This is a genomic window from Achromobacter sp. Bel, from assembly GCF_012928505.1.
Classification (GTDB): Bacteria; Pseudomonadota; Gammaproteobacteria; order Burkholderiales; family Burkholderiaceae_B; genus Achromobacter.
Window position 1 is genome coordinate 54166 of record NZ_JABBJN010000006.1, and the last position, 57671, is coordinate 111836.

The following is a 57671-nucleotide window of genomic DNA, read 5'->3' on the forward strand; positions in this document are numbered from 1 at the left end:
TGTACGGCACGCCAACCTGGCGGCTCAGCAGGATGTGTTCACGCGTTTGCGGCATCGGGCCGTCAGCGGCCGACACAACCAGGATCGCGCCGTCCATTTGCGCGGCGCCCGTGATCATGTTCTTCACATAGTCAGCGTGGCCCGGGCAGTCAACGTGCGCGTAGTGACGCGCTTCCGTTTCGTACTCGACGTGAGCCGTGTTGATCGTGATGCCGCGAGCCTTTTCTTCAGGAGTCGCATCGATCTGGTCGTAGCCCTTGGCTTCGCCACCGAACTTGTTCGACAGAACGGTCGTGATAGCTGCCGTCAACGTCGTTTTGCCGTGGTCAACGTGACCAATCGTACCCACGTTCACGTGCGGCTTGGTACGTTCAAACTTGCCTTTTGCCATGGCTGACTCCTGACCTGGATTGCGCTTCAGACTGAAGAAAAGAACTTGGAAATTTGTGGTGCCCATGGCGCGGATCGAACGCGCGACCTCTCCCTTACCAAGGGAGTGCTCTACCACTGAGCCACATGGGCATTTAAAAATCTTGGAGCGGGTGAAGGGAATCGAACCCTCGTCGTAAGCTTGGAAGGCTTCTGCTCTACCATTGAGCTACACCCGCGGCATACCCATTCACCTTCTCTTTCCCAAACCCTCAAAATCAAGGCCCGGAGAACCTTACAACCTTCTTTACGAAGGTCGCCCAGTTCCCTAGGCCTAATTTAAAATCCAGGCAGACATCGCCTGGATTCAAGAGTTGGGTCTCTGGTGGAGGAGATTGGATTCGAACCAATGTAGGCGCAAGGCCAACAGATTTACAGTCTGCCCCCTTTAACCACTCGGGCACCCCTCCAGCGGAGAACTTGAGATTATGAACACTTTCAAATCCGGTGTCAAACCCTTCGGATGAAAATCTTCAAAACTTTCGTTCAGCCACCCGCGTTTCCGCGCAGAGGGGGCGAAGCTTACAGGTTTCCGCGAATTGATGCACGCAAAAGTTGTGAATATTGGTCGGCGGTGAAAATAATGGGGTTGGTTCCCCCCGAGGGATCCTCGCTGGCCATACGCCCTACCCGGTCGGCCTGGGCGTCGTCGATGCCGATTTCCGCCAGGGTGTGGGGAATGCCGACGGACTCGCGCAAACGCAGCACCCAGTCCAGCACCGCCCCCGGACCGGTGCCCGGCAGATCCAGATAGCGGGCCAGCGCCTCAAGCCGGGGCGCCACCGCGTGCTGGTTGGCCTTCAACACATAAGGCATCAGGATCGCGTTCAACATGCCGTGGTGCGCGTCGTATAGCGCGCCCAGCGGATGCGCCAGCGCGTGCATCGCGCCGAGCCCGCGCTGGAAGGCCGTGGCGCCCATGCTTGAGGCCACGAGCATCTGCTGACGGGCCTGGAGGTCCGTGCCGTCAGCCACGGCCTGCGGCAGGTATTCCTTGACCATCCGCATGCCTTCGATGGCAATGCCGGCCGCCATCGGATGGAAGAACGGCGAACAGTACGCCTCCAGATTGTGCGACAGCGCGTCCATGCCGGTTGCCGCCGTGATCTTCGGCGGCAGCCCCACCGTCAGCTCTGGGTCCAGGATGACGATGGCCGGCAGCATGCGGGCATGGAAAATGATGCGCTTGACCTGTGCGGCTTCGTCCGTGATGACCGATGCGCGGCCCACTTCGGACCCCGTGCCTGCGGTAGTGGGCACCGCCACCACAGGCGCCATCCCGGCCACGTTCACGCGCTGATAGTTGTCGCCGATATCCTCGAAGTCCCACAGCGGGCGCTTCTGGCCCACCATCAGCGCAATCGCCTTGGCCGCGTCCAGCGCCGAGCCGCCACCGAAAGCGATGACACCGTCATGCCTACCCTGCTTATACGCGGCGACGCCGTCTTCGACATTGCGGCCCGTCGGGTTGCCCTTGACCTCGTGGAAGAGGCCACACTCCAAGCCAGCCTGGCGGCAGGCGCGCACGGCGTCGCCCACCATCGGCAATGCCGCAAGGCCCGGATCCGTGACAAGCAAGGGCCGCCGCATGCCGAGTTCTGCGCACCAATCGGCAAGCTCCTTGACGCGGCCCGGCCCCGCCTTGATGGCGGTGGGGAAGTTCCAGTTGACGCTTGGCACAGTCATGATTCGATTCCTGAAGGCGTCGGGTCAGACGCTGCGAAGATGAAAGGATTTGGCTTGCGTGAGCTGCTCGTAGCCGACGACCGACAAGGACACGCCACGCCCCGTGTTCTTGACGCCCGTCCACGCCAGCGCGGGGTCCAGGTAATCGCAACGGTTCATGAAGAAGGTACCGGTGCGCACTTGCCGGCCCAGCGTCAACGCAGCGTCTTCGTCTTGCGTGAACACCGCGGCCGTCAGTCCGTAGGGGCTGTCGTTCATCAACGCGACGGCCTCGTCGTCCGTGTCGACGGGCATGACGCCCACGACCGGACCGAAACATTCATCGTTCATGACACGCATGCGATGGTTTACTCGCGTAAGCAATGCGGGCGCGACGTAAGGCGAGCCATCGCTCGCATTACTGAAATGCGAGGGATCAATCAGGTTTTGAGCGCCGGCCGACACGGCTTCTGCAACGACGTCGCGAATCTCGGCGGCGGCGCGGGCACGGACGACCGGCCCCAACGTCGTTTCGGGGTGCAGCGGATTGCCCAGTACGTAACCGTTTGTCAGCGCGACGGCCCGCTCGACAAATTCGTCGTACAGCGGCCGTGCGACGTAGATGCGCTGGATGCCGCAGCAGGATTGGCCCGAATTGAAGAAGGCGCCGTCGACCAGGGTCTCGACGGCGTGATCCAACTTGGCATCCGCGCGCACATAAGCCGGATCGTTGCCGCCCAGCTCCAGGCCTACCCCGATGAAGCGCCCCGCCGCGCTTTCCTCGACGATGCGTCCACCGCGAACCGATCCCGTGAACGACACGTAGCCGATCTCGGGCGCGCGGATCAGCCGCTGGACGGTGTCGTGGTTGGCATGCAGGTACTGGAACACGCCCTTGGGCGCGCCGGCGTCGCGGAAGGCGCGTTCGATCAGCTCGGCACACAGAGGCGTCTGGTCGGAGTGTTTCAGGATGACGGTATTGCCCGCCATCAAAGCGGGGACGATGCTGTTCACCGCCGTCAGCAAGGGGTAGTTCCAGGGCGCGACGGTCAGGGCGACGCCGATGGGCTCACGACTGATGAAGCGGGTGAAGCCCGCCTGATCGGGCACGCGCAGGGGCGCCAGCGCCGCGTCGGCGATCGATATCATGTGGCGCGCCCGCGCTTCGAAGCCCGCGACCTCGCCCGGCGTGTAGCGCAAGGGGCGCCCCATCTGGATCGTGATGGCCCGCGCGATCTCGTCCTTGGCGGCCACGAAACGGTCGACGGCCGCCGACACGATGCGCCCCCGTTCGCCCACGCCTAGCGCCTGCCAGGCGGCTTGCGCGGATTGGGCTTGCGCCAGTGCCTGCGCGATCTGCGCGTCGCTGGCATAGGCGCGGCGCACGACCTCGCGCCCGTCAATGGGACTGATGGTGATGAGTTCCTGGGTCATGGTGGCCCTATGCAAGCGGTTGGACGGGATCAGATGATTTCAAAGTAGCGTGCCAGTTCCCAGTCGGTCACGTGCCGCCGGAATTGCCGTTCTTCCCATTCGCGCGTCGCGGCATAGTGCTCGACGAAGGGATCGCCAAACAGATGGCGGGCCGCTTCGGAGCCGCGCAAGCGTTGCGCCGCCTCCCACAACGTCGTGGGCAGGTGCAGATGGGCCGGAAATTTCTGGGTATAGGCGTTGCCTTGCACCATGGGTTCGGGCTTGAGCCCTTGCTCGATGCCGTACAGGCCCGAGGCCAGCGCAGCGGACAGCGCCAGGTAGGGATTGGCGTCCGCCGAGCCGATGCGCACCTCGACGCGCTGCGACTTGTCGCTGCCCGGAATGAGGCGCAGCGCGGTGGTGCGGTTTTCCATGCCCCAGGTGGCGTCCAGCGGCGCCCAATAACCGGGTACCAGGCGCGAATAGCTGTTGATCGTCTGCGCGTACAGCGCCATGAACTCGGGCAGGTAGCGCTGGACGCCCGCCATGAAGGACGTCTGCGCCGCGCTCATGCCGTGCGGCTGCGATTCGTCATAGAAGGCCGACCGACCGCTTTTCCTGTCGCGCAGCGACAAATGGATGTGGCCGCTTTGGCCGGGATGGTCATGCGACCATTTGGCCATGAAGGTCGCCATCAGGCCGTTCTGCTGCGCCAGGGCTTTCGTGAACGTCTTGAACAGGAACGCCTTGTCCCCGGCGGCGGCGGCCTGGTCCACCGCGATGGCCGCTTCCAGCACGCCCGGCCCGGTTTCGGTGTGCAGGCCTTCGATCGGCATGTCCATGCGTTCGCACATGTCCAGCAGCTTGCGGTAGAAATCGCCCTCGACGGTGCTGCGCAGCATGGAATAACCGAAATTGCCCGGCGTCCAGTTCTCCATGTTGCGGTAGTTTTTCGCGCGGACCGAATGCGGTGTTTCGCGAAACATGAAGAATTCGTATTCCAGCGCGGCATAGACGTCGTACCCCATGCCCGCGGCCCGGTCCAGCGTGCGATGCAGCAGCCGGCGCGGACAGATGGCGCCGGCATCCCCTTCGAATTCGGCCAGGAACAACAGCATGTCTTCGCCGCCGGGCCCCTGCTCCAGCGGCAGCCGGCGCCCGGTCTGTGGCACGATGCGCAACTTGGCGTCTGGGTAGGCGGTGTGCCAGCCGGTGTACTTGGTGTTGTCGTAGAGCTGGTCGTCCAGGTCCCAGCCGAACACCACGTCGCAGAACGCCAGGCCGGAGCGCAACGCGCCCAGGAACTTGTCGCGCCGCAGGTACTTGCCCAACATGACGCCGTCGACGTCGGACAGGCCCACCTTGATATGCGAGAGCGGGCTGGCTTGCACCAGCCGCTCTGCGTCTTCCACCGTTGCTACCCCTAGTGCATGCATGCTCGTTCACCTTTGTGGCTGAAGCGTTGCGTTGACCTGCGGGCGGGCGGCGCGGCGTTCAGTTCATGGCCGCCCCCAGCACCCGCATCGCCTGGCGATGCAGCTGCGGCGTGGCGGCCGCGACGACGCGGCCCTGCGATTCGAGGCTGAGCGGCTGCCCAGACCAATCGGTGATGACGCCGCCCGCGCCTTCGATCACGGGCATCAGCGCCAGATAGTCATAGGGTTGCAGGCCGGCTTCGACCACCAGGTCGACATGGCCGCTGGCCAGCAGCCCGTAGCTGTAGCAATCGCCCCCGTAGCGGCGCATGCGCGCAGCGCGGGTCAAGGCGTCGAAAGCCGCCAGTTCGGCGCCTTCGAAGATGTCGGGCGAAGTGGCGTACAGGATCGCGTCGCGCAGTTCGGTGCAGGCGCTGGCCTGGCAGACGTCGCCATTCAGCCGCGCGGGCGAATCGGCCGCACCGATCCAGCGTTCCTGCAGCATGGGGATGTCGATCAGGCCCAGCACCGGGCGCCCCCGGTGCAGCAGCGCCAGCAAGGTGCCCCACAAGGGGTTGCCCGAAATGAAGGCGCGCGTGCCGTCGATGGGATCCAGCGACCACACGAGGTCGGCCTCGGTGTGCAGCGCGCCGAACTCTTCGCCAAAGATGCCGTGGTGGGGATAGTGCTGCGCGATCGCGTCGCGCAGCGCGGCCTCGACCTCGCGGTCGGCCTGCGTGACGGGGCTTTCGTCGGCCTTGGTGTCAACGGACAGCGGGTGCCGGAACCACTTTCGGGACAAGGGCCGAACGCGGTCCGCGAGCGTTTGCGCGAATGAGGAATATTCGGCCAATTGCTGCGCCGGCAGCGCGGCGGAGGTTTGCATCACAGTGCTCCCAGGGGTTTTTCCAGTCTAGACACGTTGCCCCAAATTTGCAAATATACCTAAAACTGCAACCTCACCCTTATCCGGGAAGGTCGCCGTCCGCATCAGTAGCTCGCACCGTTGCCGTGTATTCCCCACCGGAGTTCCATCATGCAATGTATGAAGAAGCTTAGCGTTGTGGTTGCAGTAATTTCCCTAGGTGTCGCGCACGTCGCCCACGCTGGCCCCATCACCGTCTACACCGCGCTGGAGGAAGACGAGATCGCGGCCTATCTGAAGGCGGCCAACGCGGCCATGCCGGACGTGAAAGTCAACGTGCTGCGCCTGTCTACCGGCGACCTGGGCGCCCGGCTGATCGCCGAAGCCGCGAATCCCCAGCAGGACGTGATATGGGGCTTTGCCGTCAGCAACATGCTGGATCCGCGCTTGCAGAACCTGCTTGAGCCCTATGCGGCCAAAGGCATCGACGCCCTTCCCGCCCAGTACAAGGGCGCGGACAACAAGTGGTTCGCCGCCACCGGCTACGTCGCTGCGTTCTGTGTAAACACCGATCGGTTGAAGTCCAAGAACCTGCCTATGCCGACGTCTTGGGAAGACCTGGCGAACCCGGCCTATAAGGGCGAGATCGTCATCCCCAGCCCGGCCGCCTCTGGCACCGGCTACCTGCAAATCGTGGCGTTGCTGCAGGGCCTGGGCAAGGAAAAGGGATGGGCGCTGCTGAAGGACCTGGACAAGAACGTGGCGCAGTACACGCCGTCGGGATCGCGCCCCTGCAAGATGGCGCGCGCCGGTGAATACGCGATCGGCGTGTCGTTTGCCTTCCCCGCCATGCAGTCCATCGAAGAAGGCTACCCGGTCAAGATGGTGATCCCCAAACAGTGGGTGGGCTATGAGCTGGAGGCGTCCGGCTTGATGAAGACGGCGAAGAATCCCGCGGACGCCAAGCGCTTCCTGGATTGGACCCTGTCCGCGCAGGCGGGCGGCCTGTACAGCAAGTACAAGGAACTCGTCACCATCCCGGGCGCCGCCCCCAACAAAGCGGCCGAAGCGGCCGGCCTGCCCAAGGACCTGACCGCCGTGCTGTATCCGGTGGATTTCCAGAAGTCCGCCGCCGATCGCGACGCCACGATCAAGACCTGGCAAGACACCATCAAGCGTTGAGGCAGGCGCGGCGGGCCCGCCCGCCGCCCTAGCGTCCGGGAGACGCCATGTATCTGGAACTGCGCGGCATACGGAAAACCTTCGACGCGTCGGTGGCGCTGGAGGATATCGACCTGTCCGTCGGCGAACACGAATTCGTCTGCCTGCTGGGCCCCAGCGGTTGCGGCAAGACGACCCTGCTGCGCATCGTGGCGGGCCTGTTGCCCTTCGATCGCGGCACCATCACCCTGGGCGGACGCGACCTGAGCGGATTGCCGGCGCGCAAGCGCGGATTCGGCATCGTGTTCCAGTCGTATTCGCTGTTTCCCAACATGACGGTGGCCGAGAACGTGGGCTACGGCCTGCGCATCCGGGGCGAGCCGCGCGACCGCATCGCCGCGCGGGTGGGCGAGTTGCTGGCGTTGATCAAGCTGCCCGACTACGCGCCGCGCTATCCGCACCAGCTGTCGGGCGGACAGCAGCAGCGCGTGGCGCTGGCGCGGGCGCTAGCGGTGGACCCGGCGCTGATCCTGCTGGATGAACCGCTCTCGGCATTGGATGCGCGCGTGCGCACCGACATGCGGGCCGAGATCCACGACGTGCAGCGCCGGCTGAAGATCCCGACCATCATGGTGACGCACGACCAGGAGGAAGCGCTGACGCTGGCCGACAAGATCGTCTGCATGAACGACGGGCGCATCGAGCAGGTCGGGTCGCCGTCCGACCTGTATCTACGGCCCCGCACGCGCTTCGTGGCCAACTTCGTGGGCTTGAGCAATCTGCTGCCCACCGATTGGGTACGCGATGCGATGCCCCATCTGCTGGCGACGCGGCCTGAAGGCGCCAGCGAGCGCTATGAGGCCTGCCTGCGCCCGGAAAACCTGCGCATCGCCGCCGACGAGCAGGGACCTGGCCGCGTGCAGGACCTGACCTTCATGGGCAACCTGACGCGCTTGCGCGTCGCGTGGAAGGGGCGCGAGCTGGTGGTCGAGCAACACGGCGCGGCGGGCCTGTCGCGCGGCGCGCCGGTGCGGCTGGACATGGTGCCCGGCCAATGCGCCTGGGTCAGCGTATGACGCGGCCGGGCGGAGTCCGCCGATGAGCACGCTGCATGCCGGCGCGGCCGGCGCCGCGACGGCCGGGCGTGCCCCCTGGTCGGCCGATCGGCTGCTGCTGTGGACCTGCGTGGCGATTCCGCTGGCGGGTCTGGCGCTGTTCTTCCTGTATCCGCTGGCCACCGTCGCGTGGCGCAGCCTGGTAGAAAAAGATGGCTCGATCGGGCTGGGCAACTATGCCGAGGTATTCGCCACCCGCGGCATCCTGACCGCCACCGTCAACAGCCTCGTGATGAGCGCGGCCACTACCGTCGTCAGCATTACGCTGGGCTTCGCCATCGCCTACGGCCTGGACCGCAGTTGCATGCGCGGAAAGGCGTTCGTACGGCTGGCGCTGGTACTGCCGCTGCTGGCGCCGTCGCTGGTGCAGGGCCTGGGTCTGATCTTCATCCTGGGGCGCAACGGGCTGGTGCACCGCTGGACCGGCTGGGAAGTCGATATCTACGGCTTCTGGGGCCTGTTGATCTCGAACGTGTTCTACGCCCTGCCCCAAGCGGTACTGATCCTGCAGGCCGCGTTGCGCAACACGGACGCCCGCTATTACGACGCGGCCGAAGTCATGGGCGCGTCCAGTGCACGGCAATTCTTCGACATTACCCTGCCCAACTGCAAGTTCGGGCTGCTGAGCGCGGCCTTCGTGGTGTTCGTCATCACCATCACCGACTTCGGCAACGCGGCGGTGATCGGCGGCAACTACCGAGTGCTGGCCACGGAGATCTATAGCCAGGTGTCAGGCCAGATGAATTTCGGCATGGGGTCGGTGGTGGGCATCTTGCTGCTGCTGCCGTCGCTGATTTCCGTGCAGATCGAACGCGTGGCCTCGCAACGCCAGTTCGGATCGGCCTCGCCCAGCGGCATGCGGGTGGCGCCCCAGCCCGCGCCGGCTCGCGACGTGGTGTTCGGCATCGGCGTGCTGCTGGCCTGCAGCACGATCATCCTGACGGTGGCGACGGTGGTCTTCGCCAGTTTCATGCGGCTGTGGCCCTACCGCATGGAATGGACGCTGAAGCACTATGACATCACCGTCAGCGGCGGCTACGCCCCCCTGTGGACGTCGCTGTACCTGTCGCTGGCGGCAGCCGGCGGCGGCGTGCTGCTGCTGTTCTTCCTGTGCTTCGGCGTCTGCCGCATCGGGCGCGGCTGGGCCAAGATCGTATACCTGCTGTCCGTGCTGCCCGTCGGGGTGCCGGGCCTGGTGCTGGGGCTGTCCTACATCTTCGCGTTCAATGCGCCCGGCACGCCCTTGTATGCGCTGTACGGCAGCGCGGCGCTGATCGCGCTGTGCAATTTCTACCACTATCACACGCAAGGGTTCCTGACGATGATGACGGGGATGCGCGCCGTGCCGCAGGCCCTGGAGGAAGCCGTCAGCTGCCTGGGCGGGGGCACCGCGCAGGTGTTGCGCGACGCAGTGCTGCCGCTGATCGCGCCTACCGTGCTGGGCGTGTTCTTTTTTCTGTTCATGCGATCGATGGTCACGCTGTCGGCGGTGATCTTCCTGGTGACGCCGACCGTCAGCGTGGCGCCCGTGTCGGTGTTGCGGCTGGACGAGGCCGGGTTCGTTTCGCAGGCAGCGGCGTATTCCACGCTTATCATGCTGGTCGTTGGAGGTTCTCTGCTGGCCATGCGCGCGTTGATCGCCGGGGCGGCGCGGCGGCGGGGATAGATTAGGAAGCATCGGATATGTGGCAAGAAGAGCGGTATCAAAGAATCCGCGCCCTGCTGTCGTCATTGCAGCAGGTATCGACCGACCGCATCGTCGGAGAGCTCGGCGTGTCGCGCGAGACCGTCAGGCGGGATCTGCTTGAACTGGAGGCGATGGGAGAATTGCGGCGCGTGCATGGCGGCGCCGTGCCGGTGCACAGCGAGCCCCCGATCGCCGAACGCGTGCACACGCGCGTGAAGTACAAGCGCGCCATCGCGCGCGCGGCGGCCGGTCTTGTGGCCAGCGGCCAGACCTTGTTCCTGGACGCGGGCAGCACCACAAGCGTATTGGCCGACGAACTGGCCAAGCTGTCCGGCCTGACGATCATCACCAACTCGTTCGACGTGGCGCTGAAGGTGGGCGCGGCCGGCAACGGCGCCAATCAGCTGATCATGCTGGGCGGCGCGGTCGGCGGCCCGGTCTGCGCCACTGCCGGCGAGATCACTATCGCCGAAATCCACCGTTACCGCGCCGACCTGGCGCTGCTGTCGCCAGTGGGCGTCGACGCGGAGTGCGGGGCCACCAATTACGATCTGCGCGAAGCGGAAGTTGCGCGCGCGATGACGGCCAACGCCAAGCAGCTGGTGCTGTTGGCCGACTTCAGCAAGATCGGCCTGTGCAGCCGCGTGTCGTTTTGCGGCGCGGACCGCATCGATCATCTGGTCACCAACACCAGCGCGGAGAAATTGCCCGCGTTCGCGGCGCTGAAGGCCGCGGCGGGCAACGTGCTGACGGTGTAAGACCGATGCGGGGCCGGTACGGGCGCCGTCTCAGTCGACCGACACCCCTGCCGTCTTCACCATGTCTGCCCAGTACACGGTGTCTTCCTGCAAGCGCGTCTTGAACGCGTCGGGCCGGCTGCCCACCGGCCAGCTGCCGCCGCTGTTGATCTTGGCGATCACGGTGGGCGACTTCATCGCCTGCGCCACGGCGTCTGCCAGATAGGCGACGCGATCGGGCGGCGTGCCGGCAGGCGCAAACAAGCCGTACCAGTCATCGGCGGTGATGCCGTCCAGGCCGCTTTGCTTGAGCGTGGGCGCGCCCTTGAAGACGCCAATGCTGTTTTCGTGACTGAGAGCCAGGATGCGCAGCTTGCCCGCGGTCACCATCGGTTCTGCCGACGCGGGAGAGGTGATCAGCATGTCCACCGTGCCGCCCATCAGGTCGGTGATGGCGGGCGCCGCGCCGCGATACGGCACGTGCACCAGGTTAACGCCCGCTTTCTTCGATACCAGTGCGCCCATCAGATGACTCATGGTGCCGTTGCCGGGCGTGGCGTACGTGACGATGCCCGGCTGCTTGCGCGCGGCCTCCAGATAGTCGCCCAGCGTCTTGTACGGGCTTTCGGTGCGGGCCACCAGCACCAGCGGCGCAGACGTGATCTGCGAAATCGGCGTGAAATCCTTCACCGGATCGAAACCCACGTTCTTGTACAGGCGCGGGTTGACGGCCATGACGCTGGTCTGCGACATCACCAGGGTGTAGCCGTCGGGCTTGGCGCGCGACACCTGCGCCGTCCCCACGTTGCCGCCCGCGCCCGAACGGTTTTCCACCACGACGCTCTGGCCGGTGATGGCGCCCAGCTCCTGGGCGATCAGGCGCGCCACGTTGTCGTTCCCGCCCCCGGGAGGAAACGGCGAAACCACGGTGATGGCCTGCCTGGGATAATCGGCGGGCGCTTTCAGCGTCTGGGTTTGCGCGAGGGCGCTAGCGCCCCACGCCAGGCCCGCCATCGCCAGGGCGGCTGTCCCGCAAGCGTGCAATACATGGTGCTTCATCTGGATTTCCCCTTGAGTCGGCGGCCGGATACTCGGCCGTCCTTTGCATTCCGGTTCGCCATGAACCGTCCGCACCCCGTCGGCAAAGGCCGCCGGGGCGTATTGATCGGGTTGATGCGTCTGTGGTGGCGCCATGCGGCCTCTGCGGGCCGCTCTGGCGCTTGTGCCCTGGACGGGCAGCGTCAATGCCCGGCGTCAGCTGGCGGGAAACCGGTAGCCTGCCAGCTCGCGTTCATCGATCTGCTTGACCAGGTTTGTTTCCCAGGACAGGTATTGGCGCGCCGCGGCCTTGTTGCCGTCGTGGCGGTCATGCACGAAGAACAGATAGTCGATGCACTCGCTGTCGGCGGGCACGGCAGGCGTGGATTCCAATGCGATACCGGCCGCCTTCCAACCGACGGGCGTGCCGGTGTTCACCTTGACGTCCGTCACGCCCAGGGCGGCCAGATCTTGCACTGCCCACGCCGCGATGGCGGCGTCTTCGGCCAGCAGGACGACGGGACGGCCGGTATCCAGCTCCAGGCGGTCCAGGCGCGGGCGGATCGACCAACGCGCCCCCGCGATGTGGCTGGCGCGATAGCGCATGCCCGGGCGCAAATCGATGGCCTGGGCGCCCTGCGCCAACGCGGCGGCCAGGCCGGCATCGGACAGCGCCGAAACGACGGGGGTCTCGACAACCGGCGCGTCGTTCGACAGGTCGGCGCACACGCCATCCCGCAGCACGCACGCGTCCCAGCCCATCTGCCGCAACCAGCTGGCCACCACGGGCGCGCGCACGCCTTCCGCATCGAACACGACGATGCGGGCGCCGCGCACGGCCAGGTACTGGTCGGTGGCCTGCACCAATTGCCCGCCCGGCGTGTGCTGCGCGCCGGGTAATGAACCTTGCGCGAATTCCTCGGCGCTGCGCACATCGCACAGGAAGGTGCTGCGCGTGGCGTCGCGCAGCCATGCCTGCACGGCGCCGGCGTCCACCACCGGCACGCCGTGGCGTTCAGCCAATTGCGCCGAACGGGCAGCTAACGCCGGCAGTTCAGCGGGCGAGATGTCGTCGTCATAGCGACGGCTTGCGCCGTGTTCCAGCTGCAGGTCTTCCAGATACCAGCCTTGCGTGCCGTTCTCCAGCGCATAGACGGGGTTGGGCACGCCCAGATTGATGAGGGTCTGCGCGCCGATGATGCTGCGCGTGCGGCCCGCGCAATTGATGACGATGGTCGTGCCGGGATCCTTGGCCAGCGTGTGGGCGCGCAGTGCCAGCTCGCCGTTCGGGCAGCAGATGCCGCCGGGAATGCTCATCTTCTGGTATTCGGCGAACGGCCTGCCGTCCAGCACGATCAAGTCGTCGCCCCGCCGTTGGCGCTCGGCCAGTTCACGGGCGCCGATACGCGGGGTATGGAAAACTTCTTCGGCCAGTTCGCCAAAGGTCTTGCTGGGCACGTTCACACCGGCAAAGGCGGCGTAGCCGTCCTGCTGCCACTGCGCGATGCCGCCGGCCAGCCGATGCACCTGGCGGTAGCCCAGCTTCGCCAACGCGAGGACGGCGCGTTCTGCGGTGCGGTCGCCGCCGCCATCGTCGTACACGACAACCCGCACATCGCGGCGCGGGGCCAGGCGGACGATATCGATCTCAAGCCGGCTGTACGGCACCGGCGCCGCGTAGAACAGGTGCGACTCGCCGTATTGACCGTGTTCGCGCACATCCAGCAAGGCGATCTCGCGGCCGTCGTGCAGCCATTGCTTAAGCGTGTGCGAGTCGATATCTGCGGCGCAAGAGGCGGAAGTGAGGGGCATCATGAGATTCGTAGGGAACGGGGGGATTGGGTAAGCGCGGACAAGGCTTGTTCAAGGTCGCCGATCAGGTCGTCGGGGTCTTCCAGGCCGATATGCAGGCGCAGCATGGCGCCGCGGGGCGTCGGGTCAGGCAGCGAACGCGAGTTCAACTGCGCCGGGATCACCAGGCTTTCAAAGCCGCCCCACGACGCACCGATGCCGAACAGACGCAGGCTGTCGATCAGCCGCTCGGCATCCTCTATGTGGTACCCGCCATCGAGTTCGACCGTCAGCAGACCGTTGGCGCCGGTGCAATCGCGTCGCCAGATCGCGTGCGACGGGTCGCCGGGCAAGGCCGGACACAGCACGCGCGCAACCTCGGCGCGGCCCTGCAACCATTCGGCGACCCGCAACGCGTTCCTGGCATGCTGCGCCATGCGCAGCGGCAGTGAACGCATGCCGCGCAGCACCAGGAAGGCGTCGTCGGCCCCGACCGTCTGGCCGAAGTCGATCGAGGCGCGTTCCAGTGCGCGCCAGGCGCGCTGGTTGACGACGGCGGCGCCCATCATCACGTCGGCATGGCCGCCCAGGTATTTGGTGGCCGCCAGAAGGGAAATGTCGGCGCCCAGCGTCAACGGTTTGTATATCAAACCGGACGCCCACGTGTTATCCACAGCCAGCCAGCAATCGTGTTTTCGCGCGGCTGTGGATAACTCGGTAAGGTCCGGCATCTCGTAAGTCAGCGACCCGGGCGACTCCGCATAGATCATGCGGGTATTGGGCCTGATCAGCGCCTCGATGCCGACGCCGTCCGGCCGGTAGAACGTGGCTTCGATGCCCAGCCGCGTCAGGTGCTCGACGCAGAAGCGGCGCACGGGTTCGTACACAGCATCGGTCACCAGCACATGGTCGCCGGTGCGCAGATACGCCAGCAGCACGGTCGCGATCGCGGCCTGGCCGGTGGGATACAGCGCGGCGCGATAGCCCTGTTCCAGCTCGACCAGCGCGTCTTCCAGCGCGTGCGTGCTGTCGGTGCCGCGCGCGCCGTAGGACGGCAGGCGTTCTTGCTCGCGGCGTTCGCGTGTGTCGCGCCAGGCGGCGACGCTGTCGAAGACGTAGGTGCTGGCGCGCGTGACGGGGGTGTTGACCCATCCTTGATGGGGACGCCCCGCCCGCAGCAAACGCGTTGCGGACCGGTAGGGCTTGTTCATGATGATCAGCGGCGAGTCTTCACACCGATGGGCATGATCTTGCAGGTGCCCGCTTCCAGGTCGAAGCCCAGGCGTTCATTCAGCGTTTCCAGCGCGCGGCCGTACATGTGCAGGTGGCGGATGACGCTGTCGCCCTGGATCTCGACGGCGTGGATGTCGTCGGGCATCAACGCAATGCCGGCGCCCGGGCCGACCACGACCGTGCCGGTCTTCTCCAGGCGGCCCACGCCGGGCACCGACCCGTCGTCGGTGCGGTCATAGACGTAGTTGTATTCCACGCCTTCCACGGCGGCGATACAGGCCCAGGTGGTGTGGTTATGCGGCACGATCTTGTTGCCGGGGCGCATGACGTTCAGGTAGAGCGCATAGCTCTTGTCGTCGTCTTCGGCGATCAGGTAGCGCGCCTGGCGCTCGCCGTCTTCGGGCGCCGCGTACCGCTCGCCCGTCCACCAGTCGGTGTGGCCGGCCAGGCCCACGAGCTCTTGCAGCACCTCGTCCAGGCTGTCGCGGTTCAGCCCCTTATTTCCTACAGTTTTTTTAATATTTCCGATGGCGGCATCGATGCCGGCCTGATGGGGATGCGCGGTGCTCACTTTGGCTTTTCCTCTTGTTTCATGAGTTATTGCGTTTACTGTATCGCCCGAGTGAGGCGCCAACAATTTAAATTGCCTTAACATTCCATTAGCAACGCTAATACTTTAGAGCCCGCCATGCGCAATTTGGATCTGGACCTGCTTCGCACGCTGACGGCCATCGCCCAGCACGACACCTTTTCGGAAGCGGCCAACCGGCTGCACAAGACGCAGTCGGCCATCACCCAGCAAATGCAGCGTCTGGAATCCACGATCGGCCTGCCCTTGTTCGAAAAGCAGGGCCGCAACAAGGTGCTGTCATCGCACGGGCGGCGGCTGGTGGAATACGCGCGCCACATGCTGGCCATCAACGACGAGGCGCTACGCGCACTGCAGGATGGGCCGCTGGAGGGGGACTTGCGGCTGGGCGCGCCGCTGGATGTGGCCGATACGATCCTGCCCACGCTGCTGACGCACATCGCACGCTCGGCCCCCCGCGTGAAACTGGAGATCCGCGTGGACCGCAGCCCGTTCCTGATGGATGCCCTGCGCGCCGGTGAAATCGACCTGACGATATCCACGCGCTTTGACCAGGACTTTGAAGGCGTGGCGCTGCGCACCTCTCCCACCGTCTGGCTGGCCTCCGCCGACTACGTGCATGACGTGCACGCGCCGGTGCCGCTGGTGCTAGCGGACGAGCCCAGCATCTTCCGCAGGCTGGCCCTGAACGCGCTGGAGCAGGCGCGCGTGCGCTGGCACACCAACTATGTGGCGCCGAACCTGGTGGGGATAAAGGCCGCGCTGCGCGCGGGGCTGGGCGTGACGGCCCGCAGCGTGGAACTGCTGGGGCCGGAAATGCGCGTACTGGGGGAAAAAGAAGGGCTGCCCCCCTTGCCGGACGTGACCTACTTCCTGTGGATAAGGCGGGATCTGATCAATCCGTTGACGCGACAGGTCTACGACATGCTGCGGGCGAACCTGGGCCTGGCGCAGCAAAGCGACGCGGGCGGCGTGCCGCCGCGCGATCAGTAGCGGTCGAAAATCGCCTGCAGAGCGGCCGCGTCGCGCGTGACGGACAGGCCCAGCATCAACAGGATGCGCGCCTTTTGCGGATTCAGGTCGCGGGCGGCGATGAAGCCCAGGCCGGCGTCGTCCAGTTCGACATCGCGCGCCACGAATCCGCTGCCCGTGCGGCTAGAACGCACCACGGCCGTGCCGCCGGCGACTGCGCGGCTCAGCGCGTCGATGCCCAGGTCGGTGGCGTTGCCGTCGCCCACGCCGGCCAGCACGACGCCTTGCGACACATCGGCCAGGAAATCGATCAGGTCGGCCTGCAGATTGGCATGGGCGTAGACAATGTCCACGCGCGGCCATCCGGCCTGTTCCAGCAATGCGAGTGAAAACTCGCTTTGTGTGGTGTGGGCCGTAGTGTTGCGCGAATAGAAGCACGGCGCGCCACCATGCATGACGCCGGCGCGGCCGCGATTGGGCGACGCGAAGGCGCACAGGCCCGCGCTGGCGATCTTCTGGATCTCGCGCGCGTAATGCACGTCTTCGTTCATCACGACCAGGGGACCGCGCCCGCGCGCGTCGGGATGGCGCGCCAGCGCCACCGCGTTGTACAGGTTGGCCGGGCCCTCGGCGCCCAGCGCCGTGGCGGGACGCATCGCGCCCACCAGCACGACGGGCTTGTCGTGCGGAATCACCAGGCCCAGGAAGTACGCCGTTTCTTCAAGCGTGTCCGTGCCATGCGTGATCACAATACCCGCCACCGAGGCGTCCTGGCACAGCGTGTCCACACGTTCGGCCAGCGCGCGCCAAACCTCGTGCGTCATGTTCTGGCTGCCGACATTCGCCACCTGTTCGGCGCGGATCTCGGCGATGCCGGCCAGCTGCGGCACCGCAGCCAGCAAATCGTTGACCGAGAACGAACCGGCCTTGTAGCCCGCCGACGTGGCGTCCGCCTGCGCACCGGCGATGGTGCCGCCGGTGGCCAGCACCGCGACGACCGGCAACGCGTGCTCAGGCATCGACGACTCCGGACAGGCCTTGGCGTTCCAGTAACGAATTCAGGTGTTCCCACCCGTGGAAATCGATGACGATCTGGCCCTTTTCCTTGGCGCCCACCTTCAGGGCCACTCGCGTGCCCAGATGATCGGACAGCGCTTCTTCCAGACGCGTCAGATCGCGCGAGGCGCCATTGGCCTTCTTGCGAGGCGAGGACGCCGATTCGGTTTCCTTGGCGGTCTTCGCGACCAGCTTTTCGGCTTCGCGCACCGACAGGCGGCGCGCGATGATCTGATTGGCCAATTGGATCTGCGTCGCCGCGTCCACCGCCAGCAGCGCGCGGGCATGGCCCATGTCCACGTCGCCGGCCAGCAGCATCGTCTGCACGGGCGCGGCCAGGTTCAGCAAGCGCAGCAGGTTGCTGGTGGCCGAGCGCGACCGGCCGATCGCTTGCGCGGCCTGTTCGTGTGTCAGGCCGAATTCGTCCAGCAGGCGGCGCACGCCGTGCGCCTCTTCCAGCGGGTTCAAGTCTTCGCGCTGGATGTTTTCGATCAGCGCCATGACGGCCGCGTTCTCGTCCGCCACATCGCGCACCAGCACGGGCACTTCTTTCAAACCGGCCAGCTGGGCGGCGCGGAAGCGGCGTTCGCCCGCGATGATCTCGTAATGGCCGGGCGCGGTTTCGCCCAGCGCGCGCACAAGAATGGGTTGCATGATGCCTTGCGTGCGGATCGATTCGGCCAGCTCGCCCAAGGCGCCCTCGTCCATGCGCGTGCGCGGCTGATACTTGCCGGCGCGCATCTTCGAGATGAGCAAGGTGGATGGCGGACCCTCGGGCTTGGCCGAGACGGCCTTGCCGATGTTGTCGATCGCCGGCGCGTCTGCGCCCAGCAAGGCGTCCAGTCCGCGACCCAATCCCTTGGGTTTCTTGGTGGCCATAGTTAAATCCTCTTTCCTTCTGTTTTTGTATCCCGAGCCAGGCTCAGGCGTCCGTCTGCTCGGCGGGCAGGCGGTACCAATACGCGTAACAGTCTTTGAAGCCGTAGCGGCCATACAGGGCGCGCGCGGCGGTATTGTCCGGCTCGACCTGCAGGTACGCCGTTGTCGCGCCGCTGGCGGCGCCCTCGGTCAATAGGTAATCCACCAGGGCATCGGCGTAGCCTTTACGCCGTTGTCCCGGGTCCGTGACGATGTCGAACAGGCCCAGCAGGTCATCGTCGCGGACGGCCAAGCCCGCGGCAACGCACTGTCCCGCCGCGTCGAACGCCAGCACCGGCTGCTTATCCACAGCCAGTCCGTGCAGACGCGCTTGATGTTCAGCCGTGTGCTCCGGCGCCGAGCCGCGCATGGCCCCGACCGCTTGCGCAAAGCGGCCGATGTCGACTTTCCTGAAATGCAGATCGCCCCGGGCGCAGGGCCTGGGGGCGAGCGACATGCTCATGACTCGGGTCTCGCCGGTAAAGGTATAGCCGCGGGCCTCCAGTTCGGCGTCGAGCGAAAAATCGGGGCCGATGGAGGTAATGCGCAGCACCATGGGCAAGCCATGGCGCGCATACAACGAAGAACAATACGCCAGCCGCTCGTCCAGCGGACGTGTGGATAACCCCAGCACATTCACGCTGCGCACGCGCTTGGCTTCCGAGCGCGCAAAGCGTACCAGCCAGCCATCATAGAGCACCTGCGCGCCGACTGCTGTCGCGTTCAGCGCGGCCTCTTCCAGACGCGCGCGCAGGCTGTCGCGCACATCGGCGGGCGGCGTGCGGGAGACGTGCGTAGCGGTCGGAGAAAAGAGCGCGGCGACAGACATGGCAAGGCTTACTTCAGGTCTTTCCTGACGCGTTCGATCATTTCAGCGCCAAAAGAGATGTAGGCCTGCGCGCCGCGTGACGCACGGTCATACACCACACCCGGCATGCCGTAACTGGGTGCTTCGGCCAACCGCACATTGCGGGGCACGACGGTCTTGAAGACCTTGTCGCCGAAGTGCGCCTCGAGCTGGGCGGACACTTGCTGTTGCAACGTCATGCGCGGGTCGAACATCACGCGCAGCAGACCAATGACGCGCAGGTCGTCATTGATGTTGCGGTGGACCCGCTTGATGGTGTTGACCAGGTCGGACAGGCCTTCCAGCGCGAAGTATTCGCACTGCATCGGAATGATGACGCCATGGGCGGCAGCCAATCCGTTGAGCGTCAGCAAGGACAGCGTCGGCGGGCAATCGATCAGCACGAAATCGTATTGGCCGGCGACGGTGTCGAGCGCGGCCTTCAACTGGCGTTCGCGTTCGTCCATCTGCACCAGATCGATCTCGGCGCCGGACAGCTCGCGGTTCGCGGGCAGCACGTCATAGCCGCCGGATTCCGACTTCACACGGGCCTGCTCGATGGTGGCCTCGCCGATCAGCACCTGGTACAGGTTCGATTCCAGGGCGTTCTTATCGATGCCGCTGCCCATCGTGGCGTTGCCTTGAGGGTCCAGGTCCACCAGCAGCACGCGCTGATTATGCGTGGCAAGGCCCGCCGCCAGATTGATGGCGGTCGTCGTCTTGCCCACACCGCCCTTTTGGTTGGCGATGCAGAAGACGCGGGCGGTTGTGCTGGGGGGTAAGTTCTTCATAGGGTTCCTTGACTGCGTCCTTCACCGCGCTCTTCGTCGCGGCGCATCCAGATCAGGCAGCGCTCTGCTTGCAGCTCCGGAACCCGGAGCGGCTGAATATGGTCGACTTGCCATTCCCCGCGCGCATGTAACGCCTGAATCTCTTCATCGGGGACCTTGCCCTTCATGGCGACGAGGGTACCATCGATGCGCACGTGGCGACCCGCAAGCTGCGCAAAATCGTCCAGCGAAGCGAAGGCCCGCGAGGTGACGATGTCGCACTCGGCCGGGTCCAGCGTTTCGATGCGCGCGTGACGCGCTTGCAGATTGGGCACGGCCAGCGCGCCGCTCATCTGGCGCACGAACGCGGTTTTCTTTTCAACGGCGTCGATGCAGGTCACGGACCACATGGGTCGCATGATTGCGAGAACGACGCCAGGCAGGCCGCCACCCGATCCGACGTCGTAGACCTTGCCCGGCACATCAACGGCGCCCAGCGCCTCGCTGAACGGGCCCACGGCGGCCAGGCTATCGAACAGATGCTGGATCAGCATCTGCTGGGGATCGCGGATGGCGGTGAGGTTGTACGTCCGGTTCCAGCGTTGCATCTGGGACAGGTAGTTCAGCAGCTTGGCGTGCGCCGCAGCGTCGACAGCCAGCCCCAGTTGCTCGCATGCGCGAGTCAGGCGGCCGGCCATATCTGCGCCGGCCTGATCGGTATGTGCGGTCATGCGGCTTGCTTGCGCGAGCCGTAGTGCAAGCGCTTCAGGTGGATCAGCAGCAACGAGATTGCAGCGGGGGTCACGCCGGAGATACGTGCGGCCTGGCCGACGGTCTCCGGGCGATGCGTCTTCAACTTCTGGCGCACTTCGAACGACAGGCTCGTCACGGCGTCGTAGTCGACATCCGCGGGGATGGGCTGCTGCTCGTGCGAGATCTGCTTCTGGACTTCGTCTTGCTGGCGGGCGATGTAGCCGGCGTACTTCACCTGGATCTCGACCTGTTCGGACAGGACGTCGTCTGCGACGACGCCCGGGCCGGCCAGCAACGAACCGTCGGCGTTGCGCGTGGCCATCAATGCTTCATATGAAACATTCGGGCGTTTGAGCAAATCAGCTAGTGAGTACTCACGTTCAATCGCTTTGCCCAGCAGCGGTTCGGCAATCTCGACCGGCATGATGCGCGGATTGACCCATGATGACTTCAGCCGTTCGACTTCCGCGGCCACCGCGTCGCGCTTGCGGTTGAATGCCTCCCAGCGCGCGTCGTCGACGATACCCAATTGGCGGCCGATTTCGGTCAAGCGCAGATCGGCATTGTCTTCACGCAGGCTCAGGCGATATTCGGCGCGCGAAGTGAACATGCGATAGGGCTCGGTCACCCCACGAGTCACCAGGTCATCGACCAGCACGCCCAGATAGGCTTCGTCGCGACGCGGCGTCCAGGGGTCGCGGCCCAGCGATTGCAGTGCGGCATTCACGCCGGCCAACAGCCCTTGGGCGGCGGCTTCTTCGTAGCCTGTGGTGCCATTGATCTGGCCGGCAAAGAACAGGCCGCCGATCGCCTTCGTCTCAAGCGTGCTCTTCAATCCACGTGGATCGAAGTAGTCATATTCGATCGCGTAGCCGGGGCGCATGATGTGCGCGTTTTCCAACCCGCGCAGGGAATGGATCAGCTCCAGCTGCACATCAAAAGGCAGGCTGGTGGATACGCCATTGGGATAGACCTCATGCGTATCCAGGCCTTCCGGTTCCAGGAACACCTGATGGGATTCCTTATCTGCAAACCGGTGGATCTTGTCTTCGATGGACGGACAGTAACGCGGGCCTACGCCTTCGATGACGCCGCTGTACATGGGCGAACGGTCCAGGCCGCCACGGATGATGTCGTGCGTCCGGGCATTGGTGTGCGTGATCCAGCACGGCAACTGGCGCGGGTGCATGGCCACGTTGCCCATGTACGAGAACACGGGAACGGGATCCAGATCACCCGGCTGCTCTTCCAGGATGCTGTAGTTGATCGAGCGCCCATCGATGCGCGGCGGAGTGCCAGTCTTCAGGCGGCCTTGCGGAAGCTTGAGTTCCTTCAGGCGTTGCCCCAGCGAGATCGCCGGGGGATCACCGGCGCGGCCGCCGGAATAGTTCTGCAGGCCCACGTGGATCAAGCCGTTCAAGAACGTACCGGCCGTCAAGACCACCGTCTTGGCGCGGAACTTCAGGCCAACTTGAGTCACAGCGCCCACGACCCGATCGCCCTCTACCATCAGATCTTCGACCGCCTGCTGGAACAACCACAAGTTTGGCTGGTTTTCCAGACGACCACGGATGGCCTGTCGGTAAAGGACCCGGTCAGCCTGGGCGCGCGTTGCGCGGACAGCCGGGCCTTTCGAACCGTTCAGGATGCGGAACTGAATCCCGGCTTCATCCGTTGCCAAGGCCATCGCGCCACCCAGGGCATCGACTTCTTTGACAAGGTGGCCCTTGCCGATCCCGCCGATGGAGGGATTGCAAGACATTTGGCCAAGGGTTTCGATGTTGTGCGTCAGCAGCAGCGTCTGGGCGCCGGCGCGGGCTGCTGCCAGCGCCGCTTCAGTGCCGGCGTGGCCGCCACCGACGACGATGACATCGAATTCGCGGGGATAGTCCATGATGGGGAGGGAAATATAAGAGAGCGTTCGGTGCTCATTATAGGGGCAGGGGTGGCATGTTTCACGTGAAACATAGAACTGGGCCGGATTGCATCCCTGCCCCACCCCCTTCGCGTCGGCATTTGGCAACGAAGCGCGGTACGGCTGGATAAATATGTCGGCATCTGCCGCTGTTTTGTCCGCGATGTTTCACGTGGAACAGCCCTTGATTGCACGATTGGCGTTCTGCCTGACAACAGAAGCAGGTCGGGCGCGGGGCACTCGTACGTCGGCGCGGGGCGCGGCCTCCCTGTCCGCTTCCAAATTGAAATCAGGCGGCATCGATTGATGTTCCACGTGAAACATCGGATTGAACCCTTGCCTAGACCTCAGATAGGTAATGGATGGGGAAGGAACGTACTCCCGGCTGCCGGACGCTTCGGTATTTCCCATGCCACACATCCCCTGAGGCATTGTTTCACGTGGAACATCTGACAGACTTTCATCCTGCCAAATTCACTCAGAGACTAAAGACCTACGCCGCGGTTGCAAATGTTCCACGTGGAACATTTGGCGCCTACCCGTACCGCTTTGCCCTCGACATATCTGCCGATGTTTCACGTGGAACATTGCCGTGAGTCGCGATGGAGAACACGGCGGCAACGTATGAGTCTATTAATGCCAATGTTCCACGTGAAACACGGTCGTGAAATAGAGGAAGGCTCGCCTCCCGTGCCGAACAAACGCTGCCGCTTCCCGTGAACGACATCAAATTAAGGGACACGGAAGAAAGTTCAACCCACACACCAGCGCCAAAATCCACCCATCCAAGCTCGAATACCGGTTGCAATACTGCCTGGCTGACCAAAGCGGAGCGTTGCTTTGATACCGTAACGCTGCCCTAAAAAGGAAAAGAAAAAGTCATTTTTCTACCCCTACCCTACCCCTTGCCCGAAATATCACTAATTTTTTTGCGTTCCACGTGAAACATGTCCAATCCGCCGCGAAGAAAAGGAGCACATACGATCCAGATTCCGATGGCAGTTCCGATCGAACAGGACAATCCTTCGCTCCGGAATTTCACGAAATCGCCGCGCGGCTCACGATCGTGTTTATGCACAGCAAACAGTGGATATCTACGCAATGGAAAATCGCCGCGAATTTATCCCTGCCGGGAGCTTTCGACTTATCAACACCCAGGTCGGCATATCCCGCGCGCGTTCTCGGGAATTCACGTGGAACAACTTTGGGGATAACTTTGTATGACCGGCTTCTGAAGGCAACAGGAAACGTTGCCTAAACGGTCGCTTGAGCTAATTGCCCAGATCTTCGAAAAGCCACAAATATCCAACGCGCTTCATAGGAGAAAGCCACTCGGCAGCAGATTCTGAACACGCCCGGATGAACCGAAAACTCTTCCTATTCAAATTGGCCGGAGACGGACAAAAAGGCGTGGACAACTTTGTGGATAAGATTCAGCTATCGCTTCGATACGCCATTCTTAAGCTCGCCGATTGGTGAAAACAATTCAGGGGAACTCCCCACCGCCGAGCAAGTCAAATTGCCACGAATCACGGCGCGGTGGATTATCCACACCATCACCGCATATCGCCAACCGCATATCGCCATTGGCGCGCATCCATCTCGCGTATTTGCCGCAGCGTCGCGTGCCAACCGGGGCGCGATCATTGACACTACAACTATCTTGCTAGAGTCGGACCCGGTGCGCCATCATCCATTTGGCTGAGGCGCAGGATTTCATGTGAACCCTGTGGAAAACTCGCTATCGTTTTTTTCGGCAGTGAATTCCAATAACGTGCCGACCGCCAAGACCCCACCGGCTGGCTGCCGCCAATGCCATTCGACTTGCCTGATTCGGGCAGTGAAAACCCCTGAAGCCGGCCATCGGATAATCGCTATCCCCATTTCTATCCACAGGCAAAGGCCCCTCGAATTGGGCAAATCGAGGGGCCTTTCTGTGCATAACCGGGATGGGGATATCTTTGTGAACAACCGGCCTGCGCAACGGCAAAAACCGGCCAATGGTGGCACCAAAACATAATCAGCATGGCCACTGCCTGATTGCCGTCGCAGCCGGGAAAACGCGCCAAATGCCCGTTTTCCCGGGGGAAAGGCCATGTTTCACGTTAAGCGGCTACCTCCCGGACAAACGCCTGGCGTTCAAACGGTGGGCTTTGAATCGCATATTGGCGCGATTGAAAATCTGTGTAAAACCTTGCGTTCAGAGATGCCTGTGCTTCATTACTGATCACTAAAAACCAATGGCTCGAAAATAATTATCCACAGACTTATCCAAGGGTCGAGGATATGTTAGTGATTACTAACTTTCGTCCTGACGCAGTCCGGGGCCGGGAGAGAACGGCCGACGCGTTTCCGGGCTCAAATGAAACAACGCCCCAGACTCGGAAGTCTTGGGGCGTTGTAGCCAGGTCGGACCTGGCGGACGGGAAAGTGGGATTTCCCGATTTAGAGCGGGCGAATTTCGGCCGCTTGAGGTCCTTTCGGACCATCCTTAACTTCGAATTCGACTTCCTGCCCTTCGTTCAGGCTGCGATAGCCGCGGCCCTGGATGGCGGAAAAGTGTGCGAAAACATCGGTGCCACCAACGTCCGGCGTGATGAAACCGTAACCCTTGTCAGCGTTGAACCACTTAACTTTGCCCTTCTGAGCCATTTTTTCTAGCGTCCTGTAATTGAATCGAATTGCAATGAATCAAGGACGCCGTGAGAACTGAACGACCGGTAGAAATACCTGCGTTGCTGCTGCGTTCCCGCTCGTCGCCAAGCAACAGAACGAGTCCGCGCGCTGCTTGAATCAACTGCGGAATCAGCATACTCACCCCACATTACCGGCTCATATTGTTGTTTACCCCAATGTCGCTTTTTTCTGACTGGAAGCGAATTCCCGCTAGGCGGAATTTGGCTGCCGACGCGCAAGAAAGGCATAGATCGGGCCTGTCACGATCACCACGAACACCATGCGAGTGACGTGAAATGCGGTGACGACCGGCACGCCCAGTTGCAGGACCTTGGCGGTGATCGCCATCTCGGCGATCCCGCCTGGCGTCGTTCCAAGGATCAACGTGGGTACGGGCGCTGCCGACCAGTGGGACAGCAGCGCGCCCAGCCCGAAGGCCAGCGCCAGGGCCCCGATCGTGAATGCCGCCACGACGGCGATAAAGCGGGGCGCGGCGCGGAAGAAATCCGGCCGGTAGCGGTCGCCCAAAGACCATCCGATGAACAGTTGCCCGACCTTCGGCACGAAGTCGGGCAAGGCCGACAATTCCACGCCGGATGAGGTCAGCAACATCGCCACCAGCATGGGCCCAAGCACCCACGGATTGGGCAAACGCAACTTCATGAAGACCAGCCCGCCAACACAGGTCAACGCCACCAGCGCAGCCAGCCCCGCGCCATCCACGGTCTTGGGCCCCGGCACGGTGGGGTCCAACCCCGCCACGCCCCACCATTGGAAGATGAACGGCACCGTCACGACCACCAGCAGCACGCGCACGCTATGCGCGGTGGCCACGCGATCTATCCGCGCCCCGTGACGTTCCGCCAGGCTGGCCATTTCACTGGCGCCACCGATCGCCGATGAAAACCAGGCGGTCTTGAAGTCGACGTCCGTCAACCGGCGCAGCATCGCGGTGCCCATGAACGCCAACGCCAGTGCGAACAACATCCCCACGACGATGGGCCCCGCGTTGGTGCCGATGTGGCCAAGCACCTGCGGCGTGAAATACAGCCCCAGAGACGTCCCGATGACCCATTGCCCGCCATTGCGCGCGGGTCGCGGGCAGACCGTGCCCAAGCCCGCGATCCGTGTCGCCGCCGTTGCGAGCAACGCGCCCAGCATCCACGGCAAGGGCATATGCGCCCACACCGCCAACAGCGCCCCGGCCAGCGCGATCGCCAATCCGCCCAACACCCTCAACAACATGTTTTGACCCACGATCCCGTCCACGTGCATAGCTAATGCGAAAAACGAATTATGAGTTAGTGGGATACTTACGAAAACTCTCTTTGCCTACCAGCGTTCATCTTCGCGTCCAACATGATCCGATCCAAACTTCCCGACGTCGGCACCACCATCTTCACCGTGATGAGCCGCCTGGCCATCGAACACAAGGCCATCAACCTGGGCCAGGGCTTTCCGGACTTCGATCCGGATCCGGCGCTGTGCGCGCTGGTGACCCGCGCGATGGCCGAAGGCCATAACCAGTACCCGTACATGCCCGGCGTGGCGCCGTTGCGCGAAGCCATCGCCGCCAAAACGCGTGACCTGTACGGCCATGCCTACGATCCGGAAACCGAGATCACCGTCACCAGCGGCGCCACCGAAGCCCTGATGGCCACGGTGCTGGCCGCCGTGAACAGCGGCGACGAAGTGGTCGTCATTGAACCCTGCTATGACTCTTACCTGCCGGCGATCCGCCTGGCAGGCGGCACGGCGGTGCCTGTTGCGCTGCGGGCGCCCACCGAGGCCGACCCCTACTACCGCATCGATTGGCAGCGCGTGCGTGACGCCATCACGTCCAAAACGCGCCTGCTGATGCTGAACTTCCCGCACAACCCCACCGGCGCCGTGCTGGAAGAAAGCGACCTGGACGCGCTGGAAGCCATCGTGCGCGATACCGGCGTGCTGCTGGTGTCCGACGAAGTCTATGAACACATCGTCTTCGACGGCAAACCGCACGCCAGCGTGGCGCGCCGCCCCCTGCTGGCCGAACACGCGTTCGTGATTTCCTCGTTCGGCAAGACCTATCACACCACCGGCTGGAAGATCGGCTATTGCTGCGCCCCCCGCCAGCTCAGTGCCGAACTGCGCAAAGTGCATCAGTTCATGGTGTTCACGGTGCCCTCTCCCATGCAATTCGCACTGGCCGAGTTCATGCGCGATCCCAAGCCTTATCTGGACTTGCCGGCGTTCTATCAAGCCAAGCGCGACCGCCTGTCGGAAGGCCTGGCTAAAACACGCTTCCGTCCCCTGCCCAGCCCCGGCACGTTCTTCCTGCTGGCCGACTACAGCCAGATTTCCAAGCAGAACGAAGCCGACTTCGCGCGCGACCTGACGGTGAACCATGGTGTCACGGTGATTCCCGTTTCCGCTTTCTATCGCCATCCCGACGCCGCCGAATCCAACCACCGTATCGTGCGCTTCTGCTTCGCGAAGAAAGACGCGACGCTGGACGCGGCGCTGGAACGCCTGGCTAGTGTTTGATGCCATGAATAAAATATGAGTATTTACTCATTTTATTCATAAAAAAAGGGGCGCTGCGAAGCGCCCCTTGCCATTTCCGGCGACATGCGGCCGGCAGGGCCGGCCCGCACGGCCCACAGGGCCCGCCCTGCCCGCCACGTCAAGCCGGACCCGCAGCGACCTTTCTTGCCCGGCGCATACGCCGCATCAACTGCGGCACCACGACCACCGCAGCGGCGGCGATCCACATCGAAATCGACACCGGACTCGCGAACAGCACCGCAATGTCGCCGTCGGTGATCGACAGCGCGCGGCGCAGGTTCTGCTCCATCATGTTGCCCAGCACGACGCCCAGCACCAGCGGCGCCATCGGCACGCCGAACTTGCGCAGGAAATAGCCCAACGCGCCGATGCCGGCCACCAGCAACAGATCGAACGTGCCCGCGTTGATGGCGTAGACACCGATGTAGCTGATGCACAGGATGCCCGGTACCATCAGCCAACCCGGCACCGACAATACTTTCGAGAACAGGCGCACCAGCGGCACGTTCATGATGAACAGCAGCACGTTGGCGACGAAGAGCGAAGCGATCAGGCCCCACACCAGTTCGGGCTTGGTTTCGAACAGCACCGGGCCCGGCGTGATGTTGTAGAGCGTCAGCGCGCCCATCATGACCGCGGTGGTGCCCGAACCCGGTACGCCCAACGTCAGCATCGGAACGAACGAACCGATAGCGGACGCGGTGGCGGCGGCTTCCGGCGCGACCAAGCCGCGCATGTCGCCCTTGCCGAACTTCGCGTCTGGATCCTTGGCTTCGATGATGCGCTTTTCCTGCGAGTACGCCACGGCCGCGGCCACGCTGGCCCCCGCACCCGGCAGGACGCCCACGCCGAACCCGACCAGCGCGCTGCGCACCACGCTCCACCAGGTGAACGCCATTTCTTTCAGATTGAAAATCTTGCGGCCGCTGGGCTTGACCTCGACACTATGGCCGGCCATCACCTTTTCCAGCATCTCCAGCATTTCGCTGACCGCGAACAGTGCGATCACCACCACCACGAAATCGACACCATCGGCCAGATGCACCGATTCGAAGGTATAGCGGTATACGCCGGAATTCGCATCCACGCCCACCACGGAAATCGACAGCCCGATCATTGCCGCCAGCACGCCCTTGACGGGCTGTTTTCCCAGCAGGCTGGTCAAGCAGCAGAACGCGAAAACCATCAGTACGAAGTACTCGGCGGGACCGAAGGCCAGCGCCCACTTCGCCAGCATCGGCGCCAACAGGATGATGCCAACCACCGATACGATCGCGCCGAAGAACGCCGACCACGCCGACAGCGACAAGGCCACGTTGGCCAAGCCCTGGCGTGCCAGCGGATAGCCGTCCAGCGTCGTCATGATGGCGCTGGCCTCGCCCGGGACGTTGAGCAGAATGGCCGTGATGCGGCCGCCGTACTCGGCCCCCACGTATACCGCCGCCAGCAGGATCAGCGCCGTTTCAGGCGGCAGATTCATCGCGAAGGCGATGGGTATCAGCATCGCCACGCCATTCACAGGCCCCAAGCCCGGCAGCACGCCGACCAGGGTGCCGATAAACGCCCCGATCATCGCCACCAGGATATTCGTCAGCGAAAGGGCAACGCCAAAGCCAATCGACAAATGATCAAGAATGCCGCTCATATCAGGGTCTCCAGCAGTCCGCCCGGCAGGACCACGTCCAGCACCTTGTCGAACAGCACGAAAAAGAAAAGGCTCATGACGACGCCGCCGATCGCGCACTTCACCCAGCCACCGCCGAACAGGCGGCCGACGAACACAGTCATCAGCGAGGTGGCGACGATGAAGCCCAGCCACTGGAACAGGAAGGCATAGGCCACCGTGAACGCCATCATCATCGCGATGCGTCCGTTGGCGCCGGGCGGGTTGGCTTCGACCGCAGGGCCGCCCTTGTAGACCAGCCACAGGCCGCACAGGCCGATGATGCCGGCCAGCAGCAGGGGAAAGGCGCGCGGGCCCACGGGTTCGTAGGCGAACGGCGCTTCGATGCCCCAACCCGCCGCCGTCATGAAGGCCGCCAGCGCCAGGGCGCCGACACCTAGGATTCGATCATTCATGATCCACTTTTCCGTTGTTGTGGGACCGCGCGGCGCAGCCGCCCCCGCCACCGCCGAACAAGCCGGCGGCAGGGGTGCCCGGATGGGCGCGATCGGAAGGGTGAAGCCTTGCGGCCGGCCTACTTCTTCAGCAGGCCGAAGGAATCAGCGAGCTCGCCGTAGACCTTGACCTGGTTCTTCACGTAGGCGTCCAGTTCGGGCCCCGTCTTGTTGAACGGAAACAGACCCTGCTGCTGGCGCAGCTTGTCGAACACGGGCGACGCGGTCGCGGTGTTGAAGGCCTTGACCCAGAACTGGTAGTCGCTGTCCGAGACCTTCGGGCCTACGTAGAAGCCGCGGATGATCGGCCAGACGATGTCGTAGCCCTGTTCCTTGGCGGTCGGCACGGTGCCGAGCTTGCCCGGCAGGCGCTGGTCGTTGAATACCGCCAGCACCCGGATGGGCGCGCCGCCTTCCAGCATGGTGAAGGCTTCCGCGGCATCGCCCATGTAGGCCTGGATATGGCCGCCGCGCAACGCGGTCACGGCTTCGCCACCGCCTTCAAACGCCACGAAGCGCATCTTCTTGAAATCCACGCCGGCGGCCTTGGCCGTCAGCGCAGCTTTCATCCAGTCCTGGCTGCCCACGGTGCCGCCCGCACCCAGCACGATCTTGGTGGGATCCTGCTTGAAGGCGTCCATCAGACCCTTCAGGTCGGTATAGGGCGAATCGTTGCGAACCACGGCCACGCCGTAGTCGGTGCCGATGGCGGCCAGCCAGCGCACGTCGTCCACGTTGTACTTGCCGAACTTGCCCTGAGCCAGGTTCAAGAGCGACCCGCCAGAGAACGCGACGATGGTGCCGGGTTCGTTGGGATGCTGGGCGACGATGTTGTTGTAGGCCACGGCACCGATGCCGCCCGGCATGTAGACGATGCGCATGGTGCTCTTGAGCGCCCCGCTTTGCTTCAATCCCTCGGTGGCCAGGCGGCAGGTCAGGTCGAAACCGCCGCCGGGCTGGGCCGGCGCGATGCATTCCGGACGGCGGGGCTCGTCGGCCGCGTGGGCGGCGCCCAGGGAAAGGGTAATCGCGCCAAGCGCCGCCAGGGCGGCCGTGCGCAGCTTCATGCTGGTCTGCATTCTTGCGTCTCCGAGTTTTATAGGTCTTGGTATGGCTGGATGGCCGCACGGCGTCGTGACACCTGATCGGACCCAGCGGACGCTACCGTACAAAATCGAAGCTTTCCAATACCTTTCAAAAACGGCCGTTTTCGTGGTGCGCCGCAGCATCCGGCGCAGGTTCAAGGGAAAACACCAGGACTGCCCGCAATCCGGGCAACGGCGCCCGGTTTTCCAGAATCAGCCGGGCCCCAAGGATATCGGCGATGGTGCCCACGATGGCCAGCCCCAATCCGGCGCCCGGCTTGTTCTTGCCCGCCGCTCCCCGGCGAAAGCGCACGCAGGCCCGGGCGATGTCTTCCGCCGACATCCCGGGGCCGTCGTCTTCGACGATCAGGCGGGCCAGCCCGTCATTGGCCTGGACGGTCACCGTCACCTCGCCTGCCGGCGACGCGTAGCGGATCGCGTTGTCGACAAGATTGGTGGCCGCTTCGCGCAACAGCCACTCGGTGCCGCTCACCAGGACCGGGCGGACGGCGGCCTCCAGGCCGATGTCCAGCTGGCGGGCGCGGGCGGTCGGCAGCAAACCCCGGATCACCCCGTCGGCCAGGTCGACCAGGTCGACCGTTTCGGCGGTGAATCCGCCTTCGGCCAGGGAAGCGTCCTTAGCGCGCGCCAGGGCGAGCATCTGGTTGGTGGTGCGTACGGCCCTGTCCAACCCCTCCTGCATCGCCAGAAGGGCTGTACGGACCTCCTGGGGGTCTGTTTCACGCAAGGCATAGGCCGTTTGCGTCCGCAACACCGACAACGGCGTACGCAATTGGTGCGAGGCGTCGTCCAGGAACTGACTCTGAACCCTCGCCTGAGCCGCAAAACGGGCCATGTGGAGGTTTACAGCCGCAACCAGGGGCAGGACCTCACCTGGCATCTCGGACGCGCTGACGGGGCTTAAATCGTCTCCAGAACGCCCTTCCACCTCTTGTCGAAGCCGGGCAAGGGGCCGCAAGGCCATGAAAACCCCCAGGATGATCACCAGAACGCTGATCAGGATCACGGCCAGGTCGCGCTCTACCGATCGCACCAGCACCTTGTGCAAGAAGGCCTGACGGCTTTCCAGGCCCTCGGCGACCTGCACGATAACCCGTCCCCCTTTGTTTGCGTAGAGCGGCGGATCCATTGGGCGCGCCAGCGCCGCAACCCTGACGGGTGTGCCTTGGTAGTCCGCGTAAAAAAAACGCGGTTCGCCAGATTCCAGCGGCTGGTCCGGCAACGGAAGCCCCGGATGCCCGATTTCAGCCAGCCCGTCCTCTGTCGCCACGCGGTAGAACACGCTGCCATTGGCCGTCAGCTCGAAAAATTCCAGCATCAGGTAGGGCTGTTCCATGGCTAATCCACCGCTGGCTGTGGATATGTTGTGGTCGATCGCGCGCAGCGCTCCGGAGAGCGAGCGGTCGTAGGCAATGTCGACCTGGTTGCGCAGTTGGTGGTTCGACAGCCAAAGCGCGGCCATCATCACGAAGACCAGTGTGGGGATCAACCACCAGAGCAACTGCGTTTTCAGCGTCCGATTACGTCTTTTTGCGGCGAAAAAAACGATTTTTTTTGGACTTCTAGTTGTCAACAAGGTTCTCCAGGCAGTAGCCCATGCCCCGCATGGTCACGATCTGAACCCCGGTTTCCGCCAATTTTTTGCGCAAACGGTGGACCAGGACCTCGATGGCTTCCAGGTTGATGTCCGCGTCGTCCGTGACGATGCGGTCAAGGATCTGCTGCTTGTTGATGGGTTCGCCGCTCTTCTGGATCAACACCCGAAGTACCGCATGTTCACGTGGGGATAACTGCAAAGCCTGTCCAGACGCTGTGAATTTTTGCGCTGCAGAGTCGAAAACCAGGTTTCCCAGAGCCAAACGCGGATGTTCGCGTCCACGGCTACGCCGGATAAGAGCGATCAAACGCGCTTCCAACTCTTCCACAACAAAGGGTTTCGGCAGGAAATCGTCCGCTCCCTGGTGAAGGGTTCCGATTTTTTCGGCCAGCGAATCGCGCGCGGTCAAGACCAGCACCGGCGTACGGTCGTCCCGCGCGCGAATCTTCGCCAGCAAAGCATGGCCATCCATGCCGGGAAGTCCCAAGTCGAGGATGACCGCATCGAATTCTTCAATTGCCAGCCTTCTTTCGGCGACAAGTCCGTCGTCAGCCCATTCAACGACAAAGCCGGCATGTCTGGCCAGGCTTCTGGAAAGCCAACGGGCAAGTTCGGCTTCGTCTTCTATCAGGAGGATGCGCATGGACGGAGTCCGGGGGGGAGTGGCTGGGCGGAATGGGAAAGCATGTTTGGCTTTTCCTTTATTTCTCTTTATATAAAGACTAATGATTAATAAGGCCTGTGGATAACTACCTTAACCTTGAAAACCTCATTCTTTTCATCAGCTTGCAGCCGTTTTTGCCTGTGCAAGAACTCTGTGTGGGAAAAAAGTTGAAGTTGGACAACATTTCGGCCACCCCCCAAAACCCCCGCTTGTTCAACTTGCCTCCACACAATGTGCACAACCTGGCTACTTAGGAGTTATCCACAGGGCGATTTCTGGAAACGGGGTGGGAAAGCGGCACTTGTACCCCGAAAAACCGCCTGTTGCCTACCCGGTTTTTTGCCCTTGCAAAGGCCCAAAAACGCCCTCTGAGGCGTTCGCGAGAGCGGGGATTCGAGGGGCCATCAGCGGGCTTTCTTGACAGGAGACTGAACAAAAAGTGAGCAACTTCCGCCGTAGAATCCGCCCATGGCGACAGAAATCAGAATCCGGAAATTGGGCTGGGCGAAGGGCTTGAGAAGCCGTTTATTGGCCGATAACCTGCCCGCAACCTTGTGCGCGGCGGCACTGATGGGACTGTTTGGCGCGTTGGCGACTGTGGTGTTCCGGGAACTGCTGGGATGGACACAAATGTTGCTGGCGGGCGAAGACGTCCCCCACGGCATGGTGTCGTTGGCCCGAGGCCTGGACGCCTGGCAACGTTTGCTGATGCCCGCCGTTGGCGGCGCGATAGCCGGCGTTGTGCTGCAGATGGCCGCAAGATGGCTGCCGAAACGTGGCGCGGCAGACTATATGGAAGCAATATCCGTCGGCCGGGGCGTCATCGGCCTGCGCCAGACGCTGGCCCGCAGCTTGTCGTCCATTTTTTCCATCAGCTCGGGCGCCTCGATTGGCCGGGAAGGTCCGATGGTGCAGTTGGCGGCCATGTTGTCATCCTTGACCGGGCGATTCCTGCTGTTGCCGCCCCGTCATTTGCGGCTGTTGGTGGCCTGCGGGGCCACGGCAGGCATCACTTCCGCCTATAACGCGCCCATCGCCGGCGCGCTGTTCATCTCGGAAATCGTCTTCGGGGTGATTTCGTCGGCCACCCTGGTGCCGCTGGTGGTGTCATCGGTGGTGGCCAACATCGTCACGCGCCAGATCCTGCATTACGACGCGGTCTTCCATATGCCGCACTTCGAATTCGTGTCCGGTTGGGAGGTCGTGAATTACTTGGGGTTGGGCGTGGCCGCCGGCCTGGTCGCGCCGCAATTCCTGCGTTTCCTGGATGTGTCCCGCACCGCCTTTTCCCGTCTGCCCTTCCCGCTTTGGATTCGCATGGCGTTGGGGGGCCTGGTCGTGGGGGCGTTGTCGGTGCTCAACCCCGAGGTCTGGGGCAACGGCTATAGCGTCGTCAACAGCTTGCTGCACAACCCGTGGGCTTGGCAGGCGGTGGCCGCCATCCTGCTGATGAAGATCGTGGCTACGGGCGCAAGCGTCGGGTCGGGGGCGGTGGGCGGCGTGTTCACGCCGACGCTGTTCGTGGGGGCGGCGTTGGGAGCGCTGTACGCAAGCGGTCTGCAAGCTGTACTGCCAGCGGGCGACGTGTCGGCGATTTCCAGCTATGCCGTCGTAGGCATGGGGGCGCTGTTGGCCGCAACGACCTATGCGCCGCTAATGTCGATCCTGATGATTTTCGAGATGACGCTGAGCTATGAAGTGATGCTGCCGCTGATGCTCGCGTGCATTACCGGCTACGTGATCGCGCATCGCATACGGCCGGAATCGGTGTATGCGAAATCACTGGCGAACAACCGCCGCGCGCAGCAGGCGGTATCTGAAGGTGGAAAAAATAAAAGCGAGTAAAGACTCGTATTTATTCAGCTTTCGGGTTTTGATGCAGGGTCTTTTTCATGAAGACGCGATGCAGACTCAATTCTTGCGCGCGGTGCGTTTCCACGTACCCGTATCGCAGATAGATGGAAATGTTCTCCGTCATCATCTCCTGCGTGTACAGGCGGATGGTTGAGTACCCCGCCAAGCGCGCGACATCTTCCGCGTATTGCATCAGGACGCGGCCATATCCCTTGCCTTGGGCGGAAGGCAAGACCGCGATGTTGTCCAGGAGCAAACAGCCGGGCTCTGGAATCAAGACCAGCACGGCGTGAATGGCGCCGCCTTCCTGCAAGACATGTACCACGCCTTGCCCGACACGCGCCGTGTAATCGTCGAGCATGGGGCCGGGCGTGGCGCCGATGCGCGCGATGTATGGGCGATAGGCCTGCGCGACAATCCGTTCAATAACGGGTATGTCGTCGGGAGTGGCGGGTCTTATCACCTTATTTTCCGATGCAGAAGCTGGAAAAAATTTCGCCCAGCAGATCGTCGCTGGTGAATTTTCCGGTGATGCTCGACAGGCTGTCATGCGCCAGCCGGAGCTCTTCCGCGAACAGGTCCAGCACGCGGTCGTCCTGGCCGGCGTGTTCGCCGGCAAGCGCCAGATGTTCGGCCGCGTCCTGCAGTGCGTGAAGGTGGCGTTCGCGCGCCAGCCAGGGCGATTCAGCGCCCGGGTTCCAGCCGGCGATATTCAGCAGTTCGGCGCGCAGCGTATCCAGGCCCGCACCGCGCTTGGCGGAGATGCCCAGTTCGCCCGGCGCCGGCGTGAATGCTGTGGATAACAGATCCACCTTGTTGAATACCTTCAGGACCGGCGTGCGCGGCGGCAGGCGCGCGGTGATCTGCGCGTCCAGCTCGTCGCCGGGCTGGGTGGCGTCCTGCAGGTGCAGGATCACGTCAGCCCGTTCAATTTCCTGCCAGGTGCGAGCAATGCCGATGCTCTCGACGGTGTCTTCGGTTTCCCGCAGGCCGGCCGTATCCACAATATGCAGAGGCACGCCGTCGATATGGATTTCCTGCACCACTTTGTCGCGTGTCGTGCCCGCAATCGGCGTGACGATCGCGATATCGTCGCCCGCCAGCGCGTTGAGCAGGCTGGATTTTCCGACGTTGGGCTGGCCGGCCAGCACCACGTGCAGGCCTTCGCGAAGGATGACGCCCTGGCGCGCTTGCGCGATCAGGTTGGACAGGTCGGCCGTCAGCGCATCGAGCGTGGGCCGGGCCTGATACTTCTCAAGGAAGTCGATCTCTTCTTCAGGGAAATCCAGCGTCGCTTCAACCAGCATCCGCAGGTGGATGATGCGGTCGGAAAGGTCATTCACGCGTGCCGAGAATTCGCCCGACAGCGAGGCCACCGCACCGCGCGCGGCCGCCACCGACGAGGCTTCGATCAGATCGGCTACGGCTTCCGCCTGAGCCAGGTCCATGCGGTCGTTCAGGAAGGCGCGGCGCGTGAATTCGCCGGGTTCGGCCAGACGCAGGCCAAGGTCGCGGCCCGCCGTCAGGCAGCTGTCCAGCACGCGGCGCAGCACGGCGGGGCCGCCATGGCCTTGCAGTTCCAGCACGTCTTCGCCGGTGTATGAATGGGGCGCGCGGAAATAGATCGCGATGCCTTCGTCCAGCAGTTCGCCGTCTACCGATTTGAAAGGCAGGTAATGCGCGTGACGCGGCGTGAGTTCGCGCTGGAACAAGCGGCGCACCAATTCGGACAGGTCCGCACCAGAAACGCGCACGACGCCGATGCCGCCTCTTCCGGGGGCGGTGGCAATGGCGGCAATGGGGGCGTAAGCGGACATATCTGAACGGGGGCGAGGCAAGGACAATAGGGGAATATAACTGTTGCGCGGCCCCTTGTTTGCTGGTTAATGTGCCCCAGAGGTTCAAAACCCGAAACAACTCTGGGAGATCACGATGGCATCTCGGTTTTCGCGTGTCTTGGCCTGCGGCTCGGCCGCGGTGATGTTGGCCTTTGGCACATTCAGTTCTGCAATGGCTCGCGATCTGGTGATCGCCCTGAAGACCGAGCCCTCATCGATGGATCCGCAGTATCACGCGCTGACGCCGAATACGCAGATCTCCCAAACCATTTTCGACACGCTGGTTGCCACCGATGCGCAATTGAAGCCGCAGCCCGGGCTGGCGGAATCGTGGACCGTGGACGGTAAGGTCTGGACGTTCAAGCTGCGTCCCGGCGTAAAGTTCTCGGACGGCACGCCGTTTACCGCCGAAGACGTGGTGTTCACGTATGACCGCGTGCCCAAGGTGCCAAACAGCCCGTCGCCGTTCACGTTGTACCTGGGCTCGGTGGCCAAGACCGAAGCGGTCGACCCGATGACCGTGCGCATCACGACCAAGGAAGTCGCGCCAAACCTGCTGGTGAACTTGGCCCAGCTGCCCATCATGTCGAAGAAGGCCGCCTCCGGCCCCGCGGCGGAAGGCAAGACCACCACCGAACTGAACAGCGGCGATGGCCTGGTGGGAACCGGCCCGTACAAATTCGTGTCGTGGAAGCGCGGCGCGGAATTCGTGTTGGCGCGCAATGACAATTACTGGGGTAAGAAGCCGGAGTGGGACCGCGTGGTCTATCGCCCGATCAGCAACGCCGCGGCGCGTGTGGCTGCGCTGTTGGCCGGCGACGTGGATATGATCGAAGATCCCCCCACCGACGACCTTCCCAAGCTCAAGGGCGACAAGAAGCTCTTCGTCGAGGAAACCCCGTCGGTGCGCGTCGTGTACGTCGCGCTGGACCAGTACGCAGAGCCTTCGCCCGGCATCCAGGGCACGGACAAGAATCCGATGAAGGACAAGCGGGTGCGTGAAGCGCTGTCGCTGGCCATCAATCGCGACGCGCTGGTCGAACGCGTGATGGGCGGCGTGGCGCTGCCTGCCGGCAACCTGCTGCCCTACCCCATGTTCGGCTCCAGCAAGGAACATTCCAAGGCGCCGAAGGCCGATGTTGAGAAGGCCCGCGCCTTGCTGAAGGAAGCGGGCTATCCCAACGGGTTTTCGATCACGCTGGGTTCCCCTTCGGGCCGCTACGTGAACGACTCGAAAGTGGCGCAGGCCATCGCATCGATGTGGACCCGCATCGGCGTGAAGACCAGCGTGGACGCGATGGCGCCCCCGGTGTTCTTCAAGAACCGCGACAGCTATGCGTTCTCGGCCTATCTGGCGGGCTGGTCCGTGACCAGCGGCGAGATGTCCAACGCGCTGACGTCGCTGCTGGTGACGCGCAATCCGGAAGCCGGCCTGGGAACGACCAACCGCAGCCGCTATTCCAACCCCAAGATGGACGAGCTGGTGAAGGAAGCCTCGTCCACGATGGATGATGCCAAGCGCGCGGAACTGCTTTCGAAAGCCAGCAATATGGCCATGGACGATTTCGCCATGCTGCCGGTGCATTTCGAACTGTCGGTATGGGCCATGAAGGGCGATATCCGGTATCAGGGCCGTCCCGACCAGGTCACGCTGGCGCAGTTCGCCACCCTGAAGAAGTAACGCGCATCGCGGGTGGTCTCCAGTGCTGGCAACAATCGTAAGAAGACTGCTGCAAACCATCGTCGTCATGCTGGTCATGTCGGCGTTGGTGTTTGCAGGCATCTACATGGTGGGCGATCCGGTGTCGATGCTGGCCAGCCCCGAGGCCACCGAGGCGCAGCGCGCCGCGATCAGTGCGTCGCTGGGCCTGGACCAGCCGTTGTGGCGGCAATACTTGATCTTCATGGGCCAGGCGGTGCGCGGCGACTTCGGCAACAGCTTCCTGACCGGCGAGCCGGCCATGCACCTGATCCTGGAGCGTATGCCGGCGACTGTGGAGCTGGCCTGTGTGGCCATGCTGCTGTCGGTGCTGATCGGCGTGCCGCTGGGCATCCTGGCGGGACTGAAGCCGCAAGCGCCGGGCTCGCGCGCCATCATGACGGGATCGGTGCTGGGCTTTTCGCTGCCCAACTTCTGGGTCGGCCTGATGCTGATCATGGTGTTCGCCGTGATACTGGGCTGGGTGCCGGCCGGTGGGCGCGGCAAGACTGTCAGCATCGGCTCGCTGGAGTTGAGCGTGCTGACGCTCAACGGCTGGATGAGCCTGGCCCTGCCTGCCGCCACCATCGCGTTCGCCAAGTGCGCGATGATCATCCGCGTGACCCGCGCGGCTACGCGCGAGGCGTTGCCCATGGACTACATCAAGTTCGCGCGGGCCAAGGGGCTGTCGGAAAAGCGCGTGCTGGGCGTGCATCTGTTGAAGAACATCCTGATTCCGGTGGTGACCGTTGCCGGGCTGGAATTCGGACAGGTGATGGCGTTTGCCGTCGTGACGGAGACGGTGTTTTCGTGGCCGGGGATGGGCAAGCTGCTGATCGATTCCATCATCAACCTGGATCGTCCGGTGGTGGTCGCGTATTTGCTTCTGATCGTGTTCTTCCTGGTCATGTTGAATCTGGTGGTGGACATCATCTACACGGTGTTGGACCCCCGCGTACGTTTGGATAGCCGCCGATGAACAGCCCCGCCACTGCTGCCGCGCCTGCCGCGGCCATCAAGGAACAGACGCCCTGGCGGCGTTTTGTGTCGGACTTCTTCGCCAGCAAGCTGGCCACGCTGGGCCTGGTGATGTTGGTCGTGATTGTGGGCGCCGCGTTGCTGGCGCCATGGATCGCGCCGCAGAATCCCTATGATCTGGCGTCGCTGGACATCATGGATTCCAAGCTCAAGCCGGGCAGCGAAAGCGGCGATGGTTCCATGCGCTATCTGCTGGGCACGGACGGGCAGGCGCGCGACCTGTTCTCGGCCATCCTCTACGGCATGCGCACCAGTCTGCTGGTGGCGACCGTGTCGGTGCTGGCGGCTTTCGGCATCGGCGCCACCGTGGGGTTGATCGCCGCCTATTTCGGCGGCCGCATCGATGCGCTGCTGATGCGGATTGTGGATATCCAGTTGTCGTTCCCTGCCATCCTTGTCGCGCTGATGCTGCTGGCGATTCTGGGCAAGGGTGTGGATAAGGTGATCATTGCGCTGATTGTCGTGCAATGGGCGTATTTCGCTCGAGCGGCACGCGGCGCGGCGTTGGTGGAACGCGGCAAGGAATACGTCGAAGCCGCGCGCTGCATGTCCTTGTCTTGGGGGCGGGTGCTGTTCCGCCACGTGTTGCCCAACTGTATGCCGCCGCTCATCGTAATCGCCACGATCGACCTGGCGCACGCGATCGCGCTGGAAGCCACGCTGTCGTTCCTGGGCGTGGGCGTGCCGGTAACGGAACCGTCGCTGGGCATGTTGATCTACAACGGGTTCGAGTACCTGTTGTCGGGCCAGTACTGGATTTCGTTCTTCCCGGGCATCGCGCTGGCGCTGGCCATCATCGCCATCAACCTGGTGGGCGACCACCTGCGCGATGTGCTCAACCCGCGCCACGCGAATTGAAGGCGGACGCGATGCAGACGCAAGTTGTGGATAAACCGGTGGCGACGCCCCCGCCCATTCTTGAGGTGCAGGGCCTGAAGACGCATTTCTTCACGCGCAACGGCATCGTGAAAGCGGTGGACGGCGTGGACCTGACGCTGGCCGAAGGCGAAATCCTGGGGCTGGTAGGGGAATCCGGTTCTGGAAAAAGCATTACCGGCTTTTCGCTGATGGGCTTGCTGGACGAGCCCGGGCGCATCGTGGACGGGCAATTGCGCTTGAACGGCGAAGACCTGCGCGGTGCCACGCCGGCGCGCTGGCGCCAGTTGCGGGGGCAGGAGATCGCGATGATCTTCCAGGACCCGATGATGACGCTCAATCCGGTGCTGCGCGTGGATACGCAGATGATCGAAGCGGTGCAGGCGCACCACAAGGTGTCGCGTGAACAGGCGCGCCAGCGCGCCTTGCAGACGCTGACGATGGTGGGCATCCCCTCGCCGCAGGAACGCCTGCGCACCTATCCACATCAGTTGTCGGGCGGCATGCGCCAGCGCGTTGCGATCGCGATCGCGCTGTTGAATTCACCGCGCCTGATCATCGCGGACGAACCCACGACGGCGCTGGATGTGACGATCCAGGGGCAGATCCTTTTCGAAGTGCAGAAGCTGTGCCGCGAGACGGGAACGGGCTTGGTCTGGATCACGCACGATCTGGCGGTGGTGGCCGGGCTGGCGGACCGGGTGTCGGTGATGTACGCGGGCCGCGTCGTCGAGACCGGCAGCACACAGGATGTGATCACCCATCCCATGCATCCGTATACGCATGGACTCATCGCTTCCATTCCCACGCCAGAATCGCGCGGCAAGCCGCTGGTGCCGATTCCAGGCATGACGCCGTCGCTGCTGAACCTTCCCCAGGGCTGTGCGTTCCGCGGGCGCTGCCCACGCGCGACCGACGCCTGTCTGATCGAACCGCAGCCTGTGGAAGTCCGCCCGGCGCAATGGGTGCGCTGCTGGCACGCCGGAGAGGCAGACATCAAATGAGCGCAGCAGAACGCGGCGCCGCCGCCCCTACCCCCATCCTGTCCCTGCACGGCGTTGAACTCCGCTTCGTGCAGCCCGTGGATCTGGCCGGACGCATCGCGAACCTGCTGGGCGCGGGTTTGAAGACGCAAGTGGTGCATGCCGTGGGCGGCGTGGACCTTGAAGTCCAGCGTGGCGAAGTGATCGGCATCGTGGGCGAATCAGGCTGTGGAAAATCCACCTTGGGCCGTATCGTGTCGGGCATTCTGCCGCCGTCCTCCGGCGACGTGTACTACCAGGGCAAGGCGGTCAAGGCAATGACGGGCACCGAGCGGCGCGCCTACGAGCTGGGCGTGCAGATGATCTTCCAGGATCCGTACGCGTCCCTCAACCCCCGCATGCGGGTGCGGGAGATCATCGGCGAGGCCCCGGTGGCGCACGGCCTGATCCGTGCGCGCGACAAGGCGGAATACGTGGCGGGGTTGATGCGCCAGGTGGGGCTGGATCCTGCATTTGCGCAGCGCTATCCGCACCAGTTCTCGGGCGGGCAGCGCCAGCGCATCGGCATTGCCCGAGCCTTGGCATTGAAGCCCTCTGTGATCGTCTGCGACGAGGCCGTGGCGGCGTTGGATGTGTCCATCCAGGCGCAGGTGCTGAACCTGTTCGAACAGCTGCGTGACGACCTGGACCTGACGTATCTGTTCATCAGCCACAACCTCGCCGTGGTCAGCCATATCTCGGACCGCGTGGCGATCATGTATCTGGGCCGCGTGGTGGAGCTGGCGCCTACCGACACCGTGTTCCAGCGCGCCAACCATCCCTATACGCAAGCCCTGCTGAAAGAACTGCCGACGCTGACACCGGGGCGGCGCAACTACCAGCCGATCAAGGGCGAACTGCCGTCGCCCCTGGACCCACCCACCGGTTGCGCGTTCCACCCGCGTTGCCCACACGCCATGCCGCGCTGCAAGACGGAACGGCCGCTGCTCCGGGAGATCGCGCCGGGCCAGTACAGCGCCTGCCATTTGAACGATGCGGCGTAGGCGTCATTCGCCCGGCTACTGGACGTATGACGGGCGAAGCGCGAGAATTCCCGATCACACCACTGCTTATCCACCGCCATGAAAACCATCGCCGAAATCGAACGTGCGCATCCCGAATTGACCGCGTTGCGCCGGGATATTCATGCCCACCCCGAACTGGCCTTCCAGGAGACGCGCACGTCGAACCTGGTGGCCGAACGCCTGCGTGAATGGGGCCTGGAAGTCCATACGGGGCTGGGCAAGACCGGTGTGGTGGGCGTGTTGCGCGCCGGCAGCGGCAAGGCGACTGTCGGCCTGCGCGCCGACATGGACGCGCTGCCCATGCCCGAGCACAACCGCTTCGCGCATAAATCCACCATCAGCGGCCGCATGCACGGCTGTGGCCACGACGGCCACACCGCCATGTTGCTGGGGGCGGCGCAATACCTGTCCACGCACCGCAATTTCGATGGCACCGTCGTGTTCATCTTCCAGCCTGCCGAAGAAGGCGGCAACGCCGGCGCGCGCGCCATGATGCAGGACGGCCTGTTTGAAAAATTCCCTTGCGATGCCGTGTTCGGCATCCACAACATGCCGGGCATGCCGGTCAACCAGTTCGGCTTCCGCGCGGGCCCGACGATGGCATCCAGCAACCGCTGGGACATCGTCATCAAGGGCGTCGGCGGCCATGCGGCGCAGCCCCATGCGTCGGTCGACCCCATCATCGTGGCGGCCGACATGGTGCATGCCTTGCAGACGGTGATTTCGCGCAGCAAAAACCCACTGGACCAGGCGGTGCTGTCGATCACGCAGATTCATGCGGGCGACGCCTACAACGTGATTCCGGGCGAAGCGGTGCTGCGCGGCACGGTACGCACGTACTCCGTCGAAACGCTGGACAAGATCGAAGCGGACATGCGCCGCATCGCCACGACCCTGCCGCAGGTGTACGGCGGCACGGGCGAACTCGACTTCGTGCGCGCGTATCCGCCGCTGGTCAACTGGGAAAAGGAAACGGCTTTCGCGGCCCAGGTCGCCGAAGACGCGTTCGGTGCCGAGAACGTGTTGCGCGACATGCCGCCGTTCATGGGGGCCGAGGATTTTTCCTTCTTCCTGGAAGCGATTCCCGGCGCGTACCTGTTCCTGGGCAACGGCGACGGCGACCACCGGATGGAGAGCTATCACGGCATGGGCCCTTGCCAATTGCACAACCCGAACTACGATTTCAACGACGCCCTGCTGCCCGTGGGCGCGACGTACTGGGTAAAGCTGGTCGAGGCCTATCTGCCGACGGCTTGATGGCGTAAGACACCCGCGCTTAACACCGATGCGCTATTTGCTTATAGGTGTTCGGCATGAGGCCGCGGGGTTCGCCCCGCGGCGTGTTCTATATGACGTGAAGCTTTGTTCAAACGCCGATAACTTCGTTTGAGATACAAGGCGCGCTTTCCATAATCGATCGTTCCAGACATGCCGCAAGGCGAACCGGAGCGAACGATGTCCCAGAGCAACGCCGTGCGGCGCGAAATAGACGCCGCCCCCGTCCCGCACGCGCAGTCCTTTGAACTACGCCCCCTGCCCGGCCCCGTGGGCGCCGAGATCATCGGCCTGGACCTGTCGCGCGACCTGACGGCGGCCGATTTCGCCCGCGTGCATCAGGCGCATCTGGATCATCACCTGCTGGTGTTCCGCGACCAGCGCATCACGCCGCAGCAGCATATTGATTTCAGCCGCCGTTTCGGCCGCTTGATGATCCACGTGCTGCATCAATTCCACCTGGCAAACCACCCAGAGATCCTGATCGTCTCCAACATCGTGGAAGACGGCAAGCCGATCGGTCTGGGCGACGCGGGCAAGTACTGGCATTCGGATATCTCGTACAAGGAACTGCCCAGCCTGGGGTCGCTGCTGCACGCGCAGGAACTGCCTGCTGAAGGTGGCGACACCTTATTCGCCAACATGCATCTGGCGTACGACACGTTGCCCGCCGCGCTGCGAAACGCGATCGAGGGCAAGCGCGCCGTGCATTCGTATCTGGCCCAGTATGGGCAACTGCAGAAGGAAGGCAACTGGCGCCCCAACCTGAGTGCGCAGCAGATCGCGCAGGTGCAGGAAGTGGTGCATCCGGTGGTGCGCACGCACCCCGAGAACGGCCGCCGCGCGCTGTTCGTGAGCGAAGGCTTCACGACGCGCATCGTCGATGTGCCGGAAGACGAGAGCCGCGCGCTGCTGGCCGAATTGTTCGCGCACAGCGTGCGCGCCGAGAACATTTATCGCCATCGCTGGCAGCCGCACGACCTGGTGTTCTGGGACAACCGTTCGCTGATCCACCTGGCCGGCGGCACGCCGGATCATCTGCGGCGCAAGTTGTACCGGACCACCATCGAAGGCGACACGCCTTTCTGAAAAACACGCGGTTTCTGACGCAAAGCACTTATCCACAAGGAACACCATGCGCATGTCCTCCGCACTACGGGATCGTCTGGTCCAAACCGTTACCGGCGCCGGCCTGGCGCTGGTCCTGGCGGTGCTGGCGTTGGCGTCGCCCACACCGGCCCTGGCCGAAGGGCGCATCCGCATCGCGGAACAGTACGGCATCGTGTATTTGCTGCTGAACGTGGCGCGCGACCAGCAGTTGATTGAAAAGCACGGCAAGGCCGAGGGTGTGGATATCTCGGTCGAATGGGCCAAACTGTCCGGCGGCTCGGCCGTGAACGATGCGCTGTTGTCGGGGGCTGTGGATATCGCGGGGGCGGGCGTTGGACCGTTGCTGACGATCTGGGACCGCACGCGCGGAAAACAGAACGTGAAAGGCGTGGCGTCGCTGGGCAACTTCCCCTACTACCTCGTCACGAACAATCCCAATGTGAAGAGCATCGCGGACTTCACGGACAAGGACCGCATCGCGGTGCCGGCCGTGGGCGTGTCGGTGCAGTCCCGCGTGCTGCAGTTGGCATCGGCCAAGCTGTGGGGCGACGCGCAATTCAACAAGCTGGACAAGATTTCGGTGGCGCTGCCGCATCCGGATGCGGCGGCGGCGATCATTGCCGGCGGCACGGAAATCACGGGCCATTTCGGCAATCCGCCGTTCCAGGAGCAAGAGCTCGCCGAGAACCCCAAGGCCCGGATTGTGCTGAATTCGTACGATGTGCTGGGTGGCCCCAGTTCATCCACGGTGCTGTTTGCGACCGATAAATTCCGCAAGGAAAACCCCAAGACCTACAAGGCGTTCCAGGAAGCGCTGAAGGAAGCTGCGGCGTTCGCCTCGGCCAATCCGGAGAAAGCCGCGGACACCTACCTGCGCGTCACGGGCGCCAAGCAGGACCGCGACTTCCTGATCAAGGTGATCAAGAACCCCGACGTGCAATTCAAGCTGGCGCCGCAGAACACCTTTGCGCTGGCCGAGTTCATGCATAAGGTGGGCGCCATCAAGAACGCGCCGGCCAACTGGCGTGACTACTTCTTCGATGATCCGCTGACGGCGCAAGGCAGCTGATATGCCGGTGACCGCCGCCAGGCCTGTGGATAACGTTGACAAGGCGTCGCCGCTGCTGGCTGTGGATAAGGTGACGATCGAATATAAGACGCGTGAAAGGCGGGTTCGCGCCACCCATCAGGTCAGTTTTGAAGTCCACGGCGCGGACCGTTTCATCCTGCTTGGCCCCTCCGGTTGCGGCAAATCCACGCTGCTCAAGGCAGTGGCCGGCTTTCTGCCGCCCACCGAAGGACGCATTGCGATCGATGGGCAGACGGTGCAGGGCCCGGATCCGGACCGCATCGTCGTGTTCCAGGAGTTCGACCAGTTGCCGCCGTGGAAGACGCTGCGCCAGAACGTGGTGTTTCCGCTGTTGGCCTCGCGCAAGCTGGGCCGGCGCGAAGCGGATGAGCGCGCCATGCATTATCTGAACAAGGTGGGCCTGGCCGCATTCGCGGACGCTTATCCCCACACGCTTTCCGGCGGCATGAAGCAGCGCGTGGCGATTGCGCGCGCACTGGCCATGCAGCCTCGCGTGCTGCTGATGGACGAGCCGTTTGCCGCGCTGGATGCCCTGACCCGCCGCCGCATGCAGGAAGAGCTGATGGCCTTGTGGGAAGACGTGCGCTTTACCTTGCTGTTCGTGACGCATTCGATCGAAGAGGCGCTGGTGCTGGGCAGCCGCGTGCTGCTGTTGTCGCCGCATCCCGGGCGTGTGCGCGCCGAACTGAACGCGCATGCTTTCGGCTTGCACAGCCAGGGCTCGGCCGCCTTCCAGTCGGCGGCCAAGCGCATCCATGACCTGTTGTTCGAGTCGCCCCTTGTGTTGTCCGATCCCGCGCCGGCCGAGCGCGCGGCGGCTTGAGTTTGCCGCGCGTGCCGCTTCCCGAGTTTCGGCCGATCCGGTCCGCCCGATGACTTCCGCCCCATGAGTACCGCCCCATGAGCAGCGCCTACCCCGCCTCGCCCCCTATTCGTCCCGAAGTCGAGTACAAGCTGCCGCCCTTGCCGGCGCAGGCGGCGCAAACGCCGTTGCCGTGGCACGAACGGTTATGGCAGCATGCCAGCCTGCGCAAGCTGGTGATCCTGGTGCTGCTGGCCGCGGTGTGGGAGCTGGCGGCACGCTATACCGATAACGACTTGCTGCTGCCGGGCGCCTGGCAGACGGCCCAGGCCTTTGTACAGGGCATCGCCAATGGCGAACTGCCGGCGCGCGCCGGACAATCGCTGCGCGTGCTGGTGCAGGGGTATCTGGCCGGCGTGGTACTGGCGTTCGTGCTGACCACGTTGGCCGTGTCCACGCGCTTTGGCCGCGACCTGCTGTCCACGCTGACCGCCATGTTCAACCCGTTGCCGGCTATCGCGCTGTTGCCGCTGGCCCTGCTGTGGTTCGGGCTGGGCGAAGGCAGCCTGGTGTTCGTCTTGATCCACTCCGTGCTGTGGGCGCTGGCGCTGAACATGTACGCCGGCTTTCTGGGCGTGTCGGAAACCCTGCGCATGGCGGGCCGCAACTACGGGCTGACAGGCTTGCGCTACGTGTTGCAGATCCTGGTGCCGGCCGCGCTGCCGGCCATCCTGGCGGGCTTGAAAATCGGCTGGGCGTTCGCCTGGCGCACCTTGATCGCGGCGGAACTGGTGTTCGGGGCGTCCAGCGGCAAGGGCGGACTGGGTTGGTACATCTTCCAGAACCGCAACGAGTTATACACAGACCGCGTATTTGCAGGGCTGGCTGCGGTGGTCATCATCGGCCTGCTTGTGGAAAACCTGGGATTCGACAATCTGGAGCGGTTGACGGTGCGGCGCTGGGGGATGCAGCGTTGAAGTGATGGGTTGCGCGCGCGTGGCGTGTGCCTGATTTGGCCGGCATTGCCGCGCTTCACCCATGATCCGCAGTGCCCAGAAAAAACGGCCCCTCACGGGGCCGCTCTCCTTTCTGCCAAGCCGCTAGGCGCTTAGATCTTCAGTCCCAACGCCTTTGCCACGCCGGCGGCATAGGCCGGGTCGGCCTTCCTGAAGTGTTCCAGCTGGCGGCGCTGGATGTCTTCGGGCACGCCCGCCATGTGGCGGCCGATGTTGCCGAACAGCAGTTCCTGCTGGGCTGGCGTCATCAGGCGGAACAACGCGCCCGGCTGCGAGTAGTAGTCGTCATCCTCGCGGTGGTTCCAGCGCGCCGCGGCTTGGCCGTCCAGCGCCAGCGGCGGTTCCCCAGCGGACGGGGTTTCCTTCCACTCGCCCGCACTGTTGGGCTCGTAGTTCAGCGTGCCGCCGACGTTGCCGTCCACGCGGCCGGCGCCGTCGCGGTGGTAGCTGTGGACCGGGCATCGCGCCGCGTTCACCGGGATCTGGTGATGATTGATGCCCAGGCGGTAGCGGTGCGTGTCGCCATACGAGAACAGGCGCCCTTGCAGCATCTTGTCCGGCGAGAAATCGATGCCGGGGACGATATTGGCTGGCGTGAAGGCGGCCTGCTCCACTTCCGCGAAGTAGTTCTCGGGGTTCTTGTTCAGTTCCAGCACGCCTACATCGATCAGCGGGTAGTCGCCGTGCGGCCAGACCTTGGTCAGGTCGAACGGGTTGATGTGATAGGTCTGGGCTTCGGCCTCGGGCATGATCTGCACCTTCAGCGACCACTTCGGGAAGTTGCCTTGCGCGATGTTGTTGAACAGGTCGCGCTGCGAGCTTTCGCGGTCGTGGGCGACCACTTGCGCGGCTTCCTCATCGGTCAGACAGGCGATGCCCTGCTGCGATTTGAAGTGGAACTTCACGTAGAAGCGTTCGTTGTTGCTGTTGACGAAGCTGAACGTGTGCGAGCCGAAACCATGCTGCTGGCGCAGGTTGGCGGGAATGCCGCGATCGCTCATCAAGGTCGTCACCTGGTGCAGCGATTCCGGGCTGAGCGACCAGAAGTCCCAGGCGGCGGTGGCGCTGCGCAGGTTGGTCTTGGGGTCGCGCTTCTGGGTGTGGATGAAGTCCGGGAACTTCAGGGGATCGCGGATGAAGAAGACGGGAGTGTTGTTGCCCACCAGGTCCCAGTTGCCTTCTTCGGTATAGAACTTGATGGCGAAGCCGCGCACGTCGCGTTCGGCATCGGCCGCCCCGCGTTCGCCGGCAACTGTGGAAAAGCGCAAAAACAGCGGGGTCTGCTTGCCGACCTGCGAAAAGATATTGGCGCGCGTGTAGCGCGTGATGTCATGCGTGACGGTGAACGTGCCGTAAGCGCCCGAGCCTTTGGCGTGGACGACGCGCTCCGGGATGCGTTCGCGGTCGAAGTGGGCAAGCTTTTCAATCAGCCAGAAGTCCTGCAACAGCGCGGGACCGCGGGGGCCGGCGGTGAGCGTGTTGTTGTTGTCCGCCACCGGCGCGCCTGCTGCGGTGGTCAGATGCTTCTTGTCGGTCATAGCACACTCCCTTCGTGATTCTGGAATGCGCGTGCCCTGGTAGGCCCGCGCCGTGTCGTGCATACCCCCGCGTCGCCGCCTGGGGAATATGTCCGACACATCATAGGGGTCATGGTTGCACTTGTGAAGTTGATTGATATTTTAAATTCAATAGTATTTATCTATTGTCATCGGCTCGATGCGGCGGCAGGATGCGAAGCGCGCCGGCGCGGCGGGCGTAAAAAAACCGGCCCCCAAGGGCCGGTTCTTCATGCTTGCAAGGTCAGGCTCAGCGGTTTGCCAAGGCTTCCGTTTTGCGCTGCATGGCGCGGGTGATGGACCACTGCTGCGCGATCGACAAGGTGTTGTTGACGCACCAGTACAGCACCAGGCCGGCCGGGAAGAAGAACATCATCCCGCCGAACACCAGCGGCATGATCATCATGACCTTGGCCTGGATGGGGTCCGGAGGCGTCGGGTTCAGTTTGATCTGCAGGAACATGGTGGCCATCATGATGGCGGGCAGAATGAAGAACGGGTCGCGGATCGACAGGTCGTGCACCCACAGGATCCACGGCGCGCCGCGCATTTCCACGCTGGCCAGCAGCACCCAGTACAGCGAGATGAACACCGGGATCTGCACCACCATCGGCAAGCAGCCGCCCAGCGGGTTGATCTTCTCGGTGCGGTACATCTCCATCATGGCGGCGTTGAGCTTCTGCTTGTCGTCGCCGTACTTTTCCTTCAGGGCCTGCAGGCGCGGGGCCACTTGCTTCATGCGGGCCATCGAGCGGTAGCTCGCGGCGGCCAGCGGGTAGAAGATGGCCTTGATCAGCACGGTCAGTGCGACGATGGTCCAGCCCCAGTTGCCCAGCAGCGAATGCAACCACGTCATCAGCGTGAACAGCGGCTTGGCGATGATGGTCAGCCAACCGTAGTCCACCACCAGTTCCAGGCCGGGGGCGAGCGCCGCCATGGCCTTCTGGTCTTGCGGGCCGACCCACAGGTGCGAGTCGACGCGGGATGCTGCGCCGGGGGCGATTTCGCCGACGGCTTCGATGCTGCGGGCGGCGTACAGGTTCTTCTGCACTTCCAGCAGTTCGTTCGTGCGCGGCTTGCCTTGCGGCGGTACCCAGGCGGTGGCGAAGTAATGCTGGACCACGGCGATCCAGCCGTTGTCCGCCTGCTTGATGTAGTTGGCCTTCTTCTTTTCGATGTCGCTGAACGTGCTCTTCTGGAACTTGTCCTGTTCGGAGTAGACGGCGAAACCGGTGAACGTGTGATAGAAGCTGGACGTATCGGCCGGGTCGTTGCCGTCGCGCTCAAGCTGCAGGTACAGCGCGGGCGTCACGGGGGCGGAACCGACGTTGGCCAGGTCGTGGCGCACGTCGATGTCGTAGCGGCCCTTGTGCAGGGTGAACGACTTGGTGACCTTCACGCCACCCGATTCGCCTTCGAACGAGACGACCAGGTTGTCGCCGGTCAGTTGGCGTTCCGACGTCACCAGGCGGAAAGGCGTCTGGTGCGTGGGGAAGCTTTGGCCGTTGGGCGCGCCGACCACGCCGGACTGCACGACGTAGTTCAGGCCGGCCGAGCGGTCCAGCAGGACCGTGGGCTTGTCCGGCTGGCCGGTTGCCGGGTACTTCAGCAGTTCGGCGCGCACCAGTTGGGCGCCCATCGTGTCGAACGTCAGGCGCAGCACGTCGGTGGTGATGACGACTTCTTCCGAGCGCGCGGCAGCCGGCGTGGCGGCGCCAGGGACCGCCGAGGGCGCAGTGGCCGCGGTGGCGGGCGCGCTGGGCACCGAAGGCGTGGCGTTGTTGGCGCCGGCCTGCGGATCAGCCGTGCTGGCCGCGGGCGTCGGGCCCCCGAACAGCGACGGCTTGCCGTTATGGATTTGCCAGTTGTTCCAAAGGAGCAACAGCGAAAAGGAAAAAATCATCCAGAGGACGGTTCGTCGGATATCCATGGTGCCTACTGAAGTGAATACGGGCCAGCAAAGCCCGCCAGTTTAGCGTCAATCGTGCTCGGTGCGGTGGCTGTGGGAGCAGCAGGGGGCGCCTTTGGTTCCCGAACCCGGCGGAACCGGATCCCAGCCGCCGGGCGACCACGGATGGCATCGGCCAATGCGCCGGACGGCCAGCCAGAAGCCGCGCCAGGCGCCGTGGCGTTCGATTGCTTCAATCGCGTACGCCGAGCAAGTCGGGGTGAAGCGGCACTGCCTGCCGATCCAGGGACTCAGGAAGAACCTGTAGAACCGGATGGGGGCGATGAGCAGTGCTTTGAAAATCATCGCGCGATGCGCTCGAAGTGAGCGTCCACTTCGGCTCTGACCAAGCGTTTAAGCGAGGTGAGCGTGGTAGGAGCGACCTTGCTATGCAGGCGCACGACGTAATCCTTGGCGGGCAGCGCCAGGCGCCGGTGGCGGAACGCTTCGCGGATGACCCGCTTGATGGCGTTGCGCGTACTGGCGTGGGCGGCGAACCGCTTGGCAATGATGAGCCCCAAACGCGCACAGGCATCCTGGCCGAGGGGCAGATCATTGGGAGCCGAAGTCACAATGAATAACGCCCCTCGGGCAAGACGCCGGCCTTTGAGGGCAGCGGCGAACTCGGAGGGGCGATGCAGCCGCGCCTCCGGGGGAAGCGTGGAGCGCGGCATGGACTGCGGGTCAGGCGTTTGCGCGGAACCGGAACGAGATTGCGAGAGGTCTTGCAATATGGCCGGTCCGTGCAAATAGTCAGGTTTCCGGAAAACCGGAAAGCCCGGACTTAGACGGCCAGACGCTTGCGGCCCTTGGCGCGACGGGCGCTCAGGATGGCGCGGCCAGCGCGGGTTTTCATGCGCACGCGAAAGCCATGGGTGCGCTTGCGGCGGGTAACGGAAGGTTGGTAGGTACGTTTCATGGACGATCCACAAAAAGAACAAAAGTCAGAAGGGACCTGCCCGGAGGGTTCCAGGTCGCGCATTCAGAAGCGGGTATCTAGTGAGCATTTTTGCAACAGGTGCAAAAACAACTCGTAGACGGGGCTCTGGACTGGGAATTTCTTCCCAGGCGACCTATTCAGCAAAGCTAAAAACCGGACAGTGCGAAAAGCGCCCTACCTATGAAAGGAGGGTACTTGCCACAACTCCGGCTAAGCTCTCTGTGAAACCTTCTGACAGACAGAATTCGGAAAAGCCCACCATTTCAGCAAGTTTTCCCTGTCTTGTCAAACAGTTAAGCCTGTGCAGTGTAGACGCTTATGTCCTACCCTGTGGATAACCCCTGCCCAGGCAAGGTAGAATCGAGGTTTGAATAAGAGCGACATGAAAGAATTCTGGCAGACCTGCGTCAGTCGTCTTGAGCAGGAACTCCCCCCCCAACAAATCAGCGCGTGGATACGACCGCTGGTCCCGCTTGCGTACGACGAAACGCAGGCGGTGCTGCGCGTTGCCGCGCCCAACCGCTTCAAGCTGGATTGGGTGCGCAAGAACTTTTCCCACCAGATCGAAGCGTTGGCCGCGGAGTGGTTCAAGCGACCGGTACAGGTCTTGTTCGAGTTGCCGTCCCACGGAGCCGCGCCGCGCATGCCGGTCGCGCCCGTGCGTGCGCAGGCGCCCGAGCAAACGCACCTGTCCGCTGCTCAGCCCTCAGGCGGCGCGCCGCCCATGCAGGCCGCGGCACCGCCCGCCCCTCCCGCTACGACCGTGGCGGCACAGGCGGTGACGGCCGACGCGGCCAACATCGTGTACGAGCGCTCGCGGCTGAACACGGACCTGACGTTCGAGAACTTCGTGACGGGTAAGGCCAACCAGCTGGCGCGCGCCGCCGCGCTGCAGGTCGCCGAGAACCCCGGTACCTCGTACAACCCGCTGTTCCTGTACGGCGGCGTGGGCCTGGGCAAGACCCACCTGATCCACGCCATCGGCAACGCCATGGTCGCGGCGGGCACCGGGGTGCGCGTGCGCTACGTGCATGCCGACCAATACGTGTCCGACGTGGTGAAGGCGTACCAGCGCAAGGCGTTCGACGATTTCAAGCGCTACTACCATTCGCTGGATCTGCTGCTGATCGACGATATCCAGTTCTTCTCGGGCAAGAATCGCACGCAGGAAGAGTTCTTCTACGCGTTCGAGGCGATGGTGGCCCAGCGCAAGCAGATCATCATCACCAGCGATACGTATCCGAAGGAACTGTCGGGCATCGACAGCCGCCTGATCTCGCGCTTCGATTCCGGCCTGACGGTGGCGATCGAGCCGCCGGAGCTGGAGATGCGCGTGGCGATTCTGCTGCGCAAGGCGGAATCCGAAGGCGTGCCCATGCCCGAGGAAGTGGCCTTCTTCATCGCCAAGCATCTGCGCAGCAACGTGCGCGAACTGGAAGGCGCGCTGCGCAAGGTCCTGGCCTACGCCCGCTTCCACGGCCGCGACGTGCTGACGGTGGATGTCTGCAAGGAAGCCCTGAAGGACCTGCTGTCCGTGTCCAACGGCCAGATCACTGTGGAAAACATCCAGAAGACGGTTGCGGATTTCTACAAGATCAAGGTCGCCGACATGTACTCGAAACGCCGGCCCGCCAATATCGCATTGCCGCGCCAGGTCGCGATGTACCTGGCGAAGGAGCTGACCCAGAAAAGCCTGCCGGAAATCGGCGATCTGTTCGGTGGTCGTGATCACACCACCGTCCTGCACGCCGTCCGCAAGATTTCCGACGCTCGCGCAAAGCAAGCGGAGCTCAACCATACCCTGCACGTGTTGGAACAAACTCTAAAAGGATGAACATGCAACTCGTACAAACCACACGCGATGCATTGCTGAAACCGCTGTCGACCGTGGCGGGCATCGTCGAAAGACGCCATACCCTGCCCATCCTGGCGAACATCCTGATGCGCAAGGAAGGCAACAAGGTTGCCTTCATTGCGACTGACCTTGAAGTACAGATCACCACGCACGCCGACTTCGGCGTGGGCCAGGACAACGAGTCCACCACGGTCGCGGCGCGCAAGCTGCTGGACATCCTGAAGGCGTTGCCGGACACCGGCGACGTGCGCCTGGCCCTGGCCAGCAACAAGCTGTCGGTGCAGTCGGCCAAGAGCCGCTTCGCGTTGCAGACGCTGGCCGCCAGCGAGTTCCCCACCGTCGCTCAGCCCGAGCAGTGGGACGTCTCGCTGACCATGCCGCAACGCACGCTGCGCCACCTGTTCAACATGGTGCACTTCGCCATGGCGCAACAGGACATCCGCTATTACCTGAACGGCATGCTGCTGGTGTTTGAACCGGGTCGTGTGCGCGCCGTCGCCACCGATGGCCACCGCCTGGCGCATTGCTCGACCGAAGCCGACGGCATTGCCGAACGCCACGAAGTGATCGTGCCGCGCAAGACCGTGCTGGAAATGCAGCGCCTGCTGGAGGACTCCGACGAGGTGGTCTCCATTGATGTGGCGCCGGGCCAGATCCGTTTCCGTTTCGGCGACGTGGAGCTGGTGTCCAAGCTGGTCGAAGGCAAGTTCCCCGATTTCACGCGTGTGATTCCCACGAACTACACGCGCCATTTCATGGTGGGCCGCGAAGCGCTCCAGGGCAGCCTGCAGCGCGCCGCCATCCTGACCACCGACAAGTTCAAGGGCGTGCGCCTGCAACTGGCGCAGAACCAGATGAAGATCTCGTCCTCCAACGCCGAGCAGGAAGAGGCGCAGGAAGAAATCGACATCGACTATGGCCATGAAGCCCTGGACGTGGGCTTCAACGTGGGCTACCTGCTCGACGTGCTGGCCAACGTGAAGGTCGACAACATCCAGTGGTCGGTCATGCCCGATGCGAACGCGTCGGCGCTCATCACCTTGCCCGAAGACGACCAGTTCAAGTACGTCGTCATGCCCATGCGGATCTGATCCGCGCCCCATTTGTGGGTTTGTGCCGCTTGCGGGCCTTGGCCCGCGAGCGGTCCGGCCGCCAGGCCGTTCTTTAAAGCGTTATCGATACAGACATGTCAGATCAGCAGAACACTACTTCCGAGAACAGCGGCTACGGCGCTGACTCGATCAAGATGCTCAAGGGGCTGGAGGCCGTGCGCAAGCGCCCCGGCATGTACATCGGCGACACGTCCGACGGCACCGGCTTGCACCACATGGTGTTCGAAGTCGTGGATAACGCCATCGACGAAGCCCTGGCCGGCCATTGCGACGATATCGTCGTGACGATCCACACCGACAATTCCATTTCGGTCACCGATAACGGCCGCGGCATCCCGACCGATATCCACAAGGAAGACGAATTCCACCGCAGCGCGGCGGAAATCGTCATGACCGAACTGCACGCCGGCGGCAAGTTCGACCAGAACTCGTACAAGGTGTCCGGCGGCCTGCACGGCGTGGGCGTGTCTTGCGTGAACGCGCTATCCGAATGGCTGCGCCTGACCATCCGCCGCAACGGCCAGGTCCACCAGATGGAATTCCGCCAAGGCGCGCGCGTCGCGCCGCTGGCGGTGACCGGCACGACGGACATGCGCGGCACGGAAGTGCGCTTCCTGGCCGACCCGGTCATCTTCAACAACATCGAATACCACTACGAGATCCTCTCCAAGCGCTTGCGCGAGCTCTCGTTCCTGAACAACGGCGTGAAGATCCGCCTGGTCGACCAGCGCCAGGGCAAGGAAGAGAACTTCGCATTCTCGGGCGGCGTGAAGGGTTTCGTCGAATACATCAACCGCACCAAGACCGTGCTGCACCCGAACGTGTTCTCGGTCACCACCGAGTCCGCCGCCGGCGGCGTGTCGGTGGGCGTGGAAGTGGCGATGCAGTGGAACGACAGCTACAGCGAAAGCGTGCTGTGCTTTACCAACAACATCCCGCAGCGCGACGGTGGTTCGCACTTGACCGGCCTGCGCGCGGCCATGACCCGCATCCTGAACAAATACATCGCCGACAACGAGCTGGCCAAGAAGGCCAAGGTCGAAACGTCGGGCGACGACATGCGCGAAGGCCTGGCCTGCGTGCTGTCGGTGAAGGTGCCCGAGCCCAAGTTCAGCAGCCAGACCAAGGACAAGCTGGTCTCGAGCGAAGTGCGTCCGGCCGTCGAAGAAGCCGTGGCCCGCACGCTGGAGACCTGGCTGCTTGAGAACCCGAACGACGCCAAGGCGTTGTGCAACAAGATCGTCGAAGCCGCTCGCGCCCGCGAAGCCGCGCGCAAGGCCCGCGAGATGACACGCCGCAAGAGCGTGCTGGAAGGCGCAGGCCTGCCCGGCAAGCTGGCGGACTGCCAGGAAAAGGACCCGGCGCTGTGCGAGCTGTACATCGTCGAGGGTGACTCCGCAGGCGGCTCGGCCAAGCAAGGCCGCGACCGCAAGTTCCAGGCCATTCTGCCGCTGCGTGGCAAGGTGCTGAACGTGGAGAAGGCGCGCTTTGACCGCCTGATCGCCAGCGAACAGATCGCCACGCTGATCACGGCGCTGGGCACCAGCATCGGCCCTGATTTCAACGTGGACAAGCTGCGCTACCACCGCCTGATCATCATGACCGACGCGGACGTGGACGGCGCGCACATCCGCACGCTGCTGCTGACGCTGCTGTATCGCCAGATGCCTGAACTGGTGCAGCGCGGCTATGTGTATATCGCCCAGCCGCCGCTGTACAAGGTGAAGGTTGGCCGCGAAGAGCGCTATCTGAAGGACGACCAGGAAGAAGCGCAGTTCATGCTGCAGCTGGCGCTGAAAGATGCCGAGATCATCTCGGGTGGCAACATCATCCGCGGCGATGAACTCACCGACCTGGCCAGCCAATATGTGGCGGCCGACGGTGTCATCGCGCGTTTGGCGAAGGTGTTCGACGTGGGCGCCCTGTCGGCCATGGCCGAAGGGGTTGAGATCAATCTGGAAACGGCCGAGTCCACCGCCGATTCCGCCAAGCGCCTGGCTGACGCCATGCGTGATCCGGTCAGCGGCAACGGCGTGGAAGTGGTGCCGCAGTTTGATGAAGCCACCGAGCGCCATCGTTTGTCGGTGCAGCGCATGCACCACGGCAACGTGCGCGTCAGCATCATCGACGCCGACTTCGTCAACGGTTCGGACTACGGCATCCTGTCCAAGGCGGCCAAGAGCTTCCTGGGCAAGGTTGGTTCGCGGTCGCTGGCCGCCCGCGGCGAAGGCGACAAGCGCAAGGAACAGACCGTGTCCGACTTCCGCGAAGCCATGCAGTGGCTGCGCAGCGAAGCCGACCGCAGCATCTCGAAGCAGCGCTACAAGGGTCTGGGTGAAATGAACCCGGAACAGTTGTGGGAAACCACGATGGACCCGAAGGTGCGCCGCCTGTTGCGCGTGCAGATCGAAGACGCCATCGCGGCGGACGAGGTCTTCACGACGCTGATGGGCGACGACGTGGAACCGCGCCGTGCGTTCATCGAAAGGAACGCGCTGTCGGCGGGCAATATCGACGCTTGATCGCGGCTGCTGTGTC

At 63.5% G+C, this 57671-nt stretch carries 49 protein-coding genes and 3 tRNA genes (1 of these 52 running past the window's edge); 20 read left to right on the forward strand and 32 right to left on the reverse strand.

Annotated features, from left to right (window positions below):
- The 8 genes from tuf to hisN all read right to left on the reverse strand — a co-directional run.
- A protein-coding gene (tuf, locus tag HG262_RS05970; protein WP_057285896.1) for an elongation factor Tu crosses the window boundary here: on the reverse strand, positions 1–391 show its beginning. 800 nt of this gene lie to the left of the window's left edge; only the first 391 of its 1191 coding nucleotides appear in the window; it begins with the start codon at positions 389–391; the stop codon falls past the left edge of the window.
- A gap of 56 nt (positions 392–447) precedes the next feature.
- Positions 448–522, reverse strand: a tRNA-Thr gene (locus HG262_RS05975).
- Between the two features lie 12 nt (positions 523–534).
- Positions 535–608, reverse strand: a tRNA-Gly gene (locus tag HG262_RS05980).
- Positions 609–752: 144 nt separating this feature from the next.
- A tRNA-Tyr gene (locus HG262_RS05985) sits at positions 753–839 on the reverse strand.
- Between the two features lie 112 nt (positions 840–951).
- Positions 952–2115: an iron-containing alcohol dehydrogenase gene (locus HG262_RS05990; RefSeq protein WP_169270140.1), complete on the reverse strand. Its 1164-nt coding sequence runs from the start codon at positions 2113–2115 to the stop codon at positions 952–954.
- A 24-nt stretch (positions 2116–2139) separates the two neighbouring features.
- Positions 2140–3528, reverse strand: coding sequence for an aldehyde dehydrogenase family protein (locus HG262_RS05995; protein WP_169270141.1), 1389 nt, complete (start codon positions 3526–3528; stop codon positions 2140–2142).
- A gap of 29 nt (positions 3529–3557) precedes the next feature.
- Entirely contained in the window at positions 3558–4943 is a 1386-nt protein-coding gene (locus HG262_RS06000; protein ID WP_169270142.1) for a glutamine synthetase, read from the reverse strand.
- A gap of 58 nt (positions 4944–5001) precedes the next feature.
- Positions 5002–5808: a histidinol-phosphatase gene (gene hisN / locus HG262_RS06005; protein WP_169270143.1), complete on the reverse strand. Its 807-nt coding sequence runs from the start codon at positions 5806–5808 to the stop codon at positions 5002–5004.
- Positions 5809–5958: 150 nt separating this feature from the next.
- Here hisN and HG262_RS06010 point away from each other — a divergent pair, with 150 nt between their 5' ends.
- Genes HG262_RS06010 through HG262_RS06025 form a run of 4 tightly spaced genes read left to right on the forward strand, consistent with a single transcriptional unit; the run spans position 5959 to position 10508 of the window.
- Complete coding sequence (locus HG262_RS06010; protein ID WP_169270144.1) at positions 5959–6969, forward strand: ABC transporter substrate-binding protein; 1011 nt, start codon at positions 5959–5961, stop codon at positions 6967–6969.
- Between the two features lie 47 nt (positions 6970–7016).
- Entirely contained in the window at positions 7017–8024 is a 1008-nt protein-coding gene (locus tag HG262_RS06015) for an ATP-binding cassette domain-containing protein (RefSeq protein ID WP_169270145.1), read from the forward strand.
- Between the two features lie 22 nt (positions 8025–8046).
- Positions 8047–9729 (forward strand): ABC transporter permease subunit, encoded by a 1683-nt coding sequence (locus tag HG262_RS06020; RefSeq protein WP_169270146.1) that lies wholly within the window; start codon positions 8047–8049, stop codon positions 9727–9729.
- A 17-nt stretch (positions 9730–9746) separates the two neighbouring features.
- Positions 9747–10508, forward strand: a complete 762-nt coding sequence (locus tag HG262_RS06025; RefSeq protein WP_169270147.1) for a DeoR/GlpR family DNA-binding transcription regulator — start codon at positions 9747–9749, stop codon at positions 10506–10508.
- Positions 10509–10538: 30 nt separating this feature from the next.
- Here HG262_RS06025 and HG262_RS06030 read toward each other — a convergent pair whose 3' ends face one another.
- From HG262_RS06030 to HG262_RS06045, 4 genes are all read right to left on the reverse strand, one after another.
- The gene (locus HG262_RS06030) at positions 10539–11546 is read right to left on the reverse strand and encodes a tripartite tricarboxylate transporter substrate binding protein (RefSeq protein WP_169270148.1); all 1008 of its coding nucleotides are present in this window, start codon (positions 11544–11546) and stop codon (positions 10539–10541) included.
- Between the two features lie 195 nt (positions 11547–11741).
- On the reverse strand, positions 11742–13340 hold the full coding sequence (locus tag HG262_RS06035; protein ID WP_169270149.1) for a rhodanese-like domain-containing protein: 1599 nt from the start codon (positions 13338–13340) through the stop codon (positions 11742–11744).
- Entirely contained in the window at positions 13337–14527 is a 1191-nt protein-coding gene (metC, locus tag HG262_RS06040; protein ID WP_169270150.1) for a cystathionine beta-lyase, read from the reverse strand. Before metC ends, HG262_RS06035 begins: the two co-directional genes overlap by 4 nt.
- Positions 14528–14532: 5 nt before the next feature.
- Entirely contained in the window at positions 14533–15120 is a 588-nt protein-coding gene (locus HG262_RS06045; protein ID WP_169270151.1) for a cysteine dioxygenase family protein, read from the reverse strand.
- A gap of 117 nt (positions 15121–15237) precedes the next feature.
- Here HG262_RS06045 and HG262_RS06050 point away from each other — a divergent pair, with 117 nt between their 5' ends.
- Positions 15238–16131: a LysR substrate-binding domain-containing protein gene (locus HG262_RS06050; RefSeq protein WP_169270152.1), complete on the forward strand. Its 894-nt coding sequence runs from the start codon at positions 15238–15240 to the stop codon at positions 16129–16131.
- Here HG262_RS06050 and HG262_RS06055 read toward each other — a convergent pair.
- The 8 genes from HG262_RS06055 to HG262_RS06090 form a co-directional block, all read right to left on the reverse strand.
- Positions 16125–17129 (reverse strand): asparaginase, encoded by a 1005-nt coding sequence (locus HG262_RS06055; RefSeq protein WP_169270153.1) that lies wholly within the window; start codon positions 17127–17129, stop codon positions 16125–16127. The genes HG262_RS06050 and HG262_RS06055 overlap by 7 nt on opposite strands.
- Positions 17122–18045, reverse strand: coding sequence for a ParB/RepB/Spo0J family partition protein (locus HG262_RS06060; RefSeq protein ID WP_169270154.1), 924 nt, complete (start codon positions 18043–18045; stop codon positions 17122–17124). The genes HG262_RS06055 and HG262_RS06060 overlap by 8 nt, the downstream gene beginning before the upstream one ends.
- A gap of 43 nt (positions 18046–18088) precedes the next feature.
- On the reverse strand, positions 18089–18913 hold the full coding sequence (locus HG262_RS06065) for a GNAT family N-acetyltransferase (protein ID WP_169270155.1): 825 nt from the start codon (positions 18911–18913) through the stop codon (positions 18089–18091).
- Between the two features lie 8 nt (positions 18914–18921).
- Positions 18922–19722 (reverse strand): AAA family ATPase, encoded by an 801-nt coding sequence (locus tag HG262_RS06070; RefSeq protein WP_006227953.1) that lies wholly within the window; start codon positions 19720–19722, stop codon positions 18922–18924.
- Entirely contained in the window at positions 19719–20432 is a 714-nt protein-coding gene (gene rsmG, locus HG262_RS06075) for a 16S rRNA (guanine(527)-N(7))-methyltransferase RsmG (protein ID WP_169270156.1), read from the reverse strand. Before rsmG ends, HG262_RS06070 begins: the two co-directional genes overlap by 4 nt.
- Positions 20429–22348, reverse strand: coding sequence for a tRNA uridine-5-carboxymethylaminomethyl(34) synthesis enzyme MnmG (gene mnmG, locus HG262_RS06080; protein ID WP_169270157.1), 1920 nt, complete (start codon positions 22346–22348; stop codon positions 20429–20431). Before mnmG ends, rsmG begins: the two co-directional genes overlap by 4 nt.
- Positions 22349–24814: 2466 nt before the next feature.
- Complete coding sequence (locus tag HG262_RS06085) at positions 24815–25021, reverse strand: cold-shock protein (RefSeq protein ID WP_006216596.1); 207 nt, start codon at positions 25019–25021, stop codon at positions 24815–24817.
- Positions 25022–25255: 234 nt separating this feature from the next.
- Positions 25256–26320, reverse strand: coding sequence for an AbrB family transcriptional regulator (locus tag HG262_RS06090; RefSeq protein ID WP_169270158.1), 1065 nt, complete (start codon positions 26318–26320; stop codon positions 25256–25258).
- A gap of 84 nt (positions 26321–26404) precedes the next feature.
- Here HG262_RS06090 and HG262_RS06095 point away from each other — a divergent pair, with 84 nt between their 5' ends.
- Positions 26405–27571: a pyridoxal phosphate-dependent aminotransferase gene (locus HG262_RS06095; protein ID WP_169270159.1), complete on the forward strand. Its 1167-nt coding sequence runs from the start codon at positions 26405–26407 to the stop codon at positions 27569–27571.
- 139 nt (positions 27572–27710) lie between these two features.
- On the opposite strand, the gene HG262_RS06100 is transcribed toward HG262_RS06095, so the two are convergent.
- The 5 genes from HG262_RS06100 to HG262_RS06120 all read right to left on the reverse strand — a co-directional run bounded on the left by HG262_RS06100 (position 27711) and on the right by HG262_RS06120 (position 33056).
- Positions 27711–29237 (reverse strand): tripartite tricarboxylate transporter permease, encoded by a 1527-nt coding sequence (locus HG262_RS06100; protein ID WP_169270160.1) that lies wholly within the window; start codon positions 29235–29237, stop codon positions 27711–27713.
- On the reverse strand, positions 29234–29671 hold the full coding sequence (locus HG262_RS06105; protein WP_169270161.1) for a tripartite tricarboxylate transporter TctB family protein: 438 nt from the start codon (positions 29669–29671) through the stop codon (positions 29234–29236). The genes HG262_RS06100 and HG262_RS06105 overlap by 4 nt, the downstream gene beginning before the upstream one ends.
- Positions 29672–29790: 119 nt before the next feature.
- Positions 29791–30777 (reverse strand): tripartite tricarboxylate transporter substrate binding protein, encoded by a 987-nt coding sequence (locus HG262_RS06110; protein WP_248293256.1) that lies wholly within the window; start codon positions 30775–30777, stop codon positions 29791–29793.
- A 127-nt stretch (positions 30778–30904) separates the two neighbouring features.
- On the reverse strand, positions 30905–32281 hold the full coding sequence (locus HG262_RS06115) for a sensor histidine kinase (protein ID WP_169270240.1): 1377 nt from the start codon (positions 32279–32281) through the stop codon (positions 30905–30907).
- A 97-nt stretch (positions 32282–32378) separates the two neighbouring features.
- Positions 32379–33056: a response regulator gene (locus tag HG262_RS06120; protein WP_169270163.1), complete on the reverse strand. Its 678-nt coding sequence runs from the start codon at positions 33054–33056 to the stop codon at positions 32379–32381.
- Between the two features lie 489 nt (positions 33057–33545).
- Between HG262_RS06120 and HG262_RS06125 the strand changes: the two genes are divergently transcribed.
- On the forward strand, positions 33546–34922 hold the full coding sequence (locus tag HG262_RS06125) for a ClcB-like voltage-gated chloride channel protein (protein ID WP_169270164.1): 1377 nt from the start codon (positions 33546–33548) through the stop codon (positions 34920–34922).
- Between the two features lie 10 nt (positions 34923–34932).
- On the opposite strand, the gene HG262_RS06130 is transcribed toward HG262_RS06125, so the two are convergent.
- Complete coding sequence (locus HG262_RS06130) at positions 34933–35292, reverse strand: GNAT family N-acetyltransferase (RefSeq protein WP_248293253.1); 360 nt, start codon at positions 35290–35292, stop codon at positions 34933–34935.
- A 103-nt stretch (positions 35293–35395) separates the two neighbouring features.
- Complete coding sequence (gene mnmE / locus HG262_RS06135; protein WP_169270166.1) at positions 35396–36748, reverse strand: tRNA uridine-5-carboxymethylaminomethyl(34) synthesis GTPase MnmE; 1353 nt, start codon at positions 36746–36748, stop codon at positions 35396–35398.
- A 115-nt stretch (positions 36749–36863) separates the two neighbouring features.
- Here mnmE and HG262_RS06140 point away from each other — a divergent pair, with 115 nt between their 5' ends.
- From HG262_RS06140 to HG262_RS06185, 10 genes are all read left to right on the forward strand, one after another.
- A complete protein-coding gene (locus tag HG262_RS06140) occupies positions 36864–38450 on the forward strand; it encodes an ABC transporter substrate-binding protein (RefSeq protein ID WP_169270167.1) in 1587 nt (528 codons plus the stop codon).
- A 22-nt stretch (positions 38451–38472) separates the two neighbouring features.
- The gene (locus HG262_RS06145; protein WP_169270168.1) at positions 38473–39447 is read left to right on the forward strand and encodes an ABC transporter permease; all 975 of its coding nucleotides are present in this window, start codon (positions 38473–38475) and stop codon (positions 39445–39447) included.
- Positions 39444–40364 (forward strand): ABC transporter permease, encoded by a 921-nt coding sequence (locus tag HG262_RS06150; RefSeq protein WP_169270169.1) that lies wholly within the window; start codon positions 39444–39446, stop codon positions 40362–40364. The genes HG262_RS06145 and HG262_RS06150 overlap by 4 nt, the downstream gene beginning before the upstream one ends.
- An 11-nt stretch (positions 40365–40375) precedes the next feature.
- Entirely contained in the window at positions 40376–41386 is a 1011-nt protein-coding gene (locus HG262_RS06155) for an ABC transporter ATP-binding protein (protein WP_169270170.1), read from the forward strand.
- Positions 41383–42408, forward strand: coding sequence for an oligopeptide/dipeptide ABC transporter ATP-binding protein (locus HG262_RS06160; protein WP_169270171.1), 1026 nt, complete (start codon positions 41383–41385; stop codon positions 42406–42408). Before HG262_RS06155 ends, HG262_RS06160 begins: the two co-directional genes overlap by 4 nt.
- A 78-nt stretch (positions 42409–42486) precedes the next feature.
- Positions 42487–43686: a M20 aminoacylase family protein gene (locus HG262_RS06165; RefSeq protein WP_169270172.1), complete on the forward strand. Its 1200-nt coding sequence runs from the start codon at positions 42487–42489 to the stop codon at positions 43684–43686.
- Between the two features lie 198 nt (positions 43687–43884).
- On the forward strand, positions 43885–44793 hold the full coding sequence (locus tag HG262_RS06170) for a TauD/TfdA family dioxygenase (protein WP_169270173.1): 909 nt from the start codon (positions 43885–43887) through the stop codon (positions 44791–44793).
- Positions 44794–44839: 46 nt separating this feature from the next.
- A complete protein-coding gene (locus HG262_RS06175) occupies positions 44840–45883 on the forward strand; it encodes an ABC transporter substrate-binding protein (protein ID WP_169270174.1) in 1044 nt (347 codons plus the stop codon).
- Position 45884: 1 nt separating this feature from the next.
- Positions 45885–46727, forward strand: a complete 843-nt coding sequence (locus HG262_RS06180) for an ABC transporter ATP-binding protein (protein WP_169270175.1) — start codon at positions 45885–45887, stop codon at positions 46725–46727.
- 77 nt (positions 46728–46804) lie between these two features.
- Positions 46805–47683, forward strand: a complete 879-nt coding sequence (locus HG262_RS06185) for an ABC transporter permease (RefSeq protein WP_169270176.1) — start codon at positions 46805–46807, stop codon at positions 47681–47683.
- Between the two features lie 131 nt (positions 47684–47814).
- Here the strand turns inward: HG262_RS06185 and HG262_RS06190 are convergent, their stop codons facing one another.
- The 5 genes from HG262_RS06190 to rpmH all read right to left on the reverse strand — a co-directional run bounded on the left by HG262_RS06190 (position 47815) and on the right by rpmH (position 52145).
- Complete coding sequence (locus HG262_RS06190) at positions 47815–49260, reverse strand: catalase (RefSeq protein ID WP_169270177.1); 1446 nt, start codon at positions 49258–49260, stop codon at positions 47815–47817.
- Between the two features lie 268 nt (positions 49261–49528).
- The gene (yidC, locus tag HG262_RS06195; protein ID WP_169270178.1) at positions 49529–51208 is read right to left on the reverse strand and encodes a membrane protein insertase YidC; all 1680 of its coding nucleotides are present in this window, start codon (positions 51206–51208) and stop codon (positions 49529–49531) included.
- Between the two features lie 48 nt (positions 51209–51256).
- Positions 51257–51529: a membrane protein insertion efficiency factor YidD gene (gene yidD, locus HG262_RS06200; protein WP_348984367.1), complete on the reverse strand. Its 273-nt coding sequence runs from the start codon at positions 51527–51529 to the stop codon at positions 51257–51259.
- Positions 51529–51900: a ribonuclease P protein component gene (locus HG262_RS06205; protein WP_169270241.1), complete on the reverse strand. Its 372-nt coding sequence runs from the start codon at positions 51898–51900 to the stop codon at positions 51529–51531. The genes yidD and HG262_RS06205 overlap by 1 nt, the downstream gene beginning before the upstream one ends.
- A 110-nt stretch (positions 51901–52010) precedes the next feature.
- Positions 52011–52145, reverse strand: coding sequence for a 50S ribosomal protein L34 (gene rpmH / locus HG262_RS06210; protein ID WP_006228069.1), 135 nt, complete (start codon positions 52143–52145; stop codon positions 52011–52013).
- Positions 52146–52548: 403 nt separating this feature from the next.
- Here rpmH and dnaA point away from each other — a divergent pair, with 403 nt between their 5' ends.
- From dnaA to gyrB, 3 genes are all read left to right on the forward strand, one after another.
- On the forward strand, positions 52549–54000 hold the full coding sequence (gene dnaA, locus HG262_RS06215) for a chromosomal replication initiator protein DnaA (protein ID WP_169270180.1): 1452 nt from the start codon (positions 52549–52551) through the stop codon (positions 53998–54000).
- 2 nt (positions 54001–54002) lie between these two features.
- Entirely contained in the window at positions 54003–55112 is a 1110-nt protein-coding gene (gene dnaN / locus HG262_RS06220) for a DNA polymerase III subunit beta (protein ID WP_006227714.1), read from the forward strand.
- A gap of 95 nt (positions 55113–55207) precedes the next feature.
- Positions 55208–57655 (forward strand): DNA topoisomerase (ATP-hydrolyzing) subunit B, encoded by a 2448-nt coding sequence (gene gyrB, locus HG262_RS06225; RefSeq protein WP_169270181.1) that lies wholly within the window; start codon positions 55208–55210, stop codon positions 57653–57655.
- Positions 57656–57671 lie beyond the last annotated feature (16 nt).

Coding starts and splice junctions, on each gene's coding strand:
- HG262_RS06155 (WP_169270170.1), top strand. CDS start 40,376: ATGCAGACGCAAGTTGTGGATAAACCGGTGGCGACGCCCCCGCCCATT.
- HG262_RS06150 (WP_169270169.1), top strand. CDS start 39,444: ATGAACAGCCCCGCCACTGCTGCCGCGCCTGCCGCGGCCATCAAGGAA.
- HG262_RS06055 (WP_169270153.1), bottom strand. CDS start 17,129: ATGCCTGAGCACGCGTTGCCGGTCGTCGCGGTGCTGGCCACCGGCGGC.
- HG262_RS06065 (WP_169270155.1), bottom strand. CDS start 18,913: ATGTCTGTCGCCGCGCTCTTTTCTCCGACCGCTACGCACGTCTCCCGC.
- HG262_RS06110 (WP_248293256.1), bottom strand. CDS start 30,777: ATGAAGCTGCGCACGGCCGCCCTGGCGGCGCTTGGCGCGATTACCCTT.
- rpmH (WP_006228069.1), bottom strand. CDS start 52,145: ATGAAACGTACCTACCAACCTTCCGTTACCCGCCGCAAGCGCACCCAT.
- HG262_RS06140 (WP_169270167.1), top strand. CDS start 36,864: ATGGCATCTCGGTTTTCGCGTGTCTTGGCCTGCGGCTCGGCCGCGGTG.
- yidC (WP_169270178.1), bottom strand. CDS start 51,208: ATGGATATCCGACGAACCGTCCTCTGGATGATTTTTTCCTTTTCGCTG.
- HG262_RS06205 (WP_169270241.1), bottom strand. CDS start 51,900: ATGCCGCGCTCCACGCTTCCCCCGGAGGCGCGGCTGCATCGCCCCTCC.
- gyrB (WP_169270181.1), top strand. CDS start 55,208: ATGTCAGATCAGCAGAACACTACTTCCGAGAACAGCGGCTACGGCGCT.
- HG262_RS06000 (WP_169270142.1), bottom strand. CDS start 4,943: ATGCATGCACTAGGGGTAGCAACGGTGGAAGACGCAGAGCGGCTGGTG.
- HG262_RS06190 (WP_169270177.1), bottom strand. CDS start 49,260: ATGACCGACAAGAAGCATCTGACCACCGCAGCAGGCGCGCCGGTGGCG.
- HG262_RS06090 (WP_169270158.1), bottom strand. CDS start 26,320: ATGCACGTGGACGGGATCGTGGGTCAAAACATGTTGTTGAGGGTGTTG.
- HG262_RS06010 (WP_169270144.1), top strand. CDS start 5,959: ATGCAATGTATGAAGAAGCTTAGCGTTGTGGTTGCAGTAATTTCCCTA.
- HG262_RS06085 (WP_006216596.1), bottom strand. CDS start 25,021: ATGGCTCAGAAGGGCAAAGTTAAGTGGTTCAACGCTGACAAGGGTTAC.
- HG262_RS06035 (WP_169270149.1), bottom strand. CDS start 13,340: ATGATGCCCCTCACTTCCGCCTCTTGCGCCGCAGATATCGACTCGCAC.
- HG262_RS06070 (WP_006227953.1), bottom strand. CDS start 19,722: ATGAAGAACTTACCCCCCAGCACAACCGCCCGCGTCTTCTGCATCGCC.
- mnmE (WP_169270166.1), bottom strand. CDS start 36,748: ATGTCCGCTTACGCCCCCATTGCCGCCATTGCCACCGCCCCCGGAAGA.
- mnmG (WP_169270157.1), bottom strand. CDS start 22,348: ATGGACTATCCCCGCGAATTCGATGTCATCGTCGTCGGTGGCGGCCAC.
- HG262_RS06180 (WP_169270175.1), top strand. CDS start 45,885: ATGCCGGTGACCGCCGCCAGGCCTGTGGATAACGTTGACAAGGCGTCG.
- rsmG (WP_169270156.1), bottom strand. CDS start 20,432: ATGACCGCACATACCGATCAGGCCGGCGCAGATATGGCCGGCCGCCTG.
- HG262_RS06025 (WP_169270147.1), top strand. CDS start 9,747: ATGTGGCAAGAAGAGCGGTATCAAAGAATCCGCGCCCTGCTGTCGTCA.
- HG262_RS06170 (WP_169270173.1), top strand. CDS start 43,885: ATGTCCCAGAGCAACGCCGTGCGGCGCGAAATAGACGCCGCCCCCGTC.
- metC (WP_169270150.1), bottom strand. CDS start 14,527: ATGAACAAGCCCTACCGGTCCGCAACGCGTTTGCTGCGGGCGGGGCGT.
- HG262_RS06100 (WP_169270160.1), bottom strand. CDS start 29,237: ATGAGCGGCATTCTTGATCATTTGTCGATTGGCTTTGGCGTTGCCCTT.
- HG262_RS06160 (WP_169270171.1), top strand. CDS start 41,383: ATGAGCGCAGCAGAACGCGGCGCCGCCGCCCCTACCCCCATCCTGTCC.
- HG262_RS06125 (WP_169270164.1), top strand. CDS start 33,546: ATGGCGACAGAAATCAGAATCCGGAAATTGGGCTGGGCGAAGGGCTTG.
- HG262_RS06030 (WP_169270148.1), bottom strand. CDS start 11,546: ATGAAGCACCATGTATTGCACGCTTGCGGGACAGCCGCCCTGGCGATG.
- HG262_RS06020 (WP_169270146.1), top strand. CDS start 8,047: ATGAGCACGCTGCATGCCGGCGCGGCCGGCGCCGCGACGGCCGGGCGT.
- HG262_RS06060 (WP_169270154.1), bottom strand. CDS start 18,045: ATGGCCACCAAGAAACCCAAGGGATTGGGTCGCGGACTGGACGCCTTG.
- HG262_RS06175 (WP_169270174.1), top strand. CDS start 44,840: ATGCGCATGTCCTCCGCACTACGGGATCGTCTGGTCCAAACCGTTACC.
- HG262_RS06050 (WP_169270152.1), top strand. CDS start 15,238: ATGCGCAATTTGGATCTGGACCTGCTTCGCACGCTGACGGCCATCGCC.
- HG262_RS05990 (WP_169270140.1), bottom strand. CDS start 2,115: ATGACTGTGCCAAGCGTCAACTGGAACTTCCCCACCGCCATCAAGGCG.
- HG262_RS06105 (WP_169270161.1), bottom strand. CDS start 29,671: ATGAATGATCGAATCCTAGGTGTCGGCGCCCTGGCGCTGGCGGCCTTC.
- HG262_RS06165 (WP_169270172.1), top strand. CDS start 42,487: ATGAAAACCATCGCCGAAATCGAACGTGCGCATCCCGAATTGACCGCG.
- dnaN (WP_006227714.1), top strand. CDS start 54,003: ATGCAACTCGTACAAACCACACGCGATGCATTGCTGAAACCGCTGTCG.
- HG262_RS06120 (WP_169270163.1), bottom strand. CDS start 33,056: ATGCGCATCCTCCTGATAGAAGACGAAGCCGAACTTGCCCGTTGGCTT.
- dnaA (WP_169270180.1), top strand. CDS start 52,549: ATGAAAGAATTCTGGCAGACCTGCGTCAGTCGTCTTGAGCAGGAACTC.
- HG262_RS06185 (WP_169270176.1), top strand. CDS start 46,805: ATGAGCAGCGCCTACCCCGCCTCGCCCCCTATTCGTCCCGAAGTCGAG.
- HG262_RS06015 (WP_169270145.1), top strand. CDS start 7,017: ATGTATCTGGAACTGCGCGGCATACGGAAAACCTTCGACGCGTCGGTG.
- HG262_RS06095 (WP_169270159.1), top strand. CDS start 26,405: ATGATCCGATCCAAACTTCCCGACGTCGGCACCACCATCTTCACCGTG.
- HG262_RS05995 (WP_169270141.1), bottom strand. CDS start 3,528: ATGACCCAGGAACTCATCACCATCAGTCCCATTGACGGGCGCGAGGTC.
- HG262_RS06130 (WP_248293253.1), bottom strand. CDS start 35,292: ATGCTCGACGATTACACGGCGCGTGTCGGGCAAGGCGTGGTACATGTC.
- HG262_RS06115 (WP_169270240.1), bottom strand. CDS start 32,281: ATGATGGCCGCGCTTTGGCTGTCGAACCACCAACTGCGCAACCAGGTC.
- hisN (WP_169270143.1), bottom strand. CDS start 5,808: ATGCAAACCTCCGCCGCGCTGCCGGCGCAGCAATTGGCCGAATATTCC.